Genomic DNA, 57,671 nt, shown 5'->3' with positions numbered 1-57,671 from the left:
TTTCCGTAGCGATCCATTACCGTTATGCTGGTTTCCGAAGTAAACCATGCATGCTTTACCTGCCAATTATCATGAATGCCATCGCCGTTCGGGGTAAAGAACTTCGGGTACATCAATAGTACAGCCTCGGCCTTATCCTGTCCGCAACCACCTTTGTCTCTTACCATAACGGTATACTCTCCCGGTTTAAGATTTTCAAACACAGGTTCATCCTGATAAGTATTACCATCAATAGAATATTCGTAATTACCGGTTGTAGCCATTATCACGCTAATAGAGTTGGTGCTGTCAGTCCATTCTGTTGTTTCCAGTTTTACTATCTGTGGCTTTTGCGATTCGGTAATCGTAAAGCTGTGAGTTGTTTCACATATCGTAGCACCTGTAGTTTTAGAAACGGTAAGCATATATGTTCCGTCTTTGTTTATGCTTTTTTGATATGTTCCGCTTTCCGTTTTTCCATTGTAGGTCCATGTATAGCTGTCGAAACCTTTTGGAGCACTGATTACAACATAACTGTTTTCGCAGAAGCTATAATTGTCATCCATGTCGAGAACCGGAGCGGGAGTAACATTTAGAGTAAAAGATGTTATGTCATAACAAGCACCGCTATTTCTGCTTATACGTGCATAAATTGTTTGTGGGTTCAAAGTATTGGTATAAGTTGTTGGCAGAATATTGCTGGCAGATATTGCATCTTCCTGCGTAGCATAGTAAGTTACCGTAAATTGATCGGCAGGCTGGTTGCCCAGTATGGCTGCATCTTGCTCGGCAAGGTTAAAAGCAGCATAGCCTTCGGCGCTGCCGCATGAATGCATATCGGTTGCTTCTCCTGCTACGGGTGCCCCGAATACACTAATTTGCTTTGAGTAATAACGGGACAGGCTTTTTCTTTTTGCCTTAAGTTTTACGGTGTAAGTTCCGGGAGTACTATAGGTATGGGTTGTGTTAGCATTGTTCGAGTAGTTACCATCGCCAAAATCCCATTCTATCTCTTCAGGATCTAAAGTGCTAACAGCCTGAAAAGCTACAGATGTATCTGTACAGTCGTTTTCAGTATTTATATCTAAAAGATAGTACGGTGAAGTAAGAAAGTTGGGCAGTCCTACAAATGTTTCCTTTCCGCCCAGGTCAATTGTGTTCAGTGAAACGTTACATCCTGTACCAATTACATTAGGCCTTTTTATAACGGATAAGGTTTGAGACAGATATTTGTCTACCAGATAAATCTTAGAATCCGGAGCAAGTTTAATTGAACTTGCAACATCTATTGTCCCTATCTGAATTTGTGAAGCAGATACATCGGCTGCATTTAGCTGATATTGTAAAATGAGGCCATCGGTTGTAGCATACAGCAATTTGCTGTTAGGGGAGAACTCCACGCCATAGCATTTTGCCGGTGTTTTTAGTGTTACAGGGTTTGATACAATACCTGTTGTGTTTTCAAAATCAAATAGTTCGATAGCAAAAAGGCTGCTGGCAGATGCCAGTTTTTTTCCATTGGGAGAAATGCTCATCCAGCCGGCATAGTGGCCGGAATTTTCTGCTCCGTCAATTACAAGTCCGGTATTACTTATTACCGGAGCAGTGTTTACACCTGCACTGGTAACTTTAAAGCTGTAAAAAGCATTGCCACCCCACTGGTGAGTGGTTATCCAGATGTCATTTCCGTTTGCGTGATATGAAGCCGTGATCTTTTCGGTTACGGGAGTAACCAAGAGTACATTAGCGTTAACCACATCTCCTTTGCCATTGTCAGCTTGCATATCTACTTCAGAATAGCGTAGCCCATCGGGTCCACCGGCATCATCGGCAGTAAAAATGTAATATCTTGTTTGTGATCCGGGTTTGGGAACAATTACAGCAGCCTGTGTAGTAGACTTATCGCCTAAAAGGCCATTTCCGTTTGGCATTTTAAAATTATACCTGTTCCATACACTAATACCATCTGTATAGAAAAGTATGTTGCCATTATTGTCAGATATCGAAGCGCTTCCCTCCATAGTACTCATTGTACTGCTGGTTATTGCTTCAGGGGTTCCTGTTCTGAAATTAAGGCCTGCATTTCGGCCAAAGTACCAATTGTTGTCCTGCTGTGCGTTAGCGTTTAAAAATAATTGAACGAAAACGCATAGCCATAAGTGTGCTTGTTTCATTATTTAATTATCATACAGCTAAGCCCATTGCTTAGCCATCGGGTTTCCTTAACATATTCTTACTGTTATGGAACATAGTACCTAAATTAACATTAACGTCTAAATAGAAATACTACAACTCCTTTTGGATAATTGGTTGAAATGACTCTTGTTGTAAAACTCTTGTTTAACAACTAAAAGCAGGGTTTATAGGGCTCACTTACGAACCATTTCATCTTTTGGATTGGAAGATGTTATGCGGCCGTAGCTTGTTAAAGCCTTGAAAAACGTTGTAATGGATGGTGGGTAATGTTAAATTTTAGTATGTAATGGGTTGGAAGCCATACTAATAATTAAGCGAGGCAAAAATATCTAAAAAACGAATACCGACCATAAACTTTAACATGGAATTTTGAATTTTTTCTGCGTTTTGTCGATTTAAGTGATGTTTTCATCGATTATTTTTAGCAAAAATGTGATTATTGCGAAAACGGTGTAGTTGTTGATTTGTAAAATATTTAAAAAATAGCTATTTGTAAGCTAATGGTTACGGTTTGGGCTAAAAATATATCTTTTGTAGGGGTTATGTAAAGGAGAATAGTATTGTTAAATAAAAAAACCGGTCTTAGTAATTTACTAAAACCGGCTGTATGAGATATTACACAAAACTAAAACTTAAACACAATATCCCATGAATGCTAAATCCTAAAAATTAATTAAAATCACTTTTAGATAAGACGTGAAAAAGAGAAAAGGTTGCGTTTTGTTTGTGTAAAGTGCTTTTTTAAGTTAGAATTTGATTGGTGTGAATGAGTATTCGACTCAATCTGATCGTTTTAATTGGCAGATTACTGAATTAAAATCCTGTTTTTGAACTTAGTTTGATGCCAATTTCAGGTTCATCTCCTCTATTTTCTATTTTTACTACTACTTCGTTCAGATTTTTCATTTCGAATCCCGGAGTAAAAGTCGTAAATTTAATTGGCGTATTTTCTTTTTCTGCTTTTTCAACAGATTTATCTGTGGTATAACAGATTGTAAATTTGCCATTTAATACATAACTATCAAAAAAATCATCTGACAGGCTAAAAGAGCTTCCTTCATAGTTAAGGCAACTATTCGGATTAAGGTGTATTATGTCTTTAAAGACACCTCTTCTTAATTGTTCAGGAGTTATGCTTTCAGCAGTTGCGGGATTCATAATGTAAACTCCGTCCGAATACAGATTTACTATTTCTAACTTTTTGGGATTACCGCAGCTAATGACTGCCAGCGCGACAAGTAATAAAATCGATTTAGATATATTTTTCATGTTGGATTGGTTTGGCATAAAAATATAAAAAAACCACCGCTCTCAGAGTAGCTGGTGGTTTTTTACAGAAAGAAACTTCACACAAATAGTAAACATTTTAAAGTGTGAATACCCTACCTTAAAAAGAAACTCCCCGTTATTTAGTGGAATAACGGGGAGCAAACATAAAACAAACAATTAATCTAAAAATAATCCGGAAGCCCGGATTATGCTATTAACGCCATCCCCCACCAAGGGCTTTATATAAGTTTATCAGGGCAAGTTGCTGGCGGTATTTTGTATCTACAAGGCTTAGCTCGCTGTTAAGGGCATTGCTTTTAGCAATAAGTACTTCAAGATAGTTTACCATTCCGTACTCTAATAGCTCATCCGAATAATCGGCTGCTTTGCCAAGCGCGTCTACCTGTTTTGTTCGAATTGTAATTTTTTTGGTTTCATTGTCATAGTTGGCAAGCGCATCGCTCACCTCTTTACTTGCGGTTAGCAGTGTCTGCTCAAAACGTACAAGAGCCTGTTCGTTTTGTGCTTTTGCAATTTCATAACGGGTACGTATTTGTCTTCCGTTCCATAAAGGCTGTGTTAAGCCGGTAACGATATTAGCGAAAAGCGAATTGGTATTAATCCAGTCTTTAAGCTCAATACTTTGTAAACCACCTGTAGCAGTAATTTTGAACTGAGGGTAAAAATTGCTTCGGGCCACATTAGTAAGCTCAAACGCATTGATAAAACCATACTCGGCAGCCACAACATCAGGGCGGTTTCGTAACAGTTGGGTAGAAACGCCTACCTGTAATGCAGGACTAAGCGTTTGGGCTTCAAGCTGACCGCGCTCAATGTTTTTAGCTGGTTCACCAAGCAATATGCTCAGTGAATTCTCTGTAAGCACAATATTGTTTTTAAGATCCTGAATGATAAGTTCAGTATCATATTGTTGTGCTTCGGTTTGCTTTACGCCAACTTCATTAACGGTTCCGCCATCTTTAAGGGCTTTCACCGCCTCAACACTCTGAATTCTGTTCTTTAAAGTTTCTTCCGCTATCTTCAATTGCTCATCCAGAGCCATAAGCTGATAGTAGTATGATGCGATAGAGGTAATAACCTGTGTTTTTACAACCTGATTAGCTGCAATGGTTTGCATATATGAAGCACTGAAGGCACGCTTGTTACTACGAATTTTGCCCCAAACATCAGCTTCCCATGCAAAGGTTCCGGTAAGCTGGTACTGGTCCAGATTGGTCGATCCGCCGGTTTGGCTCACAATACGGCCTATTTGGCTGTTTTTACTCTGTTCGATATGCGTCCAGTCAGCACCAAGGCTTAGCGTGGGGAAATAACCTGCTTTACCCTGTTTCATGTTGGCTTCTGCTGCCACTACGTTCTGGATTGCAAACCTGATATCATAGTTGTTTTGTAACCCTTTTTTAATATGTCCCTGAAGTATTGGGTCGGTAAACATCTTGTCCCATGAAATATCGGCCATGCTAATTGTGTCCTGAGATACTATTTCTGACCTGTACAGGTTTTCGGCCTTCATTTCCGGCCTTTTGTATTCTTTGGCGGCAAAACACCCCTGAAGGAGAATGCCGCTAAGAACCAGTGCTGCTATTTTATATGTTGATCTTATGAATTTCATAACTAATGCTGTTAATTAAGCTTCTGTATTTTCAGCAAGCTGATTATCTTCCGGTTGAGGTTTTGACGATATTTTTTCTTGTAGTGACTGGAATATTACGAACAGGATTGGAATTACAAATACTCCAAATACTGTACCTATAAGCATACCACCTACAGCACCCATACCTATCGACCTGTTTCCTACGGCTCCTACACCATTGGCAAGCGCAAGAGGCATCAAACCAAGGATAAATGCAAACGATGTCATCAGGATAGGTCGTAAACGTGCTTTGGCACCATCGATGGCTGCATCAACCAGACTCAGTCCTTGATGGCGTCGCTGGACGGCAAACTCAACGATAAGAATGGCATTTTTGGCGAGGAGTCCTATAAGCATGATAAGCGCTACCTGGAAGTAAATGTTGTTCTCTAATCCGGCAAGCTTAACAAAACCAATGGCTCCGGCAATACCCACAGGAAGCGATAATAACACGGCCAATGGAAGTATATAGCTTTCATACTGGGCACTTAACAGGAAGTATACGAATATTAAACTCAGTAAGAATACGCCTGCTGCCTGGTTACCGGCAATAATCTCTTCACGGGTCATACCCGAGAATTCATAGGTGTATGTTTTTGGTAAATGCTGTGCAGCAACTTCCTGTATGGCTTTAATCGCGTCTCCCGAACTGTATCCCGGTTTCGACTTACCGTTTACGTTTACTGCCTTAAGCATATTGAAACGTGCTACCGCCTCAGGGCCATAAATCTTTTTAAAGTCTACAAACTGGCTTATGGCTACCATTTGGTTGTTGGCATTGCGCACATAGATTTTATCGATAGATTTTTCATCGGCTCTTTGTTCCGGCTCTGCCTGTATCATTACACGGTATTGTTTACCAAATTTGTTGAAATCGGTAGTGTATAAACCGCCATAATAACCTTGCATGGTATTAAAGATATCGCTTACAGATACTCCTGCATCCTTAGCTCTTTCCACATTAATATCCATTTGGTATTGTGGGAAGCCGGGATTAAAGTTGGTTATGGCATACTGTATCTCCGGACGCTTCATTAATTCGCCCAGGAATTCATTACTTACCTTACTTACTGTAGCCCAGTCATCATCACCGGTATCCTGAATTTTAAGCTCAAAACCATCGGCAGAACCAAAGCCCTGTACACTCGGAGGTGTAAAGAATAACACTTTGGCATCTTTAAAACCAGCTGTACGGCCAAACAATTCACCTACAATGGCATCAACCGTCTGGTTAGGCTCGGTACGCTCTTTCCAGTCTTTTAGCTTAATTACGGCGAAGGCATACGAACCACCATTTACCCTGTTAAGCAAACTAAAGCCTACAATGTTCATCCTTGCTTCAACAAGAGGCATTGATGCCAGTATTGAATCAAGTTGGTTTACTGCAAGCTGTGTTTTTTCTACTGTTGTTCCCGGAGGGAGTGTAATATCTGCCATGATAATACCACGGTCTTCATTAGGGATAAATCCTGATGGCGTGGTAGTGAACAGGAAGTAAGTGATACCACAGAACACAATCAGTATAATTGCAGTAACCCATTTTCTTTTTGCAAGTCGTCGTAACGAACCTACATATTTGTTGTTCATAGCATCAAAACCTGAATTGAAAGCATCGAAGAAACGCTGTTTCAGATTCTTTTTGTGTCCATGATGGTCGTCATGTGGTTTCAGGAAAAGGGCACAAAGTGCAGGGCTCAGTGTTAATGCATTTACCGCCGAAATAAGGATGGATACGGCAAGTGTTATGGCAAACTGCTTATAGAATACCCCTGATGGTCCGTTAAGGAAAGATACCGGGATAAATACCGCTGCCATTACAAGCGTAATCGATATGATCGCACCCTGAATTTCGCTCATCGCAGAAAGGGTTGCCTTTTTTGCATCTTTTTCGCCTTCATCGAGCTTGGCGTGCACCGCCTCGACGACGACAATGGCATCATCAACCACGATACCAATAGCAAGGATCATAGCGAAAAGCGTAAGCATATTTATCGAGAACCCAAACAGGCTCAGAAAGAAGAACGTACCAATAATAGCTACCGGTACGGCAATTGCCGGAATAAGGGTAGACCTGAAATCCTGAAGGAACAGGAATACCACTATAAATACCAATATAAAAGCTTCTATAAGGGTAGAGATTACCTTATGGATAGAAGCATCAAGGAATATTTTTGTGTCAAACGGTACAACATAGTCTATACCTTCCGGAAAGTTTTTCTTAGAGCTTTCTAAAATACTGTTAACCTCGTCAATAATTTCATTAGCATTAGAGCCTGATGTCTGGAATACACCAATTGCCACACCATTCTGGCCCATCGCAAAGTTTTTCTGCCCGTAGTTAAAGGCACCAAGCTCAATTTTAGCTACATCGCCAAGGCGTACAAAGTTTCCGTTTCCGATCGCTTTTACTACGATGTTCTCATAGTCCTGTTCTTTGCTTAAACGGCCTTTGTATTTAATAACATATTCATATACACCTTCAGCATTTTCACCAAATTTACCCGGCGCAGCCTCAACGTTCTGCTCCTGTAATGCGGCCTGAATGTCTTTTGGTGCAAGGTTAAATGATGCCATTTTCTCAGGATCGATCCAGATACGCATCGAATAGTCTTTTGCACCAAATACGTTTACCTGTCCTACACCTTTTACACGTTGTAGTTTTGGTACAAGGTTAATCTTGGCGTAGTTTTGAACAAATGTTCCGTCATATTCCGGGTTTTTAGAGTATAACGCAAGGAACATAAGGGCACTCGTCTGGCTCTTAAGAGTGGTAACTCCAGTTTGAATAACGGCTTGGGGTAATTTACTGGTAGCTCTCGATACCCTGTTTTGTACGTTTACCGCAGCAATATCCGGGTTTATACCAAGTTCAAAGAATACACTGATGTTTGCCGAACCGTCGTTTGCAGCACTTGATGTCATGTAGGTCATTCCCTCAACACCATTGATCTCTTCTTCAAGAGGAATCACAACACTGTTAAGTACTGTTTCAGCATTCGCACCGGTATAGGTAGCGGTAACCTGAACAGTAGGAGGGGCTATTTCAGGATATTGCTCCACGGGTAGCGAAAGCAACCCAAGAACCCCTAAAATGGTTATCAGGATCGAAATTACGGTACTCAGTACTGGCCTTTCTATAAAAGTTTTTAGCATTAGATATTATTTTTTGGGAGTGTTTTGAGTAGATGCTTCTTTGGCTGCATCAGTGCTTTCCTGGGTGGTTGCTGCTGCGGCTTCGTCTTTTACCGGCTGAGGAACGATAGCCATGCCGTCTTTAAGTTTAGAGGCTCCTTCAACTACAATTACCTCTCCCGGTTCTACACCGCTTTCTATAATAAAGTTCAGACCTGATGTAGTTTTTACCTGTACAATTTTAGATTTTACTGTATTGTCTTTGTTTACAACATAAATCATTTGTTTACCCTGCATGTCAAATACTGCATTTTGAGGGACTTCAATTGCATTTTTAATAAGGATAGGCAGTAATACAGTTCCTTTACCGCCACTTCTTAAAACGGCTTGCGGGTTGTTGAATTCCGCCCTGAACTGGCTTGTACCTGTTGCAGCATTGGCAAGGCCCGAAGCAGCTGTAAGCTTTCCTTTTTCCTCATAAGTGCTGTCATCAACAAGGCGAAGGCTAACTGCAGGAGCATTTTTAATTTTTTCCTGAAGCGTAGCCCCTTTAAACTCGCGGCTGAAGTTGATCATTTGTTTTTCATTCATCGCAAAGTAAGCACGCATTACTCTCGTGTCAGACACTGTGGTAAGCGGAAGCTCACTGGTTGCGCTTGCAAGCGTACCCTCTTTGTATGGAAGCGTACCAATTACACCATCTACAGGAGAGGTAATTGTTCCGTAATTGATATTTGCTGTTACAGCGCTGTAAGAAGCTTTTGCCTGGGCAAGTTTGGCTTTAGCTGTTTCAAGCTGAACATTAGAGATGATTTTTCGATCTACAAGTGGTTTTAACCTATCTACCTCTACCTGTGCAGCAGCAACATTTGCTTTTGCAGCAGCAGCATCTTCGTTAAGGGTTTGTGTTTCGAGTTTAAAAAGTAGCTGGCCTTTGCGAACCTGCTGGCCTTCGTCAACATATATTTTTTGGATGAAACCGCTTACTTTTGGGCGTATTTCAACATTTTGCTGACCTTCAAGGTTTGCTGTATATTCTTCAAAAACTGTAGCGTCTTGTTGGGTTACTATCTGAACCGGAAAAGGCATTGGTCCTGCTGCGGGAGCCTGTTCCTGTTTCTTGCCGCATGATGCAATTATCAGTAGGGCAGAAACTGCGCCTAATAAAGATCTCTTTTTCATTTTGTGTACTTGGATTATTGTTCGTTTTTTGGATTGAGTTTATTTTCTGACTCTTTTTCTATCGTTTTAAAATCATCAATACTTTTTAAAATGAGCCTTTCCATTTCCGTAAGGTGCTCATTGTAAATCTTCACCATTTCTATTTCAGCTCTCGATTTTGGGCACGAAGATTTATCCCGGTAATTAGCCATTTTTTCAATGATCCCTTTTTCTAAAGCTATCATTTTAAGGTAATTGTTAAATCGCTCGCTAAATGGGGTTGGCTTATAGTATTTCTTTCTGTCACCGGGCTGTGTAAAGTAAGTTATCTTGCCCAGTTTGAGAAGAAGATTCAGGTTTGTAGATACCGAACTCTTACTTGCTCCCATGCGTTCTACCAGCTGGTCGAAAGTAACGTTGCTGCTTTTGGAATCGAGAATTAAATTTCCAAGAATTCTGGCTCCAAGGGGTGGTAAATGATGAGTGGTCTCAAAGAACACACCAAACAACTCCACCAATTCCTCGCGTTCTTTTGTTAAATCTGACATCTAATTTAAAATTTTTTTTGCAAATGTACTAATTAGTTCGTTTAGTTCGGTAACTGCCGAACTAAATAATTTTTAAAGAAAAGTTAAATTATTGATATCCAGTTTTAGGGAATTACAACTTTAACATTTTTGTCAAATGAAAAAGCCGCTCTTGTCAGGAGCGGCTTTTTGGCTATGAAAAATTAAAAACTATTCTATTTCAGACACCCTTAGGGTGTTTACCATACCTTTGTCTACAACCGGCATTGCAGCAAGGTTGATAAGGAAATCACCTTTTTCTACAAACCCTTTTTCTTTAGCGATTTGGTTAACATCTTCTACGGTTTCATCAGTGCTTGAGAATTTGTCGTAGTAGAAAGCATTAACACCCCAAAGAAGGTTAAGCTGCGTAAGTATGGTTTTGTTTGAAGTGAACACTAAAATATGTGCGCTTGGTCTCCATGCAGAGATCTGGAATGCAGTATATCCGCTGTTTGTAAGCGTACAGATACCTTTAGCCTTAATAACGTTAGCCATCGAAGCAGCGTGGTAACATATTGTTTTAGTGATAAAACGTTTCGTTCTTACCTCTGGAGAGTTTTGCGGTACAGTAATTAGCGGAGAATCTTCAACAGCTTCAATGATCTGTGTCATTTTCTCAATTACCTGAACCGGGTAGTTACCTACCGATGTTTCTCCTGATAGCATCACTGCATCAGCACCATCCATTACCGAGTTAGCAACGTCGTTAACTTCAGCACGGGTAGGAGTAAGGCTGGTAATCATGGTTTCCATCATCTGTGTAGCCACAATTACAGGTATACGTGCAGTTTTAGCACGGTTGATAAGCTTCTTCTGGATAAGCGGAACTTCCTGAGCCGGAATTTCAACACCCAGGTCACCACGGGCAACCATAAGTCCGTCACAAAATGCAACGATCTTGTCGATGTTCTCAACACCTTCAGGCTTCTCGATCTTAGCAATAATCGGAATTTTATGTGCGGAATGCTCTGCGATAAGATCCTGAAGTTCTTCAAGGTCTTTTGGTGTACGCACAAATGAAAGTGCAATCCAGTCTACCTGCTCTTTGATAGCGAATATGGCATCACGGATATCTTTTTGAGTAAGCGCCGGAAGCGATACTTTTGTATTAGGAAGGTTTACACCTTTTTTTGATTTTAAAGGGCCACCTTGTATAACGATAGTTTTAACCTCGTCGCGACGGTTTGTTTCAAGAACCTCAAACATAAGCTTACCATCATCAAGAAGGATACGCTCACCCGGATTTACATCGTTAGGGAATTCTTTGTAGTTCATATATACTCTGTCAGCAGTACCCGGTACATCTTCTGCAGTCTGGAAAGTAATGATGTCACCTCTGTTTACGATTACATCTTCTTTCATTACCCCAACACGTAGTTTAGGGCCTTGTAAATCGGCTAATATAGATGTATTGTAGCCAAACTCGTCATTCAGGCTTCTAATCATGTCTATACGCTCTTTAACATCGGTATAGTCAGCATGTGAGAAGTTAATTCGGAATACGTTTACACCTGCATCGATCATATCTTTCAGTACTTCCCTTGTACTGCATGCAGGTCCTAATGTGGCTACAATTTTAGTTTTTTTTCTTGTCGGCATTCTTTTTAAAAAATTAAATTGTTCTTAGATTTCAGTTTTTTGTGGTCAATAACATAGGCTGTGGCAATTTGTTTAATGCCGAGCAGTTTTTCTGCCACCTCGTCTGCTTCAAAAGAAGAAGGCATATTTTCAATTTTGAGCACATAATCTACTGTTTTGAGTTCGGGCATCAAAAAGACGCTGGTCTCAACCTGCAGTTCTGTGTCTTCAAATAAAGAAGTGGTGGTGTTGCTCTGTGTTCCTGTAATCCTGTTCCTGTTCTGGATCAGGTTCCAGGCACTGTCATTGCCGGGGTCTTCAAAGATAAATCTCGAAAAACAGCTTTCCCCTTCGTTAATGGTCACCCATATATCGTTTGGGCTCTTTTCAAGTAGTATAGATAATTCCCTGTTTATAAAATAAGCCAGCCTGTGGTCTTCAAGGGAAGAATGTATGGCAATCAATCCATAATCGACCGTAACAAAATCGTCAATCAATAATTTGTGAATAGCCATAGTGATACTCAAAAATAAGCCCGTAAATATACAATTTAATGTTAAGAAAAAACAGGCTGTTGGATTAACTTTCTGTCATTTTCTTCACGAAAACGTTTTAGTTTCCTAATAACTTGGCTTATTTTTTGTTAATTTTTTCCTGAAATGCAAAATATGCACGTTGCGATGCTTTCTCTTCTGCTTTCTTTTTAGAGGTGGCTCTGGCGCGGGCTATAATCTTTCCGTCAATCTTTAGTTTAACGGCAAAATGCTTTTGTCCTTCGGTGCCGTTATCTTCATAAATCTCATACTGAAAGGTCTTTTTCTCTTTTTGACACCACTCAATAACAAGGCTTTTATAGCTTATTACCTTGCCTTCAAGTTTAGGGATGTCTACATAAGGAGCAATTACTTTCTTATGGATGAATTTTTCGCAGTAATTAAATCCGCGATCCAGATAAATAGCGCCAATAAAGGCTTCAAAAAGATTTCCGTGTATGTTTTCGCCAAAATGCTGTGCCGATACTTTGCTTTCTACCCATTTTATAAGGTTAAGGTCGCGGCCAAGTTCATTAAGATGTTCGCGGCTCACAATTTTAGAGCGCATTTTGGTAAGGTAGCCCTCATCTCCTGTGGGAACCTCGTTAAAAAGATGGGCAGCAATAACCGATCCCAGCATGGCATCGCCTAAAAACTCGAGTCTTTCGTAGTTTATCGGGTGGCCGTTTTCGTCCTGTTTGTTGGAAGAACGATGGGTAAAAGCCCTGCGGTAGTGGGTAAGGTCTACCGGCTGAAAGCCTAATATTTTATTGAGTTCATCAAAAAAAATCCCGTCTTCCGGAGAAAGACGGGTATTTTTATTGAATATTTTTTTAATGATACCCATAGTGTAGTATTACAGGTCTAATTTTTTAACCAATACACAAGCATTGTGTCCGCCAAACCCGAAAGTGTTGCTCATAACCACTTTCATGTCTCTTTTTTGAGCTTTGTTGAAAGTAAAGTTTAGCTTAGGGTCTATGTTCTCATCATCCGTAAAGTGGTTGATGGTTGGAGGAACGATTCCGTGTTTGATAGAAAGTATCGAAGCTATTGTCTCTATAGCACCAGCAGCGCCAAGAAGGTGGCCTGTCATAGATTTAGTAGAGTTCAGGTTAAGTGTATAAGCGTGCTCGCCAAATACTTCCATAATAGCTTTAGATTCTGCGATATCACCAAGAGGGGTAGATGTTCCGTGCATATTTACACCGTCTACATCTTCAGGCTTAAGGCCTGCATCCCTAAGGCAGTTAAGCATTACATTACGTGCGCCAAGCCCTTCAGGGTGCGGAGCAGTAATGTGGTGAGCATCGGCGCTCATTCCGCCTCCGCCTACTTCGCAGTATATTTTAGCACCCCTTGCCACAGCGTGCTCATATTCTTCAAGAATAAGAGCTCCAGCGCCTTCACCAAGTACAAAACCTTCACGGTCTTTATCCATTGGTCTTGAAGCGGTTTTAGGGTCGTCATTTCTGGTTGAAAGAGCATGCATTGCGTTAAAACCGCCCATTCCGGCGATTGTTACAGCAGCCTCACTACCTCCTGTAACCATGACGTCTGCATGGCCAAGGCGGATGTAGTTAAAAGCATCGATCAATGCATTTGTAGATGATGCACAGGCAGAAACCGTAGTAAAGTTAGGTCCTCTAAGGCCGTATTTAATAGAGATGTGGCCACCTGCAATATCAGCAATCATTTTAGGGATAAAGAAAGGGTTGAATTTAGGCACTCCCGGTCCTTTGGCCCAGTTGATCACTTCCTCCTGGAAAGTTTCAAGGCCACCAATACCTGAGCCCCAAATTACACCGGCTCTGTCTTTATCTAAAGTGTCAAAGTCAAAGTTAGCGTCTTTAACAGCTTCATCCGTAGCAACAAGGGCATACTGGGCATATTTGTCCATTTTCCTTGCTTCTTTACGGTCTATAAAATCTTCAACGTTGAAATTTTTTACCTCACAGGCAAATTTAGTCTTGAAGTTAGTCGTGTCAAAATAAGTAATAGGGGCTGCTCCGCTAACACCGTTTATTAGGCCGTTCCAGTATTCTTCAACGTTATTTCCTATTGGTGTAAGTGCACCCAGTCCTGTTACTACAACTCTTCTTAATTTCATAAGGTCAATTTTATAGTTTCAAATTTAAAGAACAATACCCATGTACTCTATATCATAAGGTTAGAAAACATGGGCATTGATGATATTTTTTTATGAAAACACCCTGTCTTTAAGAGGTTCTCATGTTTTCGTGTGTGTTTGGCCTTAAATAGTTCAATAAATAATAACATCCATGTAATCAAGCACTACATGGATGTTTAATATTTATTATTTTTTTGCCTCTTCGATGTAAGAAATAGCCTGACCAACAGTAGAAATGTTTTCAGCCTGATCGTCTGGAATCTGGATGTCAAATTCTTTTTCAAACTCCATGATAAGCTCAACAGTGTCTAGAGAATCCGCTCCCAGATCATTTGTGAAGCTAGCTTCTGTTACAACTTCGTTTTCGTCAACACCTAATTTGTCTACGATAATCGCCTTTACTCTTGATGCAATGTCTGACATAATCTTTAATTTTAGAATTTAAATTGAATGGCAAAAATAAAAAACTTTATTTTAAAACCGCATCTTCGCTAAAAAATGTCGCACTAAATTAGAAAATTAATTTTAGAAATAGGTCAAAACGCCGTTATTTTGCAGGATATTAATGTGGTTATCACGTTGTAAAAATCTTTCCAGAAAATGAAAAAAATCATCCTTTTTGCTTCAGGTGGAGGCTCTAACGCAGAGCAGATAATGCAGTATTTCGACGAAAAAAAGCAATTTGAGGTGTCGGCGGTGCTTACAAACAATCAAAATGCCGGTGTAATTGACAGAGCAAAAAGCTATAATGTTCCGGTTCATGTCTTTGCTAAAGAGGAGCTGAACAATGGTAAAGTGCTTGAGATTGTAAATGAAATTAAGCCCGATCTTATCGTTTTGGCCGGATTTTTACTTAAGTTTCCTTCAGATATTATTGCTGCTTACCCTGATAAAGTGATAAATATCCACCCGGCACTATTGCCAAAATATGGTGGAAAAGGAATGTATGGTATTAACGTGCATCGTGCTGTTCTCGAAAATAAGGAGAAAGAAAGCGGTATAACCATACATTATGTAAACGATAATTATGATGAGGGTAATATTATTTATCAGCATACAGTAGTTGTAGAACATTGTACTACTCCGGAAGAAGTAGGCGAGCATGTACTCGCACTTGAGCATGAGCATTTTCCGAGGGTAATTGAAGGGATTTTAAATAAGCAATAATGAGGTGCTTATTAGTTCTTGCAGCGATGCTGCTTTTTAGCTGTAAAAAGGAAAAAATAAGCATGCGCATGCCTGAATCTCATAAGGTGGAAAAATGCGATACTGATTTTAATGTTTTCTTTGAAAAATTTTCAGCAGATAGTGTCTTTCAAAAACAGCACACCAAATTTCCCTTAAAAGATGTTAGTTGGAGTGAAAGCTATCCTGATCCTGAAACCGATGTTAGATATCTTGAGTCGAAAGATTGTTATTATTATGATTTCAGAAAAGATAAAGAGGCTTACAAGAAAGAGACTGATGCATATAATGTTGTAACTGAAAAGCGTAATGATACTATTTGTTATAAATGGGATGGTGTAGATAATGGAATATCTATGGAATTTAAGTTTGTAATGATTGATAATTGCTGGTATATGGTAGAGATGGTAGATATGTCAAATTAACTGAGTGTTTCTGTTGTCTAACTATCCAATAATCTAACTAATCTAAAATGAGTCACACCGTACATATATATACAGATGGCGCTGCCAAAGGAAATCCGGGTCCGGGAGGCTATGGCGTGGTCATGGAGCAGGTGGGGACCGGCTACCGCAAGGAATTTTATGAAGGCTTCCGCCTGACGACCAATAACCGTATGGAGTTACTTGCTGTAATAGTAGGTCTTGAAAAACTCTCAAAGCCCAATACTGCCGTGCTTGTAGTTTCTGATTCTAAATATGTGGTAGACTCGGTAACTAAAGGCTGGGTTTTTGGCTGGGAGAAAAAAGGCTATAAGGATAAAAAGAATCCCGACCTGTGGAAGCGCTTCCTTAAAATATACCGCCAGCATAAGGTAGACTTCAAATGGATAAAAGGGCACAACAACCATCCGCAAAACGAACGCTGCGATCAGTTGGCCGTTATGGCATCCACGCAGCCACAACTAAATGTGGACGCGTATTATGAGGATGAAGGACAGAAGCTATTATGATTTCTTAGTGTAATACGTTTTTTGTTTTTCTGCTGATAACTCAATTTTTCCTGTACTGTTCAGTTTTCCTTGTTTGTAGGTAACGATATTGGTTACAGTGTCACTTACTTTATTGATGCAATCATCATAACGTGCAGAATCGCAGGAATATATTCTGTAATCTTTACCTATCCTAAAATATTCATTGCATTCGTAGCAGGGGTCTGACCCACAAAGCCCGATTACGACAGGTTTAGAATCTATTGTTTTTCCGCTAAGCGTATATGTGGTAATTCTGGGTAACAGGCAGTCGGCAATATCAAAGCTGATTGTGGTTATGTATTTTCCGTTTGACGGTATTTTGCCATATATAAGTGTACTGTCATTAAGCATCTTCATGTTTGAATCGTCGATGCTGCATGGCTCGATATCAAGAGGTAGTCTGACTTCGGGGAATTTATCCAAGAACATTTGAAACTCGTCATTTGCCTGTTGTATTTCGATATTATTTTCTGAAGCGATTTCCGCTTCATTTGATTTTTCTTTTTGGCAGCTTATGAATAAAATGAGTAATAACAACAGCTTTATGTTTTTCATTTTAATTATTGAAGAGTGATGGCGCAAATATATTTAAGTTATAACGGCCTGACAAATGTTGTTGTAGTTTATTTCTTTTTCTAACCCATTGATTTCCTATATGTAACCATAATTTAATTTGATAATCAAAATCTTGTATGTATTGAAGATATAAATTATCTTTGCATCCTCAATTTCATTATCTTTTATGAACAAATTACTGATTGTAGGCTCGGTAGCTTTTGATGCTATAGAATCGCCTTTTGGCAAAACCGGAAAAATACTTGGTGGAGCCGGTATGTATATAGGTTTTTCAGCATCATTTTTTAAAGTTAAATCGGCCGTAGTGTCAGTAGTTGGTGAGGACTTTCCACAGGAATATCTGGATCTTTTTACGGAAAGGAATATCGATATTTCTGCACTTGAAGTGGTTAAAGGTGGTAAAACCTTCTTTTGGAGCGGTCGCTATCACAACGATCTTAACTCACGCGATACCCTTGTTACAGAACTAAACACCCTTGCTGATTTTAAACCGGTAGTTCCTGAAAACTTTAAGGATGCCGAAGTGGTTATGCTGGGTAACCTGCACCCTTTGGTACAGATAAGTGTTCTTGACCAGATGACGGTTAAGCCTAAACTGGTAGTTCTTGATACTATGAACTTCTGGATGGACTGTGCACTGCCTGAACTTAAGGAAGTTATCAAGCGTGTAGATGTAATTACAGTAAATGATGAAGAGGCACGACAGCTTACAGGCGAATATTCACTTGTGAAGGCTGCGGCTAAGATACAAGAGATGGGGCCTAAGTTTGTGGTAATCAAAAAAGGGGAGCATGGTGCTTTACTTTTCAATGATAAGCAAATATTCTTTGCGCCGGCACTTCCGCTTGAAGAAGTGTTTGACCCAACAGGAGCAGGTGATACCTTTGCCGGAGGTTTTGCGGGGTACATTGCGCAAAGCGAAAACATCTCGTTTGAGAACATGAAAAATGCAATTATATATGGTTCTAACATGGCTTCTTTCTGTGTAGAGAAGTTTGGGCCGGAGCGAATGATAAACCTCACAAAAGAAGAGGTTCTGGATCGCCTGCAACAATTCAGGGCGCTGACGCAGTTTGACATCGCGCTTGAAAACGAATAAAGAAAACTTAAGCCCAATTGCGGGCTTTTTTTAATAGGAAATACAACAACAACACACAACACACTATTATGAGTGACGCTTTAAAACATGAATGCGGTATTGCGCTGTTAAGATTATTAAAGCCATTAGAATACTACAAAGAGAAGTACGGAACTGCTTTTTACGGGATACAGAAAATGTACCTGCTTATGGAAAAGCAGCATAACCGCGGACAGGATGGTGCTGGTTTTGCGAGTATTAAACTTGATGTTGAGCCGGGTCAGCGCTACATTAGCCGCGTAAGATCTAACCAGCAGCAGCCTATACAGGATGTGTTTAAGCAAATCAATGAGCGTATCAACGAAGAGCTTACTGCACACCCTGAATATAATGATAGCGTAGCGGCACAAAAAGAGAACCTGCCATATATAGGAGAAGTTTTCTTAGGTCACGTTCGTTACGGAACTTTCGGAAAAAACAGTATTGAGAGTGTTCACCCGTTTCTTCGCCAGAATAACTGGATGCACCGTAACCTTATTGTTGCCGGTAACTTTAACATGACTAATGTTAAGCAGCTTTTTGACAGCCTTGTTGAACTTGGTCAGCATCCTAAAGAGCTTGCCGATACGGTAACGGTAATGGAAAAGATAGGTCATTTCCTTGATGGTGAGGTTGCCGATCTTTACCAGGATTGTAAAAACGAAGGTTATACAAAACAAGAGGCTTCGGCTATCATATCTGAAAGATTAAACATTGCTAAGATACTTAAACGTGCTTCTAAGCAGTGGGATGGTGGTTATGCAATGGCTGGTCTTATAGGTCACGGTGATAGTTTTGTGTTCCGTGATCCTGCAGGTATCCGTCCGGCATACTACTATCAGGATGATGAGATTGCTGTTGTAGCCTCTGAAAGACCTGTTATCCAAACTGTATTCAACGTTCCGTTTGAGAAAGTACAGGAACTTGAACCGGGTCATGCTATCATCGTTAAGAAAAGCGGTAAGGTATCGGTAGAGGAAATTATCCCTGCACTACCTAAAAAAGCATGTTCTTTTGAAAGGATTTACTTCTCAAGAGGTAGTGATGCTGAGATCTATCAGGAGCGTAAAGACCTTGGTAAGCTTGTATTGCCACAGGTGCTTGGGGCTATTGAAGATGATACCGACAATACCGTGTTCTCATTTATTCCTAATACTGCCGAAACGTCGTTCTACGGAATGGTAGAGGCAGCTCAGGATTTCCTTAACCAGCGTAAGAACAAACATATCCTGGAGCACAGGAATACACTTACTGAAGCGACACTTGAAGAACTTCTTAAGGTTAAGATCCGTACTGAAAAGATTGCTATTAAAGACGCTAAGCTGCGTACGTTTATTACTGAAGACAGCAGCCGTGACGACTTAGTGGCTCACGTATATGATGTTACCTATGGTGTTATTAAACCACAGGATAACCTTGTTATTATTGATGACTCTATTGTTAGGGGAACTACTCTTAAAAAGAGTATCCTGAAAATGATGGACAGGCTTTCGCCAAAACGTATCGTTGTGGTGTCGTCTGCGCCACAAATCAGGTATCCTGACTGCTATGGTATCGATATGGCTAAGCTTGAAGGTCTTGTTGCTTTCCAGGCGGCACATGAGCTGTTGAAAGAAAGAGGCATGGCTCATATTGTTGATGAAGTTTACCAAAAATGTAAAGCACAGGAGAACCTTCCGGATACAGAAGTGGTTAACTATGTAACGGAGTTCTATGCGCCATTTACAGATCAGGAAATCTCTGATAAGATTGCTGAAATGCTAAGTTCTGAAGGTATTAATGCTGAAGTGAAAATTATCTTCCAGAGTGTTGAGAACCTGCATAAAGCGTGCCCTAAAAACCTTGGTGACTGGTATTTTACGGGAGACTATCCTACACCGGGTGGTAACCGTGTTGTAAACAGGGCTTTCATCAATTTCTACGAAGGAAACGACGCAAGAGCATATTAAAAATACGCGTTAACGAGTTTTAATGCCGTTAATCGTAAAATATTGTGAGGAATAATTCTACAGTATACATTTGCGCCTGAAAATAGTATTAGTAAATTAATTTTTACGGTATTTTTGGGGGCAAAGAAAGGGAAAGCAATATTGCTTTCCCTTTCTTATTTTATAGACGTAGTGTTTTTGATGCTTCCAACTGCTTAATATTCTATTAGTTAAAAAGTAAATGTTAAAAAATGCAGTTTGTCGGGAATGATGGTATTTTGTCGATTTTGTGTGCAGTTGGTCTAAAACAGTTGTGTGAGTTTTAATTATATTCTATGTTTACAATAGAAAATAGCATTAGTAAATTAATTTTTACGGTATTTTTGGGGGCAAAAAAAGGGAAAACAGCAATGTTTTCCCTTTTTTATTTCACGTTTGTTATTATTTAAATAGTAAATAATTTTAAACATAAAAAAAAACGGATGCAAACTGCATCCGTTCCTTATAGACTATATTGAAGTCTTATTTTTCAAGAGCGTAACGTCTTGCAACTTCTTCCCAGTTTACTACATTAAAGAAAGCCTCGATATAATCAGGTCTTCTGTTTTGGTAGTTTAGGTAGTATGCATGTTCCCATACATCAAGACCAAGGATTGGAGTGCCTCCGCATCCTACTTCCGGCATAAGTGGGTTGTCCTGGTTAGGAGTAGCGCAAATATCAAGTTTACCACCTTTTTGTACACAAAGCCAAGCCCATCCTGAACCAAACTGTGTAGTTGCAGCTTTAGCAAATTTAGCTTTGAACTCAGCGAAAGAACCAAAAGCAGCATCGATAGCAGTTTCTAGTTCTCCTGTTGGCTCTCCACCTCCCTTAGGAGAAAGGATAGTCCAGAAAAGGTTGTGGTTGTAGTAACCTCCACCGTTATTTCTTACTGCTGCGTTAGAAGCGTCAAGGTTTATTAATATGTTTTCTATGGTTTTGCCTTCTAGATCTGTTCCGGCAATTGCTGCATTCAGGTTTGTTGTATATGCATTGTGATGTTTAGTATGGTGTATTTCCATAGTTCTGGCATCAATATGTGGCTCCAGGGCATCATATGCATAAGGAAGTTTAGGTAATTCAAAGGCCATAATTTCCGTATTTTAAAAGATTAGTATTAATTTTAAATCCAAATTTACAGTATTTAAGGTTTACAATAAATAAGAATTTGTTATAATTTAAAACTTTAAACTATAAACAACTCATTATAAGTGCATAAAACTGCTTTTTCCATATATAATGCTTCGGCAGGTTCGGGCAAGACCTATACCCTTGTAAAAGAGTATTTGCGTATACTTTTGCAAAGTCCTACCGATGATGCTTACCGAAAGATTCTGGCTATAACCTTTACGAATAAGGCGGTTGCCGAGATGAAAGGCCGTATCATTATGAATCTTTCCGATTTCTCTAAAGATGAACCTGGGTTGAGGGCAGAAGCATTAATGAAGGATTTGTCAGCAGAGACTGGTTTATCCGTTGCAACCATCAAAGATAAGTCGAGGTCTATAATTAAGAATATTATCCATAATTATGCTTCTTTCGATATTTCTACTATCGACAGGTTTACGCATAAAGTGATACGTGCTTTTGCACATGATCTTAACCTTTCTGTGTCATTCGATGTCTCCCTGGAAACGGATATTTTGTTGCAGGAAGCGGTTGATGCCATTATTGCCAAAGCAGGAGAGAACGATGTGCTTACATCTTTATTGGTAGATTTCTCACTTGATAAGACTGATAACGATAAAAGCTGGGATGTTACCCATGAGCTTTTTGAGACGGGTAAGCTGTTAATAGATGAAAATAATCGCAATGAGCTCAATCAGTTTAAGGATAAAACTATCGAGGAGTTTATATATATTAAGGAGAAGCTCAGGCAGTCAGTTGAGAAATATGATGAGGAAAATGTAGCTATAGCTAACGAGATGTTTGCGATGCTGGAAAGCCGGGGCATAGATTTAAAATCATTTTCAAGGGGTACTTTTCCTAATCACATAGGCTACATAAGGGATGGCGTGCTGCAAAGCACCCATAAAAAGTTTTATGAGTTTGACGATGTACAGATAAACAAAACAGCCAAAGACCGTGAAATTATTGAAAGCATAATCCCGGAACTTCTTGGGCTGTTGCAAAAGGCATATAAGAATTATGAGAAACGTAATTTTTATCAGGCTTTCTTAAAGAATATTACACCGCTTTCACTGCTTAATTCTATTGGGCAGGAACTGGAACGTATACAGAAGGAGCAGAATGTACTTTCGATATCGGAGTTCAATGCTATTATTCATAATGAAATTCAAAACCAGCCTGCTCCTTTTATATATGAGCGACTGGGTGAGCGCTACCGCCACTTTTTTATTGATGAGTTTCAGGACACCTCACAAATGCAATGGAACAACCTTGTTCCGTTGATTGATAATGCGCTCTCATCTGAAGACCTGATGGGTGATCGCGGCACACTGATGGTAGTGGGTGATCCTAAACAATCTATTTATCGTTGGCGCGGAGGTAAGGCAGAGCAGTTTATTGAGCTGAATAAAGAGCACAATCCTTTCTCAAATCCGGATAAGGAGATACTGAATCTTGGAACTAACTTCAGGAGTTACTCACAAGTTATCGACTTTAATAATGAGTTTTTTAAAGTGCTCTCGGGCGAATTTGAAAATGAAGATTATAAAGCTATGTATGTTGCCAGCGGGCAGGAAACCAATGCAAAAGAGGGTGGCTATGTGAATATTTCTTTTATACCCGAAATTCAGCAGGATGCCGATGAGGAAACTGATAAAGATACACTGTATCTTGAAGCTACTCTAAGCGCCATCAAAAAAGCTTTATCCAATGGCTTTAATTATAGAGATATTGTATTGCTTACGCGAAAGCGAACTCCAGGGGTGCTTTTGGCAAACTATCTTACGGAACAAAACATACCTATACTATCATCTGAAACATTGCTTATAGAGAATGCAACAGAGGTTAAGCTCATTGTTAACTTGCTTCGTTACCTTAAAAGCAATGAGAATATTGAGGCTAAGGCGCACTTTTTATATTTTGCGGCAAGCAATCAGGGTGATATTGCCATTCACGACTTTATTGCCGAGGGTATGGCACAGCCTACGGAAGAACATCTGGAGAACTGGCTTGGACTTCATGCCATAAACATATCGTTTAGGGATTGTCGCAAGCGTTCGCTGTATGAAGCAGTTGAAACCATAATAGGTGCTTTCCTGAAAAAGAAAAGCAATCAGAGTTATGTACAGTACTTTCTGGACCTGGTACTGGAAAGGGATATGCGAACCCAGTCGGGGATTGCTGATTTTCTGGATTATTGGGATAAGAATGGTTCCAAATTCAGTATACCATCGCCGGAGGGTAATGATGCTGTGAGGATTATGACTATCCACAAGTCTAAAGGGCTTGAGTTTCCTGTTGTTATTTTTCCGTTTGCCGAAGAAGATTACAGCCGATCTCCACGAAGTAAAATGTGGCTTGAGCTGGATGATACTACATTTGAGTTTCAAAAAGCACTTGTAGACAGCAATAAAAGCGTGGCTGAATATGGTGAAAAAGCATCGGAACTATATTTTGTCAAATCGCAGGAAGAGTTGCTGGATAATATCAATATATTATATGTGGCACTTACCCGTGCCGAGGAGCAATTGTACATAATATCGGGCAGGAATTTTACGAGCAAAGGAGAATTGACCAATAATATGTCGTCATATTTTATTAAATACCTGATGCAGAAGCAACGGTTTGATGCTAATGTTACGGAATATGAATTTGGTAATGCAGTAAGGCTTTCTCCTGAAGAAAAAGAAGAATCGCAGCAGCAGAATATTAAGGTGGTTGGTGAAAGATTCAGTCCTCGGGGTGTAAAGATCGCCCAGCGCGAATCGCTTATGTGGGGGTCTGACCGGCTTAAAGCAATTGAATTTGGTAATGTAATGCACGAAATTTTCTCTTTTATAAGAACGGAACATGATATACCGATAGCTTTGGTAAAGGCGGTTGAGGATGGACTTATTGTAAAAAGCCAGCAGGAAGAGGTAGAGAAAACACTCAGGGCTGTAATATTCCATCACGAGTTGAGGGAATTTTTCGCGGAAGACAACATTATATATAATGAGCAGAGTATTATCCGTCAGGATGTGCAAACCATAAAACCTGATAGGGTAGCGATAAAAGGAGCTTCTGCTTTGCTTCTGGATTATAAGACAGGAGCGCATCAGTCTAAATACGAAATGCAGCTCGCTTCTTACCAACTGGCATTAGAAGAAATGGGACTCGCAGTAATTAAAAAAGCACTCGTATATATAGGTGATGATATAAATGTGGTAAATTTGACGTGATTTTTTGAGAAAACAATAATCTATAAACTTAAACGACATAAAAATGTACGGAAAGATCAAAGAGCATTTAACAGCTGAACTGGAAACCATAAAAGAAAATGGTCTTTATAAGAAGGAGAGAATTATTGCTTCACCACAGGGAGCAGAGATAACTTTAGATTCAGGACAGAAGGTGCTGAACTTTTGTGCAAATAACTACCTGGGGCTTTCGTCGCATCCTGAGGTGATACAGGCGGCTAAAGATGCGCTTGATACCCATGGATTCGGAATGTCATCAGTGCGTTTTATCTGCGGTACTCAGGATATTCACAAAGAACTTGAAAAAGCAGTAGCCGATTTTTACGGTACAGAAGATACTATATTATATGCCGCCGCTTTTGATGCTAATGGGGGTGTTTTTGAACCATTATTAGGAGAAGAGGACTGTATTATTTCTGATAGCTTAAACCATGCTTCTATTATTGATGGAGTTCGCTTATGTAAAGCGGCACGTTACCGATATGAAAACAATAATATGGAAGAACTGGAACAGCAGCTTATTAAGGCTACTGAGGCAGGGCACCGTTTTAAACTTATCGTGACTGATGGTGTGTTCTCTATGGACGGCCTTGTAGCGCCTCTTGATAAGATATGTGATCTTGCTGATAAATATGATGCCATGGTTATGGTAGACGAGTGTCATGCTGCAGGCTTTATAGGAGCAACTGGTAAAGGTACACTTGAAGCTAAAGGGGTAATGGGCAGGGTTGATATTATTACCGGTACTTTTGGTAAAGCGCTTGGCGGTGCCATGGGTGGTTATACTACAGCAAAAAAAGAGATAATCGAAATACTAAGACAACGCTCAAGACCATATTTGTTTTCAAACTCGCTGGCTCCATCAATCGTTGGTGCTTCGCTAAAGGTTTTTGAACTGCTTAAAAAAGACACTACACTTAGGGATAAGCTGGAATGGAATACAAATTATTTTAAAGAAGGAATGAAAAAAGCAGGTTTTGACATCATCGATGGTGACTCTGCGATCGTTCCTGTAATGCTTTATGATGCAAAATTGTCGCAAATCATGGCGGATGAACTGCTGAAAAAGGGTATTTATGTAACAGGATTCTTCTTTCCGGTGGTTCCAAAGGGCAAAGCGAGGATAAGAGTGCAGCTTTCTGCGGCTCATTCTAAGGAGCATTTGGATCATGCAATAGCTTCATTTTCAGAGGTTGGGAAATCGTTAACTATAATTTAACGACTTTTTAGCCCTTAACGTAGGATAAATTTTAATAAAACGTTTTGCTGTTCAATTTTAACAGAGTAAATTTGTCTACATATAACCTTTGTAATTAAATAAAGTATGAAACATCTTAACAAACTGTTCGTTGCTGCACTTATGGCACTGAGCTTGAATGCACAGGCGCAGGACGAAGACAACCCATGGTCAATTGGCTTTGGTGTTAATGCGGTTACTACCCGTTTTGGCGCGAGCGCTGATTTCACAGACAATTTTAATAAGTATTTTAAAGTTTCAGAGTGGAATATCCTTCCGTCTGTTTCTTACATCAATGTGTCAAGACACATCGGAAACAACTTCTCAGTAGGTATTACAGGATCGGTTAACAAAATCGATGAAGTATATCTGGATAACCCAACTAATACTCATGACATCATGAGAGTTGGTGTTGATGATCTTACTTACTACGGAGCTGACGCTATCGTTAAGTATAGCATTTTACCAAAAAGCTGGTTTAACCCATTCGTTCACATTGGTGGAGGTTATACTTGGTTAGATGAGCAAGGTAACGGTACTGTTAACGGAGGTCTTGGTATCAACTTCTGGTTTACTGAAAACGTAGGTCTTACTGTACAGTCTACTTACAAACATTCATTCGAAGACCAGGCTGAGGCTAACGTTCCTAGACACATGCAACATTTTGCTGGTCTTACTTTCAAATTTGGTGGTAAAGACACAGATAAAGACGGTATCTATGATAAAGATGATGCTTGTCCTGAAGTTGCTGGTCTAAAAGAATTCCAAGGATGTCCTGATACTGACGGTGACGGTATTCCTGATAAAGATGATTCTTGTCCAGATGTTGCTGGTCTTAAAGAATTCAACGGATGTCCTGATACAGATGGTGACGGTATCGCTGATAAAGATGATGCTTGTCCTGAAATAGCTGGTCCTGCTAGCCTAAAAGGATGTCCTGATACAGACGGTGACGGTATCGCTGATAAAGATGATAAATGTCCGGATGTTAAAGGTCCAAGAGAAAACGGTGGTTGTCCATGGCCAGATACTGATGGTGATGGTGTACTAGATAAAGATGATCTTTGTCCTAACGTAAAAGGTACAGCTGCTAACAAAGGATGTCCTGAAGTAACTGAAGAAGTTGTTAAAAAACTGAACGATTACGGTAAAACTATCCTATTCAACAGTGGTAAATCTTCATTCAAAGATGAGACTATTCCGGTACTAGAGGCTATGAACGCTATCTTTAAAGAATACCCTCATGCTAAATTTATCCTTGAAGGTCACACTGACAGCGACGGTAGCAACGCACTTAACCAGACTCTATCTGAAAACAGAGCTGCTGCAGTTAAAACTTGGTTAGTAGAGCACGGTATCGCTGCTGACAGACTTAGATCAGTTGGTTTCGGTGAAACTAAACCAATCGCTTCTAACAAAACTGCTAAAGGTAAAGCACAAAACAGAAGGGTAGAAGTTAAACTTATCAAAGAATAAGGATAACCTACCAAAATAAATACAGTAAACGCTCCCATATCGGGAGCGTTTTTTTATTTTTATACCATGGCAGATGTAACTTTTCTCGATAAGCTAAGTACCCAATTAATACAGGATTATGGTAATAACCTTCCCGATGTGGTGGTTGTATTACCTAATAAAAGGGCAAGGATTTTCCTGCTTGAAGCTTTAAAAAAGCAACTTTCGCAAACTGTATTTGCTCCAAAGATCATCAGTATTGAGGATTTTGTACAGGACGTTGCCGGAATACGCTCTATTGATACTATCGGGCTGCTTTTTGAATTCCATACCGTTTATCTTGGGCTTACACCTAAAGAAAAACAACAGCCTTTTGAAACCTTTGCCAATTGGGCAAAGACATTATTGCAGGATTTTAATGAGATAGACCGCTATCTTCTGGATCCCAAACATGTGCTTAGTTATCTTGAAAATATTCAGGAAATTGAGCATTGGGCGGTAGACGTGGACAAGCGCACGACCATGATCGAGAATTATCTTGAATTCTGGAAGTTGTTGCCGTCATATTATAATGCTCTTTATGCGCATCTTTTAGAAAAAGGTTCAGGATATCAGGGTCTCATCTATCGCGAAGCGGTAAAGAATATCCACCATTTTTCGAATTCGTTTACCAAAGGGCAGATGGTTTTTGCAGGCTTTAATGCACTTAATGCTGCCGAGGAAAAAATAATTCAGCACTTAATGTCACTTGGTCAGGCCAAGGTGTATTGGGATATAGACTATGTTTTTCTAAATGATCCCTACCATGATGCGGGTTTGTTTATCAGGCGCTTTAAGAAAGAATGGAAACAATATGCACTACAGCCGTTTGAATGGATCACAAACGAATTTAGTGAGTCAAAGAACATTCATATCATTGGTACGCCAAAAACCGTTGGCCAGGCCAAAATTGCCGGTGAGCTTGTAGAACAGTTCCAAAAAGAAGGTTACAGTCTTGATAAAACGGCATTGGTATTGGGTGAGGAGAGTATGCTTATTCCCTTGTTGTACAGTTTACCTAAAAGTGTAGGTGCGCTGAATATTACGATGGGCTATAGCAGCAAGAACAACCCCGCGCAATTGCTTTTGCAGAAACTGTTTAAACTGCATACCAATGCGATTAACAGAAGTGAAAAAAGCTATACGTTGTATTATCGAGAGGTGATGGATGTGCTTACACATCCGTTAGTTGAGCCTTATTCCGGAGCAAAACAGCTTATTGAACTTATCAATAGTAATAACTTTACCTTCTTTTCGCATTCCAAACTATATGAATTGCATGCCAGTGCATCGCCATTCTTCAGGTTATTGTTTGACCGTTGGGATGGCAATGTGGGTGATATATTAAAGAGGTTGTCGGATATATTGGTGACTCTTAAAAGCTTTATGAGTAATGACGAGGAAGAGGATAAGATTACCAAGGCCTTTTTGTATTCAATTTTTAAGGTAATCAATAAGCTTATAAATTACTATGAGGAACACCCTCAGATGGATAGTATAGCGGTGCTTTACACCATATACAAACAGGTTATTGACCTGGCAGAAGTATCTTTTGAAGGCGAACCGCTTTCCGGTCTTCAGATTATGGGGGTGCTTGAAAGCCGTGTGCTTGATTTTGAGAATGTGGTTATCACCTCCATGAATGAGGGTAAATTCCCAGCCGGGAAATCCCAAAACTCATTCATTCCGTATGACGTAAAGCGTGAATTGGGATTGCCTACCTACAAAGAGAAAGATGCTATTTACAGCTTTCACTTTTATCACCTGTTAATGAGGGCTAAAAATATTTATCTGCTTTACAATACCGAAAGTGAAGGGCTTGATGCCGGAGAACGAAGCCGTTTCCTGACCCAGCTTGAAATAGAGAAACAGCCCAAGCATAACCTTATCTCGCAGATTTATAATGCTGTTTTGCCGCCTAAGGCTTATGAACCGATGGTAATTCCTAAAACGCAAAAGGTAATCGATCGTCTGAGGGAAATTGCAACAGGGAAAGGTTTTTCGCCATCGGCACTTACCGGATATATCCGTAACCCGATGCAGTTTTATTACCAGAGGGTATTACGTATTAGTGAGGTAGAAGAGGTAGAAGAAAGCATTGCGCTAAATACCCTTGGGACCATTATTCACGGGGCACTGGAGGTGTTGTACAAGCCTTACATTGGTAAGTTTCTTGCTGTGCATGATGTAGACAATATGGCTGCGTTGGCCGATGATGAAGTGATGGTACAGTTTAAGGAAGTCTATAAAGAGGGTGAGATCAAAAAAGGACGCAACCTGTTGGCTTTTGAAGTGGCTAAACGTAACGTTCACAACTTCCTGAAACAGGAGAAGAAGCAGCTCGTTGATGGCGATGCTGTTAAGGTGCTTTATCTTGAACATAAGTTTGAACGCCTCTTGGAGGATGAACGACTGCCTTATCCGGTAGTGATCTCGGGTAATATTGACCGTATTGAAGAACGTAACGGACGCATTCGTATTACGGATTACAAAACAGGAAAAGTAGAGAAGAATAACCTGGTGCTAAAAACCTGGGAATGCCTTACAGAAGATATCAAGAACGAAAAGATCATACAGTTGCTTACTTATGCCTTTATGTATGAACCGCATGGCGGGGGCAAGGAAACCGAAGCAGGTATCATTTCATTCAAGAACATGAAAAGCGGCTTTATGAATTTTGCTTTTAAAGATGGTTTCGATAAGTCGGCACCGGTGCAAGATATAATAGACAGCGATGTTTTGGCTCAGTTCAAAACGCAGTTGGTAACCCTTATCAATGAGATCTTGAATGTGGATATTCCTTTTGAGGAGAAAATTGTTTAAAGTAGGAAGTCTGAAGTCGGATGTCCGATGTTTGGGTTGTGTGAATTTTACAAAATTTGTCATTCTGACGAAGGAAGAATCTTTCAGAAAGTTTATTTATAGTGATGATAGCTTCGGACTTCGGACACCCGATGAGCTAACACTTTTTAAAAAACTCCAAAGTCTCTTTTAGTAGTTCTTTTCGGTTTTCGATGTGGCTCATGTGTCCGTAAGGGTAAGTAACGAGTTTTACATCGGTGCCATCTACCTGATCGGCGTGTTCGGTATAAATAAGGCTTTGGTCATGTTTGCCAAGTACCAACAGGATGGGATAAGGGGCAAAGTGCAGTATTACCTCGCGGTCTTTGCGTATTTTCATGCCCTCTAAGGCAGCGACTATTCCCTGTAAAGGTGTTTTTACGGCCTGTTCGCGCAAATGCTCTATATCATCGGCTAAACGCTCGCGTAACTCTTCATCAAAAAGATTGGCAATGCTCATACGTACGAATGCCTCAGCATTCAGTTTAACGGCTTTGATAGCACGGTCACGATTCACTTTACGCTCGTCGCTATCGGCGCGGGAAGTAGAGTTTTGCAATACTATACCTTTCATCATGTCGGGATAAAGTTCGGCGAATGCCAACGCTACATAACCACCCATCGAGTGCCCCATAAAAATCGCTTTACGAATGCGTAACTCGTGCAACACGGCATAAACAGCGTCGGCCATCTCTTCCATGGTATGCACATAACCCAAACATTCTGTCTCGCCATGACCCAAAAGGTCGATAGTAATAACCCTGTACTTCTTACTGTACTCCGCTACAAAAAAATCCCACATGCTGCTATTCTCCAGAAAACCATGAAGCAGTACTATAGCAGTGCCTTTTCCGGTTTCGGAATAGGCAAGGTTGATGTTTTTGTAAGTTAGAAGTTTCAAGTTTAATGTTTAAAGTTGCTCACTCAATCGGCATAAGTGTTCCCTGTCATTGCGAGTAGGCACGACGAAGCAATCTGTTTTTTAGATTGCCGCACTCCTCCGCCGCGGCGGATGCGTTCGCAATGACGGACACAAGAATAATGTGAGGTGCAAAAATACAGCTTACATATTAATTATTATACTAACAAAAACAAAAAAACGGCTCACAATCGTAAGCCGTTTTTGTATTTATAATGTTCGGTCGTTTTTAGATTGCCACACTCCGCTGCGCTACGTTCGCAATGACAGTGCGATATGTAGAGAATGAGTAAGCAACCCGAAACCCGAAACTCAATAACCCGGAACAGATTAAGCGTTCATAAGAGCTTCGATCTCCTCTGCTTCGATAGGGATGTTGCGCATTAAGTTGAAAGGCTCACCGGATTCCTGGATCACCACGTTGTCTTCAAGGCGGATACCAAAACCTTCTGCAGGGATATAGATACCCGGCTCTACGGTAAATACCATGTTAGCTTTCATTGGCTCAACAAGCAATCCGTAATCGTGGGTGTCAAGGCCAAGGTGGTGCGATGTACCGTGCATAAAGTACTTTTTGTATGCCGGCCATGCAGGATCTTCATTCTGAACATCGGCTTTGTCGATAAGGCCAAGGCCAAGAAGCTCAGAAGTCATTACTTTGCCAACTTCTACATGGTATTGTTTCCAAAGCGTACCCGGAACAAGCATTTTTGTAGCCTCATTTTTTACACGAAGTACAGCATCATATACTTCACGCTGTCTTTTTGTATAACGTCCGTTAACAGGAATAGTACGGCTAAGGTCGCTTGAGTAGTTAGCATATTCGGCGGCCACGTCAAGAAGGATAAGATCGCCGTCTTTACATTGCTGGTTGTTCTCGATGTAGTGAAGTACGTTTGCGTTGTTGCCTGAAGCTATAATAGGCGTATAGGCAAAACCTTTAGAGCGGTTGCGCACGAACTCATGGATAAGTTCCGCTTCGATCTCATACTCCATAACGCCCGGCTTAACGAAACCAAGCAGTCTGCGGAAGCCTTTCTCGGTAATGTTGCATGCATTCTGCATAAGGTCTATTTCCTCGCTTTCTTTTACAGAACGAAGCCTTTGCAGTATCGGGTTACTTTTGGCAACCTGGTGTGCAGGGTATTTCTCTTTCCACCATTTGATGAAACGGTCTTCGCGCGTTTGTGTCTGAACCGATGAACGGTAATGCTCATTTGTATTGATATACATCGTATCGCAGTAGGTCATTACTTCAAAAAGTGTCTTTTCGAAATCCTGAAGCCACATTATGTTTTTGATGCCCGAAACTTCGGTAGCACGTTCTTTAGTCAGTTTTTCACCTTCCCAGATAGCGATATGCTCGTTAGTCTCACGAAGGAAAAGTATTTCGCGCAGGTGCTCATACGGAGCATCCGGGCAAAGCAAAAGGATGCTTTCTTCCTGGTCAGCCCCTGTAAGATATAATATATCGCGGTGCTGCTGGAACGGCATGGTGCTGTCGGCACTTATAGGGTAAATGTCGTTAGAGTTGAATACCGCAACGCTTTTAGGTTTCATCTCGGCCATAAATTTTTTACGGTTCTTGATGTACAGGTTACGGTCTATCTGATGGTATTTCATGATAATAAGTTTTATTCGGATACCAAAAGTAGTAAGATTATTGGGAAATAGGTTCTTAAAATTTGAATATCCTAAAACTAACTACTCCACCCATTTATAATACCTCGCCCCGATAAGATTCGGGATATCTTTTTCTATTCTATCCAGTGCCCATTCGCCCGATGGTGCTAAAAGGCTTGTTTTCTGCTCTTTTTTATGGAGTTTCAGGTAGGTGTCAAAACCTATTTCCTGACTTTCTTCAAGGGTTTCAAAAAGTTGTGCATTTTGTGCCGCAGTTTTCCAGCCTTGCTGAAGCGTTCCTTCAAAAACTTTCGATTTCGAGCCACTACCATAGGCAAGGAAACCGAATTTCTTTCCGGTGATCCCTGCATCTGCCTTAGCGAAATGACTCAAAGCAGATAATAATCCCATAAATACCGAGCCCGTATACAGGTTGCCAATGGCTGAAGAAGCAGGTTCGGCAGGGTGCAGTTTTTGGTTTACAAAAGCTTTGTATTCTTCTGATTTTGCTATTTCTTTTAGTCGGTTTTGGTAATCGGCTGCGTCTTCATTTCCGTTTAGCAATGGTGTATTGGCATCAATTGCAAAGATCTCGGCAAACATCCTGCGGCCCTGAAAGGCATAGGGCAGGTGCATAATGATGCTTTCCCAGGTATCGTATAGCGAACCTGTTGTCTTGGTTGCATCTTTAAAGCGATAATACGCCTCACGGGTACGATCTGTATAACACTGGTTGGAATATTGCCCGTCGAAAACCGGCTGGTCTTTGTGGATTTCTATTTGGGCTTCAAGATTGCCAAACCACGGTTCGTTTTCGTCGTGGTTGGTAATATTCCATTTTGATAAAGTTCTGTATGGCTTAAAGAAGTCGAAAACCCCTTTGGTGCTTACAGCCCATTCGCTGCCAATGGCAATAATGCGTGGATTTGCAGTCACCAGCATAGCCAGTGCTCCCGCGCCCTGAGTGTATTCTCCGGTAGATTCAAGATCGTATTTTGCAATATCGGTGGTGATTACGATGGCTTTTTTTGTTGGATTAAGCCTGATGTAATCCAGGCAGTTGTGCAGGGCATCAACTCCGCCAATACAGGCAAATGTAAAATCGACCGTATCACAATTGCTGAAAGTGCTTTCGCCAAATTTTTGTTCCATAAGCGTTGTCAGGAACGATCCTATAGGCTTGCTGCTGTCAATGCCGCTTTCGGTTCCTACATAAATCCGGGCTATCTCCGCCGGATTGATACTGTTCTGCTCAATAAGCTTTGTAAGTGCGTTTGCGGCAAATACTACAGCATCCTGGTGTGCGTCAGGAAAGGTCATTTTTAGCAGCCCAAGGCCTTTTTCAAGTTTATCGGGGTCAATATTTCTTGCCTGGGCAAGGGTTTTTATAGGCAGGTGCAGTTTTGCGACATCAAAAGCTATCGCATCAATTCCGGTATTCATGTTTGTGTTTTTTGGAAACGTAAAGTTAAGCAGGTATCGCTGTATGAATGTGCTAAAAATAGTTTTGAACGTCATTTTTATCAAATTATGACAAAAAAGGGTTTAAATTTCTTAATTAGACAATTTCTAAATAAAGTAGTAATGCCTATTTTTGCGAAGCATTATATACAAATCAATACACAATGAAATTTTATTCGCTTTTGGCTGCTTTTTTTGTTTTCAGTTTTGCAATGGCTCAGGACAAGCAGGGTTATCAAATTTTCACTAAAGGAGGCAAGGCAGTTACCTATAAAAAGATGCTGAATGCAGCAGGAGATGCCGAAGTGGTTTTCTTTGGAGAACTCCATGATAATTCGCTGATACATTGGCTGCAGCTGGAGCTGACGAAAGATCTTGGTGAAAAACACAACCTTGTGCTTGGTGCCGAAATGATAGAGGCTGATAACCAAAAACAACTGGATCAGTACCTGAAAGGGGAAATCAATCAAAAGGTGTTTGATAGTACGGCACGCCTTTGGCCTAACCATAAAACCGATTATAAACCATTGGTGGATTATGCAAAGGAGAAACACTTCCCATTTATCGCTACCAATGTGCCACGCCGTTATGCAAGGCAAGTGAACAAGCAGGGACTTGAGTCGCTAAACAGTCTTTCTGATGAAGAAAAAAAATGGATTGCCCCACTTCCTATTGAATATGACGCGAATCTTCCGGGCTATGTTGGTATGATGAAGATGATGGGTGATCATGCTACGCCAAATATGCCAGAGGCTCAGGCTATTAAAGATGCTACTATGGGGTATTTTATTGCTGAGAACCTGAAGCCGGGCACTGTATTCGTTCACTATAACGGAACGTATCATAGTAATAATTTTGAGGGAATTAACTGGTACCTTAAAAAAACAAAACCTCAGGTGAAAATCATAACGATAGCCGCTGTGTCCCAAAAGGATGTCTCAAAACTGGATAAAGAAAGCCTTAACCTGGCTGATTTTATTATTGTTGTTGACGAAGACATGACGAAAACGCAATAGTAGTAATTGCTTTAGAAATATAGTGTTCTGATTTATATTGCAGATTTATAGCGGTTTTAGGGATTTAAAATTCCTAAAACCGCTTTTTTATTGCAAATACTTTATGAAAATTATCACTTTATACTGATTATAAATAAGCAATAAGGGTTGTGATGAATAGTATTTATGCCTTATTTTTGTTTGATTTTTTAAAAACCTTATCTTTTTAAACATACACTATGGCAAAATCTGCATTTTTGAAGTCTTCCATCGCCAAGAAATACTGGATGGCTTTAACAGGTTTATTTCTCTGCCTGTTCCTTACAGGACATTTACTGGGTAACCTTCAATTATTGTCTACGAGTAAAGACGCTGCACTGCACTTTAATCAGTACGCATTATTCATGACAACCAACCCGGCAGTAAAAATTTTATCTTACTTAACTTACATCTCTATCATTTTCCATGCTATCGATGGTATTGTGCTTACAGTGCAGAACCGCAAGGCAAGGCCGGTTAGATATGTAATGAACAAGCCAGGTAAAAACACTATCTGGGCATCAAGAAACATGGCAGTTCTAGGAACTATTATCCTTGTGTTCATTGTTACGCACATGGTTAGTTTCTGGGCAAGAATGCACTTTGATAAAGCAATGCCGCTTCAGACTATCAGCATTAATGCAGGGGGTATGCCTCAGGAATTCTATGTAACTACTGATGGTGGTTATATTCCTAAAATGCAAGTAGATCAGGGTCAGATTAAAATTGAGAACAGAACTGAATTTTATGATGCAGGTGCTAATGTAAAAATTAAAGAAGGTTATAAAGATCTTTACAAGATTACTGTTGCTTTCTTCAAGCAACCTCAGTATGGGTTGCTTTATACAATTCTATATGTAATCTCTATGGTAGTTTTAGGATTCCACCTTTACCACGGTTTTGGTAGTGCATTCCAGTCTTTGGGTGCTAACAATCCTAAATACAACGGATTAATTAAAACATTCGGGTATGCATTTGCAATAATAGTTCCGCTATTGTTTGCTGTTATCCCTGTATATATTCACTTTTTTATAAAATAATCAACATCAGTAACTATGTTAGATTCTAAGATACCCGAAGGGCATATATCCAAAAAATGGACAGATTATAAAGACCATTTGAAACTTGTTGCCCCAAACAACAGACCAAAGATTGATGTAATTGTTGTAGGTACAGGCCTTGCAGGAGCTTCTGCTGCTGCTTCCCTTGGCGAGATGGGATATAATGTTAAAGCATTCGCTTTTCAGGATTCTCCACGCCGTGCGCACTCTATTGCTGCTCAGGGAGGTATTAATGCTGCAAAAAACTATCAGAATGATGGTGACAGTATTTACAGATTATTTTATGACACTATAAAAGGTGGTGACTACAGAGCGCGTGAAGCAAACGTTCACCGTCTTGCTGAAGTTTCAGGTAACATTATTGACCAGTGTGTGGCACAGGGTGTGCCTTTTGCAAGAGACTACGGTGGGATGCTAGACAACCGTTCGTTTGGTGGTACTCAGGTACAGCGTACTTTCTATGCTGCAGGACAAACAGGTCAGCAGTTATTGTTAGGTGCTTACTCTGCACTTTCAAGACAAATTGGTCTTGGGCGTGTTGAAATGTACAACCGTCACGAAATGCTTGATATCGTTAAGGTTGATGGCAAAGCACGTGGTATTATTGCACGTAACCTTATTACAGGAGAAATTGAAAGACATTCAGCGCACGCTGTAATCATCGCTTCGGGTGGTTATGGTAATGTATACTTCCTTTCTACAAATGCAATGGGAAGTAACGTAACTGCTGCATGGAAAATACATAAAAAAGGAGCGTACTTTGCAAACCCTTGCTACGTACAGATTCACCCAACATGTATCCCAGTTCACGGAACAAACCAGTCTAAGCTTACGCTTATGTCTGAGTCGCTTCGTAACTCAGGACGTATCTGGGTTCCTAAGAAAATTGAAGATGCTCAGGCTATCCGTGCCGGTAAACTAAAACCGACTCAGATTGCTGAAGAGGATAGAGATTATTTCCTTGAAAGAAGATATCCTGCGTTTGGTAACCTTGTGCCTCGTGACGTTGCGTCTAGGGCTGCAAAAGAGCGTTGTGATGCAGGTTTTGGTATAGAGGCTAATGATACTAACGAAGGTGTTTACCTTGATTTCTCTTCTGAGATTATCAGTAAAGGTAAACAGGCTGCTTATGCTGCCGGTAACCACCATCCTTCTGATGAAGAAGTTATCAAACTTGGTAAAGCTTGGTTAGAGGAGAAATACGGTAACCTTTTCCAGATGTACCAACAGATTACTGATGAGAATCCGTATGAAACACCAATGAAGATCTATCCTGCGGTACACTATACCATGGGTGGTGTTTGGGTTGATTATAACCTTCAGAGTACAATACCTGGCTGTTTCGTAGCGGGTGAGGCTAACTTCTCTGATCACGGTGCTAACCGTCTTGGAGCTTCTGCTTTGATGCAGGGTCTTGCTGATGGTTACTTTGTGCTTCCTTATACAGTTTCAGATTACCTTGCAAATGATATCCGTACAGGTAAGATCTCTACAGATCTTCCTGAGTTCGTTGAGGCTGAGAATGCTGTTAAAGCACAAATTGATGGTTTCCTTAACAACAACGGTACTAAATCGGTAGATCATTTCCACAAACGCCTTGGTAACATCATGTGGAACAAAGTAGGTATGGGTCGTAACGAGCAGGGTCTTAAAGAAGCTGTTGCTGAGATCGATGCACTAAGAGCCGAGTTCTACAAAGATGTGTATGTTCCGGGTTCTGCAAATGAACTTAACCCTGAGTTAGAGAAAGCTATCCGTGTAGCTGACTTTATGGAACTTGGTCAGCTTATGGCTATGGACGCACTTCAGCGTAACGAGTCATGTGGTGGTCACTTCAGGGAAGAATATCAGGACAGCGAGGGTGAAACCTTACGTGATGACGTTAACTTTAATTTCGTAGGTGCCTGGGAATATGGCGGCAGCGATATTAATAACGAAAAGCTTCATAAAGAAGTTCTTAACTACGAGTATATTAAAATTGCCGCAAGGAACTACAAATAAAATTCAACAGAGATGGGTTCTAATAAAAATATAAATATAAACCTTAAAATCTGGCGTCAGAAAGATGCTAAATCTAAAGGACAAATAGAAACTTACAAACTTGATAATGTTTCTACTGCGAGTTCATTCCTTGAAATGCTTGATCAGCTTAACGAGCAGCTTATCAACGAAAGGAAAGAGCCTGTGGCGTTTGACCACGATTGCCGTGAAGGTATTTGTGGTATGTGTTCGCTTTACATTAACGGACAAGCTCACGGACCTGCAAGTAAAGTAACTACTTGTCAGCTTCACATGAGATCTTTTAAAGATGGTGATACTATTTATGTTGAACCATGGAGATCTAAAGCTTTCCCGGTAATAAAAGACCTTATTGTTGACCGTTCTGCTTTTGACAGGATTCAGCAGGCAGGTGGTTTCGTTTCTGTAAACACTTCAGGGCGTACTATCGATGCTAATGCTACTCCGGTGCCTAAACATGATGCCGACAGATCTTTCGAGGCTGCTGCATGTATCGGTTGCGGTGCTTGTGTTGCAAGCTGTAAAAATGGTTCTGCTATGCTTTTTGTTGGAGCAAAAGTATCTCAGTATGCATTGCTTCCGCAAGGTAAAGTTGAGGCAACTCAGCGTGTTCTAAACATGGTAAGACAAATGGATGAAGAAGGATTCGGTAACTGTACTAATACAGGTGCTTGTGAAGTAGAGTGTCCTAAAGGAATCTCTCTTGAGAACATTGCACGTATGAACAGGGAATACCTTTTCGCAAGCGTTAAATAATCTCCAAGATTAGTTATATAGAAAATGCCTCGCTGAAAAGCGGGGCATTTTTATTATGATATTTGCCAAATGTTATTTATCTAAGCTGATGTTTCCGCTTGTTTGGCAACATTTTCCAAAAAGGCTACAAAGTTATCTTCGTGGGCTACTTCAAGTTTTTTACGGATACGGTAGCGGGCATTTTCCACACCTCTCAGCGAAATATTTAGTAAAGGTGAGATCTCCTTATTGGTAAGATTCATTTTTACGAACGCACAAAGCCTTAATTCCCTTTTGGTAAGTGTTGGGTTTAGTTTCTTAAGCTCCTCGAAGAAGTTATGGTGTACCTTCTCAAAATTAACGTCAAATACTTCCAGATATTCTTCGCCTATTTTATGGGTATTCAGCTTTTGGAATATCTGTAATAGTTTTTTGCGTGAATCGTCGTTTTTAACGTAATCCTTAAGCTCTTTAAGGTCGGTGGTTATCTCATTAAAAATGTCTTTTTTCTTTATCAGGAGCATGGTATAATTAGCCAGTTCCTTACTGTTGTTGAGTACTTCTTCCTGCAGGTGAATACGGTCTTTGTTGATCTGTTCTTTATCACGTTGTAATTTCAGTTGTTCAAGTTCCAACTCAAGCATTTTTTTGGCTTTTAAAGCCTCTGTTTTTGTTTTTTCGTGGTCACGTTCGATTTTCTGTTTAACGTATCGCACAATAGCTATAATTAACAATGTGGCTATGATAACATACAATGCATAGGCGAGATTTGTTTGATACCATTTGGGAAGGATAGTGAAATGGTAGGTGGTTTCCTTGCCTAAAAGACCTGCTGTGTTTCGGCTGCGGACTTTAAAGGTGTAGTTGCCTGGTCTAAGGTGTGTGTATTCTTTGTAAGCAATATTTTGCCACGCCGACCAGTTGTTGTCTACATTTTCAAGTTTGTAGCTGTATTGTATCTCGGTGCCATGTGTCATTTTTGGCGAAGCGAACTCAAAACGCAGGATGTCTGTCTGGTTGGGTAGTATTTCGGGATTGTCTTTGTTGTTGTCAAGAGGAAGCAGGTTTAACTGCTGGTCTCTCGAAAATGATACCTGCGTAATGCTTGTGTTTATGCCTGGGCTGAGTCCCGGATTAGAAACTGTATACATAAACAGACCATTGGTCGTGCCAAACAGAATGTTGTTTCCTGCAAGAGGGGCTATGCTCTCCATTCCACGATTAAAGCTGCCTTTAAGGTTAAGGAAAAGGTCTTTATGAAGCTCCGGTTTCTTTTCAGCTGTATAAAAGTAACCGGCTTCATCATCCTGTACAAACCAGGTTTTATTGCCGGACTGCATAAGCTTTCTGGTGTTCTTAGCCGGGTCAAGTATAGTGTTTAATCTTGTATGAGGGGTAAAACGATTATGGTTGGCGTCAAATCTGTAGATACCGGTATTGGTAGTAAAAACCACCTCGTTGTTCCAACGCGTAACATTTACATTGAATGCTGACTCGAGCCCGTTTTTGTTTGTGTAATGGTCTACAGAGCTTATACGGGTATAGGATGGATTAATCCTAATTCTAAAAACACCCTTGTAACCGTGACATACCCAATAGGTATAAGGTTCGTCGGCGGGAAGTATATCTCTTGCCGATTCGTCAAATCCACTCAGTTTTTCGTGTAATAACCATTCTCTGTTACTTTTTTCAAGCAGATAGAGGCCATTGTAATGAGAAGCAAGGTAAAAGTGAGGTTTACTTTTAATAGGGGTTACTTTCCAGAAGCCTGAAACCGTACCGATTTTTATGGCATTATCGCTTTCAATCCTGAAAAGGCCATTGTCGTGGCTCACTATGATGTCGCCTTCCAATTGTTGCAGTGACCATGCCTGTCCGTGTAGATTATTGATTTTTTTAAAGTTATGGGTGGTTGAAGGTGCCTTGCTGTTGAAGTAAGAATAATACACGCCCTGGTTGGTAGCAAGGTACAGACTGTTATTATATGTAAGAGCATCATAAACAGAGGCTTTGTTGAATAGGTAGGTGTAAGGCGAAGTAAAGTCGATGTACGCAAGGCCATTATTTTCAAGCACCCAAATATTGCCATCTGCTGCTGTGTACATTTTATGGATAACCGCATCCTGAAGATCCTGTAAAACAGCAGGGCTGGGGATGGTAAATCCTTTGCTGTCTGTCATTATGATTTTGTTGCTCAGGGTTCCTATAAAAAGGTCGCCATTAGCATATTTTATAGCAGAAGATACAATGTCGCGCCTGTTGGTGCCAAATACATTATTCAAAAGCTGTAAAACACCTGTTGATGGATTTCCTTCATAGATGTTTCCCTGCTTGGTTATGGCTAAAACATTTCCGGGAGTATTTCCGGGTAATAGAGATACAATTTCCTCATTGTTGTATTGTTTTGCCTCGAAAGCCATTTTAGGCTCAATTCCTCCCGATTCAAGTTTTAGGATACCATAATTGGAGTCCTGCATATAATAATCTTTACCAATAAGGTTTGAATAAATGAAAGAAGTATTTGCCGGGATATGGGTTGCAATTTTGTTAGTAATGATGATTAGTTCGTTAAACGAACGGCATATTGCTCGGTCGTCTACAGCTTTAATGTCCCAAATATTCTCAATGTTTTTGCCTTCAAGCTGAAGTTCTTCAATGAGTGATTTGTAAACAAATTTTCCATTCCTGTTTTTTTGTAAAGTACCAATCTCATTATAACCCCCGGCATAAATCACGCCTTTTTTGTCTATTTCAAGGCTACGGACTGATGAGTTGTTTGGCAGGTTTAGCTTTTGCCAGTGTTCACCATCAAAAATTACAACCCCGTCATTATTACCAAAAAATATAGTTCCTGACTTGTCTTCAGTCATACACCAGAATTGGGGATCAGCATTAAAATCGGTTCTGCTATACTGGGTTATTTTTCCGGAGAGTTTTTGGTGGTCAGACGAGTTGTTTTGTGCTGATAAGCAATAATGCAATAAAAGAAGTGAGAAAATATAGATAAAGTTTTTTTTCATACTGTTTGTTAAATCTTCTTTAAGCCGGTGTTAATGCGAAAAATACCGCAAACGATGTAATTAACATTCGGTTTGTCAAAATTGAGTGGCTATTATAGTACAAAACTACTCATTTTTTTTAATGTATAAATTTTTGTTATATAAATAATTATAAAAAAAAGGTAGGTGTTTGAGAGTACGTTTTTGACTAATGGTGTACGTAAAGTGTATAGCCTTTTTTAAATGTTAAAAGCCTTAATTATAATTTGGCTTCATTAAAATTTGAGTCGAAAACGATTTCGGCTATGCTAAATTTGCTGTTTTCTTAATTTGGTTCATTAAGAATTGCTAAATAGGCATAACATGATGGTTTTCATTACTTTAAAATTAACCCTAACCCAAACAAAATCTTATGCGATTTAAAAACTACTTAACCTTATTGTTCCTGTGTTTTTCGGCAGCGACTTTTGCTCAGGTAAAAGGAACTGTTGTTGATGCAGGTACAGGTATGACCCTGCCGGGAGTAAATATTCTGGTAAAAGGATCTACCACTAATGCTTCTACCGACATGGATGGTAATTTTGCCATTAATGCCCAGGCAGGAGATGTTTTAGTATTCACTTACATTGGATATGCAAGCCAGGAAGTTACTGCTGCATCATCAATGAAAGTACAACTTAAAGAAGATGCCCAACTATTACAGGAAGTCGTGGTAGTAGGTTATGGTGCACAACAGAAAAAAGACATTACCGGGGCAGTAGGTGTTGTTGACGGTAAAAAATTTGAAAACCGTGTAAACAATCAGGTGTCAAGTTTATTACAGGGACAAACTGCAGGTGTACAGGTAACATCTAACACAGGTAAGCCAGGAGGTGGTTTTAGTGTAAGGGTACGTGGTACTTCATCAATCACTGCGGGTAGTGACCCTATTTATGTAATTGATGGCGTAATCACTTCGGATACACGTGCTATGAACCCTGCTGATATTGAAACGATATCAATCCTTAAAGATGCTTCTTCGGCGGCTATCTATGGTTCTCAGGGTAGTAATGGTGTTGTTATTATTACCACTAAACAGGGTAAGAGTGAGAAGCCAACACTTACCTATGAAACCTACACAGGTTTCCAGACAGTATGGAAAAAACTTAATGTGCTTAATGCTGAGCAATATAAAGAATTACAAGCTGAAAGAGGCTTAGGGACTTCTCCAGGTTTCTGGGATGATCCAAGATATCAGTACAATACGAATTGGCAGGATGAAATTTTCAGAACCGGAGTTTCAAACAGCCATCAGGTATCATTTTCAGGAAAAAGCAACAAGACTTCATACTATGTTTCAGGTGGTGTTGTAAATCAGGAAGGTGCTGTTAGAAGTGCTGAAATGAACAGAAAAACGTTTAAAGTAAACCTAACTCAGGAAGTTACTGACTGGTTAAAAATAGGTACTAGTATTAACTATGTAGATTATACTGACGTTGATGTGAATGATAGTAATGGAGTTGGAAGCGGAGGAGTTCTTCTTGGAGTGCTTAATACGCCACAAAACATTGGTATCTACAATGAAGACGGTTCATTTACAAGTAACCCTTTCCAAAACTGGGAAAACCCATATTCTAATACTGATGGTGCACAAAGACAATACAGACTTCAGCGTGTATTTGGTAACGTTTATGGTGAGTTTAAAATTCTTAAAGGACTTACATTCAGGTCTGCTCTTAACGTAGATCATAATAATACGGCTTATGATTATTTCCTTGACCCGTACAGAACCAGTTACGGTAGAGCAATGAAAGGTATCAGCCGTTACAATACAAGCCGTTACAACTATTACATGTATGAGAATACATTAAACTACAAGCTTAATGTAAAAAAACATGCTATAGAGGCTGTTGCAGGTACGGTATACCAAAAATCGCTTTGGGAAAGTGCTGATATTGAAAGAAGAGGATTTGCAGGAGATGGCGTTACTACTCCAAATGCAGGTGCTACAATTAACACAGCTACAGCAAATAAAGCAGAAAAGTATAATTCGTCTTTTATTTCAAGAATCAATTACTCTTTTGATGATAAATACCTGTTCACTGCTAACTTCAGGGCAGATGCTTCAAGTGGATTTGGACCAAACCATAAATGGGGTTATTTTCCATCGTTTTCTGCGGGATGGAGAATCTCTAATGAGGAATTCCTAAAAAATGTTACAGCGATCAATGACCTTAAGCTAAGAGCAGGTTGGGGTAAAGTTGGTAATGATAACATTGGTAATTATACCTGGTATCAAAGAATTACACCGGGATCAAACTATCCAATTGGAGGTGCTGCACAGCCTGGTAATTACCCGGCATCAATACAAAATAGCGATCTTAGATGGGAAGCCTCAGAGCAGATAAATTTTGGTATTGACTTAGCACTTTTCAATAATAGGATAAAATTTAGCGTTGATGCCTATAAAAAAACAAGCGACGACTTACTTTTAGGTGTACTTCTACCAAGAACAACAGGTGTTAATGATGTTACAATGAATGCCGGTGCTCTTGAGAATAAAGGGATGGAGTTTCAGTTAAGTACTGTGAACTTTGATGGCGAAGACTTTAAATGGTCTACCGATTTTAATATTTCTTTCAACAGAAATGAGGTGACTAATTTGCTTGGTCAAAAATATAACTATGGGAGTATAGCTTCCAGAGGTGATGCAATACTAGTGCAGGAAGGACATGCGCTTGGTGAGTTCTTCGGTTACCAGTGGGGAGGAGTAGATCCTGCTACAGGTAATGTATACTACATAGGTGCCGACGGTGAGCCAACTTTTGATCCGACTGAAGAGGATAAAAAAATAATAGGCAATGCAAATCCTGATTTTATCTATGGTTTTACAAATAACTTCAGCTACAAAAACTTCAGCCTGAATATTTTCTTCCAGGGATCTCAGGGTAACGACATGCTGAATGCTTCACGTTTTGATACTGAAAGTATGATGGATTCACGAAATCAAAGTACTGCAGTGCTTAACAGATGGCAAAACGAGGGAGACATAACTAATGTGCCAAGGGTTGAGACAAATGGATTAACAAAGAATTCTGAAATTTCTACTCATTATGTTGAAGATGGTTCTTATCTGAGACTTAAAGCGCTTACATTGGGTTATGATTTCTCTAAGAGCGTTCTTGACAAGATTGGTATCAGTTCATTAAGATTGTATGCAACAGGAGAAAACCTTTTAACTTTTACTAATTACTCAGGTTTTGACCCGGAAGTTAACTTTGGAGGAAACAGTAACACGACAATGGGAATTGACTACGGTACATATCCGCAAACAAGAAACATTATATTCGGTATCAGGGCTTCACTATAAATAAATGATTATGAAAATTCTAAATAAAAAATCAATTTCAGTTTTATTGCTTGCAGGTTTGATGCTTGCATCATGTGATGAAAATCTGGATACGGTGCCAATCTCTGAAGGAGTGGCACAAAACTCTTACCAGACAGGTGATCAGCTTGAAGCTGCACTTACTGGCGTGTATGAGTCTTTTCAGGGTAACGACTATTATGTATGGGATCATGTTTTGTTCTCAGACGTGCGTTCTGATAATAATTATGCAGGAGGGGATAATGCACAAATATTTCAGCTTGATGCCATAAATGTAGAACCTACAAATGACAGGATCTATAATGCATGGTCTGCGATTTACAATGCAATTTTAAAAGCTAATATTGTTATCGAACAGGCACCTAAAGTGCAACGTTTGCTGACTGAGGAAAGAAGAGAGCAAATTATTGGAGAGGCCTATTTTTTAAGATCATACCACTATTTTACACTTGCAAGATTATTTGGAGGTGTGCCATTGATTCTTGAAAGCACCAAATCGGGTGATCCTTCTGTAGTGCGTGTTTTCAGGGCTACAGAGGAAGAAACCTATGCTCAGATTATTGCTGACCTTAAACTTGCAGCCGAAAAACTTCCGAATGATTACGGAACTGATTCTTCTGTAAATAAAGCTCGTGCTACTAAAGGTGCTGCTTATGCATTACTTGCAAAGGCTTATGCACAACAACCTATGCCGGAGTGGGGTCAAGTAGTTAATTATGCTGACCTTGTAATAAACAGCCCTGCCGGATACCAGCTTTTAGGTAGCTATGCAGACCTTTTTGATGGTGCTCATTACAATAATTCGGAGTCAATCATTGAGATACAATATTTAGGAGGTAACGAAGGTTCATGGGCTCCGCAAATGCACCTTCCTCCATCTAAGAGTGGTGATACATGGAGAAAATTTGTAACACCTTCGCATGACCTTGTTGATGCGTATGATGCTGAAGGCGATGTAGTACGAAAAGATGCAAATATCCTTTTTGAAAATGCACCTTGGGCAGATGAGTACTGGGGTAACGCAGTAGGAAGTTCAATTCCTTTTAACTACAAATGGAAAAATGCTATGGGATGGGCAAGTTCAGACCATGTCTATCTTTTACGTTTAGCGGATATTATCCTTCTAAAAGCTGAAGCGCTTAACAATCAGGGGCAGTCGGGTGCTGCTGCTGATCTTGTTGACCAGATCAGGTTAAGAGCAAATATCGGGGTTCTTGCTGCAAACGTGAGAGCATCTCAGGATTTGATGAAAACAGCAATCCTTAACGAAAGAAGACTTGAGCTTGCTCAGGAGGCACACCGTTGGGATGACCTTGTAAGAAACAATGTTGCTGTACAAACCATGAATGCTGTTGATGATGTAGATCTAAGAACCGGTAACTCTGTAAACTACAACATGCAGGATTATGAGATTTTCCTTCCTATTCCTCAAAGAGAGCTAAACAGAAACCCTAACCTTGTTCAAACTACAGGTTATAACTAATATATCGCAATAGACTGCTATGAAGAAATCGTTTGTTTATATAGGTTTGGCTGCTTTGTTTTTTTCCTGTTCAGGAAGTGAAGAAAGTTCGGGTAATCCCGGGCCTCCGGTAACACCTGGAGAGTCAGGAAATGTTGTTGGAACGGCCAATGTGTGGGTTACCAATGGCGAACAGACCAAGCTTTTGAGCAAACAATCTTCAGGAGCATCTATTTATGATACTAATGCCACCACTGATCCTTCAATCTCTGTTGATTTCTCTCAGCAGTATCAGGAGATTGAAGGCTTTGGTGCTGCATTAACAGGTTCTTCGGCCATTGTTATCAATGGGATGAATGCAACTCAAAAAGACGCCTTGCTAAAAGACCTTTTTAGTACAACCGAAGGTATAGGACTTAGTTATCTGCGTCTTACTATTGGAGCTTCAGATTTTTCATCTGCAAACTTTAGTTATGATGATATGCCGGCAGGCACTACTGATGCCAGCCTTGCAAATTTTTCGATAGCTCCGGATGAGACAGATGTTGTTCCGGTGTTACAATCGATATTAGGCTATGCGCCAAACATAAAAATTATGGGTAGCCCGTGGAGTGCTCCGGCATGGATGAAAACCAGCCAAAGTATGAACGGTGGTAGCCTTAAACCGGAATGGTATGATGCTTACGGCAATTATTTTGTAAAATACATTAATGCTTATGCCGCACACGGTATCACCATTGATGCGATTACGCCGCAAAATGAGCCATTGCACGAAATAAATACCTATCCAACAATGAAAATGACTGCCATAGAGCAGGCCGATTTTATAAAAAACAGTCTTGGTCCTAAATTTCAGGCAGCCGGACTTACTACCAAAATCATTGCGTATGATCATAATTTTGACAGGACGGATTATCCATTAAGTATTTTAGGTGATGCTCAGGCGGCACAATATGTAGATGGTTCTGCTTTTCATGCTTATGCAGGTGATGCCAGTGCCATGAATGTGGTACATGCTGCCTTCCCTAATAAGAACCTATACTTTACTGAAGTTTCAGGAGGTGGATGGAGTACTAATTTTGCTGAGAATTTGAAATGGAGTATTGGTAATATATTTATAGGTACTACACGTAACTGGTCAAAAAATGTACTGCTATGGAATCTTGCACTCAACAGCAATTCAGGTCCTACTAACGGAGGATGTATGGATTGTCGTGGTGTGGTTACTGTTACTACTAACGGATCAGTAACCAAAAATGTGGAATATTATGCGCTTGCGCATTTTTCAAAATTTGTAAAGCCTGGAGCAAAAAGGGTAAACTCTACCAATTTTGATAATTCACTTGGTTTACAAAATGTTGCCTTTGTTAATGCTGACGGATCAAAAGTGCTGGTGGTACTTAATACGTCGCAAACGGCACGAAAATTTGCAGTAAAGATTGATGATAAAAAAATCGTTTACTCGCTGGAGCCACAAGCTGTGGCAACTATCGTCTGGCAATAGCCCGGCACTAAAAAATTGAAACATAATTAAAATTTTGGTACAGTCTACAGTGTATCATAGGATTACCATGCATATAAAAAAGAAAAATTTACTATCAGGATTTGTGATTGTTATGGCTGTTGCAGCTATGGTAACAGGCTGTGGTTCGGTAAAGAATGGAAAGTCTGAAACCGCAGGATTATGGATTACCATGCCTGATAGATCGGCCCTGCTGCAAAAAGAGGCAGTAACGGTGACGGGCCAGCCAAAAAATGAAAATATACAGCTAACCATCAATACTGGTAAAACTTTCCAGGAAATGGACGGCTTTGGATATACCCTTAGTGGAGGAAGCGTACTGCACATCAGTAAAATGAGTGCGCCGGCAAGGGCAAAACTATTACAGCATATATATGGTACAGGACCTGACGATCTGGGTGTAAGCTACATCAGGATAAGCATCGGAGCATCGGATCTTGATGAGTTACTTTTCTCTTATAACGATCTTCCTGCAGGACAGACCGATGTGAATATGGAGAAATTCGATTTGGGTTACGATAAAAAATACCTTATACCTGTATTGCAGGATATACTTAAAATAAATCCTTCAATCAAAATATTAGGTTCGCCATGGTCGCCTCCGGTTTGGATGAAAACTAACGGAGATACACGCGGGGGAAGCCTTAAGCCTGAATACTATACGGCTTATGCTAAATACTTTGTGAAGTATGTTCAGGAGATGAAGAAAAACGGAATCACCATTGATGCTATTACGGTACAGAATGAGCCGCTTCATCCGGGTAATAACCCAAGTCTTTTGATGTTGGCTGAAGACCAGAAGGTTTTTGTACGCGACCACTTAGGGCCTGAATTTAAAAAGAATGGTATTACAACCAAGATCATAATTTACGATCATAATGCCGACAGGCCGGATTACCCTATTACAATATTAAATGATAAAGAGGCTGCAAAATATATTGATGGTTCTGCGTTTCACCTTTACGGGGGTAAGATAGAAGCAGTATCGTCAGTGCACGAAGCACACCCGGATAAGAATCTGTATTTTACAGAGCAATGGGTAGGAGCACCTGGTAACTTTGCAAATGAGCTAAACTGGCATATCGAAAACCTTATTATCGGTGCGCCTAACAACTGGTGTAAAACCGTGTTGGAATGGAATCTTGCGGCAGACGAAAAGCAGGAACCTCACACTGACAGGGGTGGATGCGTTGGATGTCTTGGTGCGGTAACCATCACAGGTGATACAGTAACTCCCGAGCCGGCTTATTACATAATTGCACATGCGTCTAAGTTTGTGCGTCCGGGTTCGGTAAGAGTGCAGTCAAATGTTATTGAAGGCCTGCCAAATGTGGCTTACAAAACACCGTCAGGAAATACTGTTGCCATCATTCAAAATACATCAAAAGAAGTAAAGACTATTGATGTGAATGCCGGCAAAAAGAATACAACTATTACGCTTAAGGCCGGTGCTGTTGCGACACTGGTAATGTAAAGTATAGTTATACCATAACCAGGGATTGTGTTAACAGTTACTTTCCAAAAAACATCTGTTCTGAATTTTAGTAAAATCCCGGTTATGGTTTTCAAAAGTTATTGATTTTACTTCAATAAATTGTTTAGAGTTGTGGTTAGTTAAAGCCGTGTTGCAAGCACGGCTTTCTCTTTTTTTGTACTTTTATGACTTAATAATCTGTCATGAAAATCTCTCTGATACAAACTTCTCTTTTCTGGGAAGACGCCAATGCCAATCGTTCTAATTTTGAAAAACTGATAAGCAGCATTAATGAACCGACGGATATTATCCTGCTGCCTGAGATGTTCTCTACAGGTTTTACTATGAAGCCTGATACAGTTGCCGAAACTATGGACGGCGAAACGGTAGAATGGATGAAAACCATAGCGGCGGGTAAAGACTGTGCCATAGCAGGGAGTATGGTTATAGAAGAAAATGGAAACTATTATAACCGCTTTTTGTTTGTAATGCCCGATGGAGAAATAAAGCAGTATGATAAGCGTCACCTGTTTTCGCTGGCAGGTGAGGATAAAGCTTATACAAAAGGGGTTGACAGGCTTGTTATAGATTATCGTGGCTGGAAGATTTGCCCGCTGGTGTGCTACGATCTCCGTTTTCCTGTTTTCTCCCGTAATACTGAAGATTTTGACCTCTTGTTGTATGTTGCTAATTGGCCTTCGCCACGTGTGCTTGCCTGGGACACGCTTTTACGTGCCCGATCGATAGAGAACATGTGCTATGTTGCCGGAGTAAACAGGGTAGGGCAGGATAATAACGGACATAATTATCCCGGGCACTCACAGGTATTTGACTGTTTAGGGACAAGTCTTACTGTTTCCTCTGAAGCAGAGGAAGTAATAACTGTTGAGCTTAATAAGCAAACAATGCTCGAAACCCGTAAAAAGTTTAGTTTCTTAAACGACAGGGATAGTTTTATCCTCCAAGATTAAAGGTTTCTTCAGGATCCCAGTTGGCCCGTACGTCTATTTCTTTGGGCATATAGATCATCTCCTCAGGCTGAAGTTTTAACAGGTAGTTCCCTGTGTCCCATTCTTTATTCTTATTGTCGTCATAATATACCCTTAGCGTATATTTGTCAGGCAACACATTGTCGAAACTTATCTTGGTTTCTCCTTCAGAATAATAAAAGGCCTCTATATCTCCTTTTGCGTTAAGTACTTCCAGCATAAGCGGGAAACGTTTGGCATTGGCTAACGTTATGCGCAGGTTTCCATAATCGGCATACGTTCTGGTAGGTAGCGTATAGGATAAGGTGTCATTCTCCTTTTCGTAAAAATCCTTTAAAGCACCCGGCATCAGGGTTATGTTGTATTTTTGGCTTTCTTCTTTAGGGAAGTCAAACGAGAGTTCCTGTTTCATTTCGTCATAGGCCATAGTGTATTTCATGGCAACAGAGTCCTTGTTGATTAGCTTTATTTTTGTGCTGTCTATCGTAACGATAGGTGTTACAGACGAAAGTGTAAACTTCTCTCTGAAATGCAATCCTCCTTTTTGTACGGCATCTATTTTCAACGAGTCAGCGGCTTTGAGCTCCTTGAACTTTACATTAAATTTTTTGATAGAATCTTTGTAGCTAACAGCAACTTTTAATGAGTCGGCAGTTAGCTTTCGTGGTAACCATACCTGTAGTGAATCCTTGTCCTTTACTTTGGTTGCTATAGAAGGTATGTCTTCAGTATCAGCACCATTGCGCACTTTTACTTTGATGTTTTTATAATCTTTTCCTTCATAACCGGCATATAATTTATGTGAAGTGGCCTGTACAGGTTTCAGAGCTTTAAATGGCCTTATTTCCTGAAACAGTTCCAGTTCATAAATAGTGTCGTTAGGTACATCGATGGTCTGGTTAAGGAAACCAATCTTATCCGACTTAGGGTCAAACTTGTAATTGTTGTTAGCGTCTTTTAACGCAACAATATGGTATTTTCCCTGTTTCAGGTTTTGGAGTGAGAACTGAACCGTACTGTCAAGGGTGTTGGTAACATATCTTGGTCGTTGCTTGTATATGGTTGAATCATTAAAGGTTGAATCAGCCTCATAAAGCATTATGTTTACAAAGTTGTCGGTTTTGTTGGAGTAAGCATCTTTAATTCGTCCGTTAAGTGTCAATGAATCGATATACGTTCCGGTTGAGAATATAAATTTGAACTGCGAATACGGATTGCCTTCATTGTTGTCGGTGATACTCTGCCCGAAGTTAAAGCTGTAGGTAGTGTTCTCCTTAAGTGTGTCTTTTATCTTTATTTTGATAAATTTACTGGCACTCCCTGCAGGAGTAATAACAGGGGTGTTCTCCATAGGAGGAGAAATGATAAGTTGCTTGTTTACATCTTTTATCTTGATGTATTCGTTAAAGTCTATGCGTATCTCAGTGCCTTTAAACTGGGTGCTCATATTTTTTGGCGAGCTGCCAATAATGTATGGAGGTATTGTGTCTTTTGCTCCGCCGGTAATGCTGCCTCTTTTGGCGCAGGAGGTGAAAATCAGCGAAGTAAAAAGTATATAGAGAAAAATCCTGTATTTCAGCATATCGTTTTCTTTGACTGCACAAAATAACGATTATATTCCCTGTAAACGAAATGTTTTTAAAAAATGTTATAGCCCCTCTCCGAAGAGAGGAGCCGGGTTTGGGTTTAGCTATGTGCGTAGGCCATGGTTATGATGCTTACTTTGGCTCCGGGTATTTTGAGAAGGGCTTTGCCACAGGCTTCAAGGGTAGCTCCGGTAGTAATAACATCATCTACTAACAAAAAGTGCTTGCCGTTATCGGAATCAGTAGGTGCGACATCAAACGATTCGTTGATGATCTCGGCACGGGCAGCAAGGTTTTTCTTAGTTTGGGTTTTGGTATAGTGCGTTCGCAACAATATGTCTTCATTGTAATTTTTTCCCAGTCCTTCAGCAAGGGCTTTGCCAAAACCTTCAACCTGGTTGTAACCTCTTTCACGAAGCCTTTTTTTATGCAGCGGTACAGGTACAACCTCGGTAACGTCTTTAAGGGCTTCAATTTCCTTAAGGTCGTGTACATACCATTGGCCCATCATAGAGCCTATCTCTTCTTTGCCGCGGTATTTCAGGTTATGGATAAGTCCCTGAACAATACCTTCTTTGTGAAAGTAAACCACTGAGGAAGCGTGTTCTACAGGCAGCCTGCCACGGAATTTTTTGGCAGTTTCGTTATTGTTATCAAGATGATGCTGGGTAAACGGCATGTCGTGCCGGCAGTGGGTACACACAAGGTGCTCGCTTTCAAGAAGCGTCGTTCCGCAGCCTGAACAGGGTTTTGGAAAAAGTAAATTAAGTAAAGTTTTTATCATAGGGGGGTGTGATTTAGGTAGGGTAAATATATATAATTGGCAAGTTATTTCCTATATGTTGTGTAGATTTATAATTTAATTTGTTAAAACTCTTCTGATGTAAGAATATTAATTCAAAATTTTAACAAATTGTAAAAGAGTCTTTTTTATATTTATAAGCTTCTGTATATACAATCCCTTTTTATATTTTTGCAACACTATGGCAAAACAAGAAGATCTATTTAAAAATGTTATTTCGCACGCAAAAGAGTACGGATTTATTTTTCCGTCAAGCGAAATATACGACGGCCTTAGCGCAGTGTATGATTATGCGCAGAATGGTGCCGAACTGAAAAAGAATATCAGGGAATACTGGTGGAAATCGATGGTGCAAATGCATGAAAACATTGTGGGTATTGATGCCGCAATCTTCATGCACCCAACAACCTGGAAAGCATCGGGCCACGTTGATGCTTTCAACGACCCGTTGATCGATAACAAAGATTCCAAAAAAAGATACAGGGCCGACGTGCTTATCGAGGATTATGCCGAGAAGCTTAACCAGAAAGCCCAAAAAGAAATCGAGAAAGCAAGAGTTCGTTTTGGTGATGCCTTTAACGAACAGGAATTCATCACTACTAATGCGCGTGTGGTAGAATACCTTGCTAAAAAGAAAGAGATACTTGAGCGTATGGCGCGTTCGCTGGAAACTGAGAACCTTGCCGACGTAAAAGCACTTATCGAAGAACTTGAGATCGCTGACCCTGAAACCGGTTCTAAAAACTGGACAGAGGTGCGTCAGTTCAACCTTATGTTTGGAACGAAACTAGGTGCTGAAGCATCTAACGCTATGGATCTTTACCTTCGTCCGGAAACGGCACAAGGTATATTTGTAAACTTCCTGAACGTACAGAAAACAGGTCGTATGAAAGTTCCTTTCGGTATTGCGCAAACAGGTAAAGCGTTCCGTAACGAGATCGTGGCAAGGCAGTTTATCTTCCGTATGCGTGAGTTCGAGCAAATGGAAATGCAGTTCTTCGTTCGCCCGGGCGAAGAGATGAAATATTATGAGTACTGGAAAGAAACAAGACTAAAATGGCATCTGTCATTAGGGCTAGGTAAAGAAAATTACCGTTTCCATGACCATGAGAAGCTGGCACACTATGCTAATGCTGCTGCTGACATCGAGTTCAACTTTCCATTCGGCTTTAAAGAGCTTGAAGGTATTCACTCAAGAACTGATTTTGACCTTAAAGCACATGAACAGTTCTCAGGTAAAAAACTACAGTACTTTGACCCTGAGCTTAACGAAAACTACACGCCATACGTAGTAGAAACTTCGGTAGGTCTTGACAGGATGTTCCTTGCGGTATTCTCTAATTCACTAAAAGAAGAAACTCTTGAAGACGGTTCTACACGTACTGTACTTGCGCTTCCAGCTGTATTAGCACCTACTAAGGCAGCAGTACTTCCGTTAGTTAAGAAAGACGGACTTCCTGATGTTGCAAGAGAGATCATCGAAGACCTTAAGTGGGATTTCAATGTGTCTTATGACGAGAAAGATGCAGTAGGCCGCCGTTACAGAAGACAGGATGCCCTGGGTACTCCGTTCTGTATCACGGTTGACCACCAGACGTTGGAAGATCAGACCGTAACTATCCGCCACCGCGACAGCATGCAGCAGGACAGGGTTAAGATATCTGAACTGAGAGGTATAATCAACGAAGCGGTTTCAGTAAGAAACTGGCTTATGAAAATGTAATATAAATGAAAGCTGTCTGAAAGGGCAGCTTTTTTTATGGTGTTAGGTCATTGAGAGGAACGAAACAATCTCCTGTGTTAGATTGCCACACTCCGCTACGCTGCGTTCGCAATGACGAAAGCTGCTATAATTAGATTTATTACGTTGAGTTTGTCATTCTGAGCGCATCCGCCGCGGTGGAGGAGTTGAAGAATCTCTTAATTTAGATTTGCCTCGCCAGTCGGCTTACATTCCCTTGTCTCCACTTCATTTCATTCCGTCTGAAACGAAAATAGTGTTAACTGTTTGCTATGATGTAAAATATGTTTTTTGTGTCTTTGTTTTTTGTAATTTAGAGGTAAGTTGCTGCAAGTAAATTAATTACAGCCAACCATAAAAATTATAATCATGAAAAACACCTTTACACTATTGACGTTTTTTTTATTCCTGGGATTCTCGTCTGAGATAAGTGCGCAAAACTGGGTTACTATTGCCGAGAAAACCGTAAGCTTTAAAGCTGAAAAGGATGTTGTCACGCCAAGGGGTGATGCCAAAAGCGTGGACAAGATCAGGATTAAATGTGTGCAGGGTACTGTTAAGCTCAAAAAGGTATATGTGGAAATGAGCGATGGTACTAAAAAAGAATATGATGCCAAAGCGGTAGGCGTGCTTACTAAAGGCATGACTTCACTTGCATGGGACTTGCCCGGTAAAAGCGGCAGTGCTAAAATCAAGAAGATTGAACTTCAATACGATTCCGTTGGGAATATGCTGTTGACCGATAAAGCGAAGGTTGAAGTGCAGGGACGAACCTCGAAGTAAGACTAAAGAGCCGTTATAAAAAAGCTCCCTGCGATAGCAGGGAGCTTTTGTGTTTTATATTAAAGGTCTGCAAATTGCGACTGAGAAATTACTCTCCTTCTGAAAGTGCATTCCATCCCCTTGCTTTAAGCGGGATCTGCGTGTTGGCACGGGTAACAAGGTTAATGCCGGCACTTTCTTCCGTCATGTGGCCGATAACCGTAAAGTTAGGGTTGCCTTTTATCTTGTCGTAGTCGGCTTGTTTGATTGTGAATAACAATTCGTAATCCTCTCCGCCATTAAGGGCGACTGTAGTGATGTCAATGTTGAATTCCTCGCACACATTGATAAGTTGCGGATCTACCGGAATCTTCTCTTCGTATAAGCTTGCGCCAAGTCCTGAATTCTTGCACAGGTGAATAATCTCTGAGGATAGTCCGTCAGAAACATCGATCATGCTCGTAGGCTGTACTTCAAGGGCTTTTAAGATAGCTTTAATGTCTTTACGGGCCTCCGGCTTCAGTTGGCGTTCGATAAGGTAATTATAAGGATCTAAATCGGGCTGGTTGTTCGGGTTTACCTGAAACACCTGTTTTTCGCGTTCCAATACCTGAAGCCCCATATAGGCAGCACCTACATCGCCGGTTACAATAAGCAGGTCAGTACTGGTAGCACCGGCGCGGTAAGTAATATCTTCCGCTTCTGCTTCACCAATGGCAGTAATGCTTAATATCATCCCTTTTTGTGATGAGGTTGTGTCACCGCCTACAATATCCACACCATACACTTTTGCAGCGTGTTTGATACCGTCGTACAATTCGTCAAGCGCTTCAACCGGAAAACGGTTGGAAACCGCGATTGATACTGTAATCTGGGTAGGGGTAGCGTTCATCGCACAGATGTCAGACACATTAACCACAACAGCTTTATAGCCCAAATGCTTTAATGGCATATAGGCAAGGTCGAAGTGTACGCCTTCAATCACCAGGTCAGTAGAGACTACCACTTTTTTATCTTTAAAATCAAGCACAGCGCCATCATCGCCTATGCCTTTAAGGGTAGAGGGCTGAGATGTTTCAATATCTCGTGTAAGGTGTCCTATAAGGCCGAATTCGCCCAGTGCCGAAAGACTGGTGCGCTGCTGGTTTTTATCTTCTATCATTTCTTTTGAGTTGCAAAGTTGAAAGTTGCAAAGTTACAATATAGTCGTAAAGTTTTAAAGTAATTTGTATGCTGTTGTCATTGCGAGCGCAGTGTAACGGAGCGTGGCAATCTCAAATGATTGTTCTTTTGTCTTGCCACAAAAGAACGAAAAAGGTACGGCCGGACTCCTTAGGCTAAAAATTATTACATTCGGCTAAACCATCCGAACCTGCTTTTGCCGGCAGGCAGGCTCGCTACGCTCAAACAGCGGATGCTTCTTAACGCCTCTCTTATAATTTTCTTAACGCCACAGAGTTTAATGCCGAAGCTTCACTAATGTCTGCTTAATGTTACTTTCTACTCTATCTCAGGTATAACAGAATCCTTCCAGTAATCAACGATCTCCTGTAGGGTTTCTTTGAGTTGTTTCATGTCGCTTGTCTTGTGAAAGTAGCCGTGTATGGTGCGCTTAAAGGCTTCTTCAACCGTATAGCCATTGCCTACCGTAGTGAAGAATATAAAAGGCACGGTCTTTTCTGTAAGTTCCGGATCTTTTAGTATTTCGTCACGCAGTTCGAAACCGTTCATTCTCGGCATATTAATGTCGGAAATCACCATAAAGGGCTTGATGTGTTCCTGTTGCAGAAAGGGGATAACCTGAGTACTGTCTCCCAACAGGATTATTTCATTAGGGATTTGTAGCGACTTAAGTATGTCTTCAAATATAAGCCTGTCATCCTCATCATCGTCAATGATTATTATAGGTCCGTCTTTTTTCATGATAGCTGTTTTTGCACCGTAAAAGTATTGCCTGCAAGTGCAGCATACACTAAGATTAGCCTTTTGCTAACATAAAATAGTCTTAAAGTTGTAGAGATGCAAAGATGCAAAGCAGTAAAGTCCGGTTGGTTCTGTGTCATTTCGATTTCTATGATATAACCAAATCTTTTTGATAAAAGGTTTGGTTTTTTATTACCGCAAAAACCCGATGGATTATTTTATTTCTAACAGC

General features: G+C 40.3%; 41 protein-coding genes (1 of these 41 running past the window's edge). 20 read left to right on the top strand and 21 right to left on the bottom strand.

Going from position 1 to position 57,671, the window contains the following annotated elements; all coding sequences use genetic code 11:
- From DEU42_RS07120 to DEU42_RS07070, 11 genes are all read right to left on the bottom strand, one after another.
- On the bottom strand, nucleotides 1-2,153 hold the 5' portion of the coding sequence (locus DEU42_RS07120) for a T9SS type B sorting domain-containing protein (protein ID WP_114757604.1). 142 nt of this gene lie to the left of the window's left edge; the window shows 2,153 of its 2,295 coding nt (coding positions 1-2,153); its start codon is at nucleotides 2,151-2,153; the stop codon falls past the left edge of the window.
- Nucleotides 2,154-2,988: 835 nt separating this feature from the next.
- Nucleotides 2,989-3,444, bottom strand: coding sequence for a hypothetical protein (locus tag DEU42_RS07115; RefSeq protein WP_114757603.1), 456 nt, complete (start codon nucleotides 3,442-3,444; stop codon nucleotides 2,989-2,991).
- 214 nt (nucleotides 3,445-3,658) lie between these two features.
- The gene (locus DEU42_RS07110) at nucleotides 3,659-5,077 is read right to left on the bottom strand and encodes an efflux transporter outer membrane subunit (RefSeq protein ID WP_114757602.1); all 1,419 of its coding nucleotides are present in this window, start codon (nucleotides 5,075-5,077) and stop codon (nucleotides 3,659-3,661) included.
- 15 nt (nucleotides 5,078-5,092) lie between these two features.
- Nucleotides 5,093-8,251, bottom strand: coding sequence for an efflux RND transporter permease subunit (locus DEU42_RS07105; RefSeq protein WP_114757601.1), 3,159 nt, complete (start codon nucleotides 8,249-8,251; stop codon nucleotides 5,093-5,095).
- A 6-nt stretch (nucleotides 8,252-8,257) separates the two neighbouring features.
- On the bottom strand, nucleotides 8,258-9,412 hold the full coding sequence (locus DEU42_RS07100; RefSeq protein WP_114757600.1) for an efflux RND transporter periplasmic adaptor subunit: 1,155 nt from the start codon (nucleotides 9,410-9,412) through the stop codon (nucleotides 8,258-8,260).
- Between the two features lie 14 nt (nucleotides 9,413-9,426).
- Complete coding sequence (locus DEU42_RS07095) at nucleotides 9,427-9,939, bottom strand: GbsR/MarR family transcriptional regulator (protein ID WP_114757599.1); 513 nt, start codon at nucleotides 9,937-9,939, stop codon at nucleotides 9,427-9,429.
- Nucleotides 9,940-10,128: 189 nt separating this feature from the next.
- On the bottom strand, nucleotides 10,129-11,559 hold the full coding sequence (pyk, locus tag DEU42_RS07090; protein ID WP_114757598.1) for a pyruvate kinase: 1,431 nt from the start codon (nucleotides 11,557-11,559) through the stop codon (nucleotides 10,129-10,131).
- 5 nt (nucleotides 11,560-11,564) lie between these two features.
- Complete coding sequence (locus DEU42_RS07085) at nucleotides 11,565-12,053, bottom strand: IPExxxVDY family protein (protein WP_114757597.1); 489 nt, start codon at nucleotides 12,051-12,053, stop codon at nucleotides 11,565-11,567.
- Between the two features lie 118 nt (nucleotides 12,054-12,171).
- A complete protein-coding gene (gene rnc, locus DEU42_RS07080; protein WP_114757596.1) occupies nucleotides 12,172-12,918 on the bottom strand; it encodes a ribonuclease III in 747 nt (248 codons plus the stop codon).
- Nucleotides 12,919-12,927: 9 nt separating this feature from the next.
- Entirely contained in the window at nucleotides 12,928-14,181 is a 1,254-nt protein-coding gene (fabF, locus tag DEU42_RS07075; protein WP_114757595.1) for a beta-ketoacyl-ACP synthase II, read from the bottom strand.
- A 207-nt stretch (nucleotides 14,182-14,388) separates the two neighbouring features.
- Nucleotides 14,389-14,625, bottom strand: a complete 237-nt coding sequence (locus tag DEU42_RS07070) for an acyl carrier protein (protein ID WP_019037482.1) — start codon at nucleotides 14,623-14,625, stop codon at nucleotides 14,389-14,391.
- A 177-nt stretch (nucleotides 14,626-14,802) separates the two neighbouring features.
- Here DEU42_RS07070 and DEU42_RS07065 point away from each other — a divergent pair, with 177 nt between their 5' ends.
- From DEU42_RS07065 to rnhA, 3 genes are read left to right on the top strand one after another with little or no spacing between them, the layout of a single operon-like run.
- A complete protein-coding gene (locus DEU42_RS07065) occupies nucleotides 14,803-15,369 on the top strand; it encodes a phosphoribosylglycinamide formyltransferase (RefSeq protein ID WP_114757594.1) in 567 nt (188 codons plus the stop codon).
- Nucleotides 15,369-15,812, top strand: coding sequence for a DUF4348 domain-containing protein (locus DEU42_RS07060; protein WP_114757593.1), 444 nt, complete (start codon nucleotides 15,369-15,371; stop codon nucleotides 15,810-15,812). The genes DEU42_RS07065 and DEU42_RS07060 overlap by 1 nt, the downstream gene beginning before the upstream one ends.
- A 47-nt stretch (nucleotides 15,813-15,859) precedes the next feature.
- Nucleotides 15,860-16,339 carry a ribonuclease HI gene (gene rnhA / locus DEU42_RS07055; RefSeq protein ID WP_114757592.1) on the top strand — a complete coding sequence of 160 codons (480 nt, stop codon included), beginning with the start codon at nucleotides 15,860-15,862 and terminating at the stop codon, nucleotides 16,337-16,339.
- Here rnhA and DEU42_RS07050 read toward each other — a convergent pair.
- Nucleotides 16,334-16,915 carry a hypothetical protein gene (locus tag DEU42_RS07050; RefSeq protein WP_114757591.1) on the bottom strand — a complete coding sequence of 194 codons (582 nt, stop codon included), beginning with the start codon at nucleotides 16,913-16,915 and terminating at the stop codon, nucleotides 16,334-16,336. The two genes, rnhA and DEU42_RS07050, sit on opposite strands and share 6 nt — an antisense overlap.
- 187 nt (nucleotides 16,916-17,102) lie before the next feature.
- Here DEU42_RS07050 and DEU42_RS07045 point away from each other — a divergent pair, with 187 nt between their 5' ends.
- Together DEU42_RS07045 and DEU42_RS07040 are read left to right on the top strand one after the other, a co-directional pair.
- Entirely contained in the window at nucleotides 17,103-18,035 is a 933-nt protein-coding gene (locus tag DEU42_RS07045) for a PfkB family carbohydrate kinase (protein ID WP_114757590.1), read from the top strand.
- A gap of 68 nt (nucleotides 18,036-18,103) precedes the next feature.
- Nucleotides 18,104-20,002 (top strand): amidophosphoribosyltransferase, encoded by a 1,899-nt coding sequence (locus DEU42_RS07040; RefSeq protein ID WP_114757589.1) that lies wholly within the window; start codon nucleotides 18,104-18,106, stop codon nucleotides 20,000-20,002.
- A gap of 501 nt (nucleotides 20,003-20,503) precedes the next feature.
- Here DEU42_RS07040 and DEU42_RS07035 read toward each other — a convergent pair.
- Nucleotides 20,504-21,112: a superoxide dismutase gene (locus DEU42_RS07035; protein WP_114757588.1), complete on the bottom strand. Its 609-nt coding sequence runs from the start codon at nucleotides 21,110-21,112 to the stop codon at nucleotides 20,504-20,506.
- A gap of 120 nt (nucleotides 21,113-21,232) precedes the next feature.
- Here DEU42_RS07035 and DEU42_RS07030 point away from each other — a divergent pair, with 120 nt between their 5' ends.
- From DEU42_RS07030 to DEU42_RS07015, 4 genes are all read left to right on the top strand, one after another.
- Nucleotides 21,233-24,370 carry a UvrD-helicase domain-containing protein gene (locus DEU42_RS07030; RefSeq protein ID WP_114757587.1) on the top strand — a complete coding sequence of 1,046 codons (3,138 nt, stop codon included), beginning with the start codon at nucleotides 21,233-21,235 and terminating at the stop codon, nucleotides 24,368-24,370.
- A gap of 43 nt (nucleotides 24,371-24,413) precedes the next feature.
- Nucleotides 24,414-25,607, top strand: coding sequence for a glycine C-acetyltransferase (gene kbl, locus DEU42_RS07025; RefSeq protein ID WP_114757586.1), 1,194 nt, complete (start codon nucleotides 24,414-24,416; stop codon nucleotides 25,605-25,607).
- A gap of 105 nt (nucleotides 25,608-25,712) precedes the next feature.
- A complete protein-coding gene (locus DEU42_RS07020) occupies nucleotides 25,713-27,101 on the top strand; it encodes an OmpA family protein (protein ID WP_114757585.1) in 1,389 nt (462 codons plus the stop codon).
- A gap of 66 nt (nucleotides 27,102-27,167) precedes the next feature.
- On the top strand, nucleotides 27,168-29,942 hold the full coding sequence (locus DEU42_RS07015; protein ID WP_114757584.1) for a PD-(D/E)XK nuclease family protein: 2,775 nt from the start codon (nucleotides 27,168-27,170) through the stop codon (nucleotides 29,940-29,942).
- A gap of 136 nt (nucleotides 29,943-30,078) precedes the next feature.
- Here the strand turns inward: DEU42_RS07015 and DEU42_RS07010 are convergent, their stop codons facing one another.
- The 3 genes from DEU42_RS07010 to DEU42_RS07000 form a co-directional block, all read right to left on the bottom strand.
- The gene (locus DEU42_RS07010; protein ID WP_114757583.1) at nucleotides 30,079-30,861 is read right to left on the bottom strand and encodes an alpha/beta fold hydrolase; all 783 of its coding nucleotides are present in this window, start codon (nucleotides 30,859-30,861) and stop codon (nucleotides 30,079-30,081) included.
- 348 nt (nucleotides 30,862-31,209) lie between these two features.
- On the bottom strand, nucleotides 31,210-32,502 hold the full coding sequence (locus tag DEU42_RS07005) for an aminopeptidase P family protein (protein ID WP_114757582.1): 1,293 nt from the start codon (nucleotides 32,500-32,502) through the stop codon (nucleotides 31,210-31,212).
- A gap of 81 nt (nucleotides 32,503-32,583) precedes the next feature.
- Nucleotides 32,584-33,945, bottom strand: a complete 1,362-nt coding sequence (locus tag DEU42_RS07000) for a hydroxymethylglutaryl-CoA synthase family protein (RefSeq protein WP_114757743.1) — start codon at nucleotides 33,943-33,945, stop codon at nucleotides 32,584-32,586.
- A 182-nt stretch (nucleotides 33,946-34,127) separates the two neighbouring features.
- Here DEU42_RS07000 and DEU42_RS06995 point away from each other — a divergent pair, with 182 nt between their 5' ends.
- The 4 genes from DEU42_RS06995 (at nucleotide 34,128) to DEU42_RS06980 (ending at nucleotide 38,833) form a co-directional block, all read left to right on the top strand.
- Nucleotides 34,128-34,979: a ChaN family lipoprotein gene (locus DEU42_RS06995; protein ID WP_114757581.1), complete on the top strand. Its 852-nt coding sequence runs from the start codon at nucleotides 34,128-34,130 to the stop codon at nucleotides 34,977-34,979.
- A gap of 218 nt (nucleotides 34,980-35,197) precedes the next feature.
- Nucleotides 35,198-36,037, top strand: a complete 840-nt coding sequence (locus tag DEU42_RS06990) for a succinate dehydrogenase cytochrome b subunit (RefSeq protein ID WP_114757580.1) — start codon at nucleotides 35,198-35,200, stop codon at nucleotides 36,035-36,037.
- Nucleotides 36,038-36,052: 15 nt separating this feature from the next.
- Nucleotides 36,053-38,059: a fumarate reductase/succinate dehydrogenase flavoprotein subunit gene (locus DEU42_RS06985; RefSeq protein WP_114757579.1), complete on the top strand. Its 2,007-nt coding sequence runs from the start codon at nucleotides 36,053-36,055 to the stop codon at nucleotides 38,057-38,059.
- 12 nt (nucleotides 38,060-38,071) lie between these two features.
- Nucleotides 38,072-38,833, top strand: coding sequence for a succinate dehydrogenase/fumarate reductase iron-sulfur subunit (locus DEU42_RS06980; RefSeq protein ID WP_114757578.1), 762 nt, complete (start codon nucleotides 38,072-38,074; stop codon nucleotides 38,831-38,833).
- Between the two features lie 80 nt (nucleotides 38,834-38,913).
- Here DEU42_RS06980 and DEU42_RS06975 read toward each other — a convergent pair whose 3' ends face one another.
- Nucleotides 38,914-41,832 (bottom strand): triple tyrosine motif-containing protein, encoded by a 2,919-nt coding sequence (locus DEU42_RS06975; RefSeq protein WP_114757577.1) that lies wholly within the window; start codon nucleotides 41,830-41,832, stop codon nucleotides 38,914-38,916.
- A gap of 391 nt (nucleotides 41,833-42,223) precedes the next feature.
- Here DEU42_RS06975 and DEU42_RS06970 point away from each other — a divergent pair, with 391 nt between their 5' ends.
- From DEU42_RS06970 to DEU42_RS06950, 5 genes are all read left to right on the top strand, one after another.
- Nucleotides 42,224-45,160 carry a SusC/RagA family TonB-linked outer membrane protein gene (locus DEU42_RS06970; RefSeq protein ID WP_114757576.1) on the top strand — a complete coding sequence of 979 codons (2,937 nt, stop codon included), beginning with the start codon at nucleotides 42,224-42,226 and terminating at the stop codon, nucleotides 45,158-45,160.
- Between the two features lie 10 nt (nucleotides 45,161-45,170).
- Nucleotides 45,171-46,661: a RagB/SusD family nutrient uptake outer membrane protein gene (locus tag DEU42_RS06965; protein ID WP_233506637.1), complete on the top strand. Its 1,491-nt coding sequence runs from the start codon at nucleotides 45,171-45,173 to the stop codon at nucleotides 46,659-46,661.
- Nucleotides 46,662-46,680: 19 nt separating this feature from the next.
- The gene (locus DEU42_RS06960) at nucleotides 46,681-48,144 is read left to right on the top strand and encodes a glycoside hydrolase family 30 protein (protein ID WP_114757574.1); all 1,464 of its coding nucleotides are present in this window, start codon (nucleotides 46,681-46,683) and stop codon (nucleotides 48,142-48,144) included.
- A 34-nt stretch (nucleotides 48,145-48,178) separates the two neighbouring features.
- On the top strand, nucleotides 48,179-49,636 hold the full coding sequence (locus DEU42_RS06955) for a glycoside hydrolase family 30 protein (protein WP_233506636.1): 1,458 nt from the start codon (nucleotides 48,179-48,181) through the stop codon (nucleotides 49,634-49,636).
- 203 nt (nucleotides 49,637-49,839) lie between these two features.
- Nucleotides 49,840-50,607: an amidohydrolase gene (locus tag DEU42_RS06950; protein WP_114757572.1), complete on the top strand. Its 768-nt coding sequence runs from the start codon at nucleotides 49,840-49,842 to the stop codon at nucleotides 50,605-50,607.
- Here DEU42_RS06950 and DEU42_RS06945 read toward each other — a convergent pair.
- Complete coding sequence (locus tag DEU42_RS06945) at nucleotides 50,591-52,207, bottom strand: Ig-like domain-containing protein (RefSeq protein ID WP_114757571.1); 1,617 nt, start codon at nucleotides 52,205-52,207, stop codon at nucleotides 50,591-50,593. The genes DEU42_RS06950 and DEU42_RS06945 overlap by 17 nt on opposite strands.
- Before the next feature lie 104 nt (nucleotides 52,208-52,311).
- Nucleotides 52,312-52,995 carry a ComF family protein gene (locus DEU42_RS06940; protein WP_114757570.1) on the bottom strand — a complete coding sequence of 228 codons (684 nt, stop codon included), beginning with the start codon at nucleotides 52,993-52,995 and terminating at the stop codon, nucleotides 52,312-52,314.
- A 199-nt stretch (nucleotides 52,996-53,194) separates the two neighbouring features.
- Between DEU42_RS06940 and DEU42_RS06935 the strand changes: the two genes are divergently transcribed.
- A complete protein-coding gene (locus DEU42_RS06935) occupies nucleotides 53,195-54,736 on the top strand; it encodes a glycine--tRNA ligase (RefSeq protein WP_114757569.1) in 1,542 nt (513 codons plus the stop codon).
- Between the two features lie 387 nt (nucleotides 54,737-55,123).
- Nucleotides 55,124-55,537, top strand: a complete 414-nt coding sequence (locus DEU42_RS06930; protein WP_114757568.1) for a DUF2541 domain-containing protein — start codon at nucleotides 55,124-55,126, stop codon at nucleotides 55,535-55,537.
- 88 nt (nucleotides 55,538-55,625) lie between these two features.
- On the opposite strand, the gene thiL is transcribed toward DEU42_RS06930, so the two are convergent.
- Together thiL and DEU42_RS06920 are read right to left on the bottom strand one after the other, a co-directional pair.
- Nucleotides 55,626-56,678: a thiamine-phosphate kinase gene (gene thiL / locus DEU42_RS06925; protein ID WP_114757567.1), complete on the bottom strand. Its 1,053-nt coding sequence runs from the start codon at nucleotides 56,676-56,678 to the stop codon at nucleotides 55,626-55,628.
- Nucleotides 56,679-57,016: 338 nt separating this feature from the next.
- Nucleotides 57,017-57,439 carry a response regulator gene (locus DEU42_RS06920; protein ID WP_114757566.1) on the bottom strand — a complete coding sequence of 141 codons (423 nt, stop codon included), beginning with the start codon at nucleotides 57,437-57,439 and terminating at the stop codon, nucleotides 57,017-57,019.
- Between the last annotated feature and the right edge of the window lie 232 nt (nucleotides 57,440-57,671).

Origin of the sequence: Flavobacterium sp. AG291, from assembly GCF_003350375.1 — a bacterium.
GTDB classification, from domain to species: Bacteria; Bacteroidota; Bacteroidia; order Flavobacteriales; family Flavobacteriaceae; genus Flavobacterium; species Flavobacterium suzhouense.
Note: the sequence above shows the minus strand (reverse complement) of the source record. Positions and strands in the feature narration are given on the sequence as shown.

Coding starts and splice junctions, on each gene's coding strand:
- DEU42_RS07115 (WP_114757603.1), bottom strand. CDS start 3,444: ATGAAAAATATATCTAAATCGATTTTATTACTTGTCGCGCTGGCAGTC.
- DEU42_RS07110 (WP_114757602.1), bottom strand. CDS start 5,077: ATGAAATTCATAAGATCAACATATAAAATAGCAGCACTGGTTCTTAGC.
- DEU42_RS07105 (WP_114757601.1), bottom strand. CDS start 8,251: ATGCTAAAAACTTTTATAGAAAGGCCAGTACTGAGTACCGTAATTTCG.
- DEU42_RS07100 (WP_114757600.1), bottom strand. CDS start 9,412: ATGAAAAAGAGATCTTTATTAGGCGCAGTTTCTGCCCTACTGATAATT.
- DEU42_RS07095 (WP_114757599.1), bottom strand. CDS start 9,939: ATGTCAGATTTAACAAAAGAACGCGAGGAATTGGTGGAGTTGTTTGGT.
- pyk (WP_114757598.1), bottom strand. CDS start 11,559: ATGCCGACAAGAAAAAAAACTAAAATTGTAGCCACATTAGGACCTGCA.
- DEU42_RS07085 (WP_114757597.1), bottom strand. CDS start 12,053: ATGGCTATTCACAAATTATTGATTGACGATTTTGTTACGGTCGATTAT.
- rnc (WP_114757596.1), bottom strand. CDS start 12,918: ATGGGTATCATTAAAAAAATATTCAATAAAAATACCCGTCTTTCTCCG.
- fabF (WP_114757595.1), bottom strand. CDS start 14,181: ATGAAATTAAGAAGAGTTGTAGTAACAGGACTGGGTGCACTTACACCA.
- DEU42_RS07070 (WP_019037482.1), bottom strand. CDS start 14,625: ATGTCAGACATTGCATCAAGAGTAAAGGCGATTATCGTAGACAAATTA.
- DEU42_RS07065 (WP_114757594.1), top strand. CDS start 14,803: ATGAAAAAAATCATCCTTTTTGCTTCAGGTGGAGGCTCTAACGCAGAG.
- DEU42_RS07060 (WP_114757593.1), top strand. CDS start 15,369: ATGAGGTGCTTATTAGTTCTTGCAGCGATGCTGCTTTTTAGCTGTAAA.
- rnhA (WP_114757592.1), top strand. CDS start 15,860: ATGAGTCACACCGTACATATATATACAGATGGCGCTGCCAAAGGAAAT.
- DEU42_RS07050 (WP_114757591.1), bottom strand. CDS start 16,915: ATGAAAAACATAAAGCTGTTGTTATTACTCATTTTATTCATAAGCTGC.
- DEU42_RS07045 (WP_114757590.1), top strand. CDS start 17,103: ATGAACAAATTACTGATTGTAGGCTCGGTAGCTTTTGATGCTATAGAA.
- DEU42_RS07040 (WP_114757589.1), top strand. CDS start 18,104: ATGAGTGACGCTTTAAAACATGAATGCGGTATTGCGCTGTTAAGATTA.
- DEU42_RS07035 (WP_114757588.1), bottom strand. CDS start 21,112: ATGGCCTTTGAATTACCTAAACTTCCTTATGCATATGATGCCCTGGAG.
- kbl (WP_114757586.1), top strand. CDS start 24,414: ATGTACGGAAAGATCAAAGAGCATTTAACAGCTGAACTGGAAACCATA.
- DEU42_RS07020 (WP_114757585.1), top strand. CDS start 25,713: ATGAAACATCTTAACAAACTGTTCGTTGCTGCACTTATGGCACTGAGC.
- DEU42_RS07015 (WP_114757584.1), top strand. CDS start 27,168: ATGGCAGATGTAACTTTTCTCGATAAGCTAAGTACCCAATTAATACAG.
- DEU42_RS07005 (WP_114757582.1), bottom strand. CDS start 32,502: ATGAAATACCATCAGATAGACCGTAACCTGTACATCAAGAACCGTAAA.
- DEU42_RS07000 (WP_114757743.1), bottom strand. CDS start 33,945: ATGAATACCGGAATTGATGCGATAGCTTTTGATGTCGCAAAACTGCAC.
- DEU42_RS06995 (WP_114757581.1), top strand. CDS start 34,128: ATGAAATTTTATTCGCTTTTGGCTGCTTTTTTTGTTTTCAGTTTTGCA.
- DEU42_RS06990 (WP_114757580.1), top strand. CDS start 35,198: ATGGCAAAATCTGCATTTTTGAAGTCTTCCATCGCCAAGAAATACTGG.
- DEU42_RS06985 (WP_114757579.1), top strand. CDS start 36,053: ATGTTAGATTCTAAGATACCCGAAGGGCATATATCCAAAAAATGGACA.
- DEU42_RS06980 (WP_114757578.1), top strand. CDS start 38,072: ATGGGTTCTAATAAAAATATAAATATAAACCTTAAAATCTGGCGTCAG.
- DEU42_RS06975 (WP_114757577.1), bottom strand. CDS start 41,832: ATGAAAAAAAACTTTATCTATATTTTCTCACTTCTTTTATTGCATTAT.
- DEU42_RS06970 (WP_114757576.1), top strand. CDS start 42,224: ATGCGATTTAAAAACTACTTAACCTTATTGTTCCTGTGTTTTTCGGCA.
- DEU42_RS06965 (WP_233506637.1), top strand. CDS start 45,171: ATGAAAATTCTAAATAAAAAATCAATTTCAGTTTTATTGCTTGCAGGT.
- DEU42_RS06960 (WP_114757574.1), top strand. CDS start 46,681: ATGAAGAAATCGTTTGTTTATATAGGTTTGGCTGCTTTGTTTTTTTCC.
- DEU42_RS06950 (WP_114757572.1), top strand. CDS start 49,840: ATGAAAATCTCTCTGATACAAACTTCTCTTTTCTGGGAAGACGCCAAT.
- DEU42_RS06945 (WP_114757571.1), bottom strand. CDS start 52,207: ATGCTGAAATACAGGATTTTTCTCTATATACTTTTTACTTCGCTGATT.
- DEU42_RS06940 (WP_114757570.1), bottom strand. CDS start 52,995: ATGATAAAAACTTTACTTAATTTACTTTTTCCAAAACCCTGTTCAGGC.
- DEU42_RS06935 (WP_114757569.1), top strand. CDS start 53,195: ATGGCAAAACAAGAAGATCTATTTAAAAATGTTATTTCGCACGCAAAA.
- DEU42_RS06930 (WP_114757568.1), top strand. CDS start 55,124: ATGAAAAACACCTTTACACTATTGACGTTTTTTTTATTCCTGGGATTC.
- thiL (WP_114757567.1), bottom strand. CDS start 56,678: ATGATAGAAGATAAAAACCAGCAGCGCACCAGTCTTTCGGCACTGGGC.
- DEU42_RS06920 (WP_114757566.1), bottom strand. CDS start 57,439: ATGAAAAAAGACGGACCTATAATAATCATTGACGATGATGAGGATGAC.